The organism is Shimia sp. R9_1 (genome assembly GCF_017743775.1).
Taxonomy (GTDB): domain Bacteria; phylum Pseudomonadota; class Alphaproteobacteria; order Rhodobacterales; family Rhodobacteraceae; genus Shimia.
Genome location: NZ_JAGHRN010000003.1, coordinates 56,321 through 112,282 on the forward strand (window position 1 = coordinate 56,321; position 55,962 = coordinate 112,282).

A 55,962-nucleotide genomic window follows, 5' to 3' on the forward strand; every position below is an offset into this window, starting at 1 on the left:
GATGTGGGCGAGGTCCATGTGCGTCTCCTGTGGTTTGAGGGCACGGTAGGCGCGCGCGGTCGCGCTGTCACTCATTTCACGGGCGTGAAGGGGAGGGCTTATGCTTTGTGAGTGGTTTTTGGGCGCTGGTGAGCCGTTAGCGCGGCTAGTTGCTATGGCTCGCGGATAGGCGTTTGCCCAACACGGCGACCAATGCGGCTGCGATGAGAAGAAATACCGCACCGCCTATCCACGCGACGGGTGTGGCATAGGCCTCCGCCGCCGCGCCCGCGAGGATCAGGCCCAACGCCCCGCCGAGCTGCTGCATCAGGGATTTCAGCGACAGCATTGTGGAGCGTTGGGTGTCCTGCACGCAGCTGTGCAGAATGCTGCTGGCGGGTGTTTCAGACACGCCGAGGATCACGGAATAGAGGATGAACACCGCCACGAAGCCGATGATGCCGCCTTGCAGGGCCAATGCGATCTGAACGCCTGCCAAACAGGCAAATGCCGCTGCAAGTGTCTTTGCGTGCTGTCGCTTGAAGATCTGGTTGATGTGCGGAGAGAGCGATGCGCCAAAGGCGATGGAGAAGAAATAGGTGGCGGTCACAATGCCGATGATGGTGTTGGCGTGGGTTTCCTGCAGCATGGGCCTGGCGTGGGTTGGCCAGAGCACCTCAACCGGATTGGTCGCCATGAGGAAAAACGCGAGAGCGGCTAGAAGGAGCGACAGCGCGGGGTGTTTTAGGGCGAGAAGGCCCGCGTCTTTGATCACTAGAGGGACCGTTGTAAAGCCCTGTTTCAGAGCTTGTGCGTTTAGCGGGCGCGGCGCTTCGGCGATGAAGATTAGGGTGTAGACGAACACACCCAGCATCACGGACAAGCTTGCCAAATAAGATACATCATAGGCGCTGAGCCCCATGCGCTCGGCCGTCGCGCCAAAGAGATCCGGCAAGAGGCCGCCCAGAACGGCGCCCATGGCCAGGCCCATGGCGTTGGCCCATTGCGCCTTGGCGAGCGCGGGTTGCACATCGACATTTGGTGCGGCGGCTTTGAAGGTTTCGACAAACCAAGCATCAAGCGTGCCGGATCGCAGGGCGCGCCCGAAGCCGATGAAGGCAAAGGAAAGCGCGAGCACATAGAAATCGCTGGTGGAGAGAAAGAGGGCGAGGGAGGTCACGCTGGCAAGGACGGCGGCCAGAAACACCGGCTTGCGCCCGATGGTGTCGGCCAAGCCGCCAAAGGGAAGCTCCATCGTCATGGTTGTGAGTGAGTAGACCCCAAAGAGCAGCGAAATCTGGAAGAGATCCATGCCGCGGTCCGTCAGCGCCAGAGCGACAACCGCAACGGTGAGCCCCATCGCAAAACGATCCAGAACCTGGTGGATCTGAAACACCCGGATGTGCCGCCGCGCCGGAGGGGGAAGTGCCGCGAAGGAGAACTCGGTTTCGGTTGCCATGGTTGTAGATTTGGCGCTCTCGGCAACTGAGGCAAGAGTTTGGTGGGAGAGGAGGTGGATTTGGGAAAGGGGTGGTTGGTTAGCTGAATATCAATTGGCGCGCGATTGGCTTATTTGGCGAGCGTTTGGTTTGAGGGTGTATCGACTACGGTCAGGCTGATGGGGCGCAGCGTTGGGTCGATGTCGGCGGAGAGCCCAAAGTGTCAGATGCTGCAGTAGGCACGAATGCCCGATCTTCGGTCGACGGCCAGTACTTGACAAATTCAAACTCAGTTTTTTCACGGGTTTGTGGCGGGGTTGTTTTCATGCCGATAAGGTAAGAGGCAGTACCTACCAGCCAAAATCGATGCGTGTTTACATAATATGCGAAATGAATTTGGCCGGCGCGGGGAAGATCGATTTGATTATCCTCAGTCCAAGTGTTGTAGCGACTGGTTTGGGGAAATGTTTTGAACTAGGCAAAAACTGGAGATTTGTGATGCAGGGGCATTCTTACTTTTGGATCGGGTTCTTTGTAGCTCTTCTGTCGAGCGTCCCCATAGCTGTTGGGGCTTGGGGAGTGTTGACCGATCAAGCAGCACAGATGGTTTTCATTTTTATAATCTCAATGGCAACGCTGATCTCTGGGCTTCTGATCGTAATGTACTTTCGAAAGCCGATCTTAGAGCGAATAATTGGTCGCTCACTTGCTGGAGTTGATGATATTTCACGAACTTCTGTTGCACTACTAACTGCGGTTGTTAGAGGTGACACCGAAAAAGCGATAGAGGAAGCTGGTGACCTCGCCCAGACTGGATTCGCAATCTACACCTTTTCAGGGTTTTATCGATGGGTAATAGGAACTTGCGCAGCACTAGTAGTGGCATTTGGTGCTTTCACGGGCACCGTTCTTCTTTTTGAGCAAAACAGGAAACTGGAAGAACAAACGATGACCTTGAAGGCGCAAAATGTTCTCTTTCAGCAGCAGACCAATCAATCAGTAGAACAAACAAGGCAATTCGGTCGCCAAAACGAGCTGCTGAGCCTGACTCTAGTCTCGCAAATCCGCCAACCGTTCGCTGACCAAGCAGATGTCGACTTTAACCCTATGGTTTCTGAAATCGGCTGGTGGCAACCAGATGATGAACAGAATAGGTGCACTATTTCATTCGATGAAGGTAAGAAATTGAGACCTCAACCCAACAGGTCTACAATCAGCGCTCTGACTAAGTTGGCCAATTCAGAACAAATTGGCCAGTCCGTCATTGAAGCCTTGTGGTTTCTAACTGAAGATTTCGACAGCACAGTGAAGCTCGGAGCGATATTGGCTTTAGATGAGATGGACCTTCTGGGAAGTGATAGAAGCTTCTCAATTTCGAATATTCACTCTAGTTATTTGGAAATACAGTCGGATATTCGATTATTTTTTTCCTCAAGTAGGGTCGGGCCTATTAAATGCGACAAATGCGAGACATCTTTCAGAGGATCTGTGGTCGAAACACTAATTCAGGGCGGCGGCGAATTAAGCTATAGTCTCTACGTTCCGCATTCACTACGAATGCTCTCAATGGAAGTCAGCAATTCGCTAAAATATGCTGGCCGGTGGATATCGGCCAACGAAGAAATCCATAACAGCATTGTGAATTTAACTGTTTCTCTTGACGCACAAGAAAATCAAGAAAATCTGAAGTTGATAAGTAAGGGTGGCCGCCTAGAGTCAAGCAGCCGGCGCGATCCAAACTCAAATGTTCAAGGTTGCAGTTTTTTGCGGAAACTGTGCGTCGAGAATGACTTGCTAACCTGTGATGACGGGCAAAATTAGCACAAGATTTTTCGAAGCGACATCCCCCTCTCACTCGGGCTGATTACACGGGCGGCGCGAAGTTTTGTTTGCTTTTTCCGAATACAAATGTGTTGATGTGTTCATTCGGCTTAATTTTCCAAAAGCCGTAATTGGCGTGTAGGCAGCAAATGCTAATTTTGTCCGCAATCACGACATTCCCCGGCCTCAAACCCAAGCCACCAACCCTACGGCTCGCGAAACGCCTCTTTGCTCTTATAAAGCGGCTTGAGCAGGTAGCGCAGGATGGTTTTGGAGCCGGTGTGCAGCTCTACGGTGGCGCGCATGCCGGGGCGGATTTCTATGGCTTTTTGGCGCTCGGTCAGGGCGTCGGCGTTCACGTTGACGGTCACGCGGTAAAACGGCGGGGCGGAGGGGTCGCGCTCGTCTTCAAAGGTATCCGCAGAAATGAAATCGACCTTGCCCTTAAGCGTGCCATAGATGGTGTAATCATAGGCGGTGAGCTTGATGGAGGCGTCTTGGCCGGGCTCGACATTGGCGATGTTTTCCGGGCGCACACGGGCCTCGACAAAGAGCTCTTCGCCAAGCGGGATGATCTCAAAAATCTCCTCACCCGGGCGGACAACGCCGCCGATGGTGGTGACGGCGAGATTGTTGACGATGCCGCGCATAGGGGCGGTGATCACGGTTCGGGAGAGCTGATCCTGTGCGAGGCGCATTTCCTGCCGCAGGGAGGTGATCTCTTTGAGGGTTTCGGAGTATTCCTCCGCCAGCACCAGCTCGGCCTGCGTGAGGATGTCCATATAGCGGATCTCTGCCTCTGAGGCTTTTTCACGGGCCTTGTTGACCTCCAGCAGCGCGACGAACTCTTTCTTGTAGAGGTTCTCCATGTTGGAGAGCTCTTCCTGAGCCTGCTCAAGCTGGGTGAAGGCCCCTTCGCGGCGGCTGTCGATGTCGGTCTGGCGGGCGGCCAGCAGCGCCTGCTCGGAAGACAGAATGCGCGGGGCACGGGTGGCCAGCTCTTCGGGCACGTTAAATTCGAATTTGCCTTCGATTTCGGCCTCAAGACGCAGACGGCGCAGCTCCAATGCGTCGATCTGGTCCTGCAAATCGTCAAAGGCGGAGCGGAAGCGGGTGTCTGACAGGGTGGCGAGCACCTGACCGGCCTCCACAAGGTCGCCCTGTTTGACGGCGAGGTCCGCGAGAATGCCGCCCTCGAGGTTTTGCACCGATTGGGAGCGGGAGGAGGAGACAACTTCGCCGTCTGCGCGCACGATCTCATCGACCCAAGCAAAGGCGGCCCAGAGCACAAACAGGCCCATGGCAATGGCGATCAGACGGATGGTGAGGCGGGAGGCGCGGAGCTGGTCGTCCAGCCCGCTGTCATAGCCTGCGTCATTGTCATATCCGGTGGCGCTCATGTGCGGTCTCCGGCGGCGAGATGGGCGAGCACCTGCTCGCGGGGGCCATCCACCACGAGGCGGCCGTTTTGCAGGATCAGCGTGCGGGTGGAGAGCGATAGGATTGGCGTGCGGTGCGTGGCGATCAGGGCGGTGCGGCCGTTGAGCCATGCGGACAGGCGGCTGACAAGCGTGCGCTCCAGCGTTTGATCGAGCGCGGCGGTGGGCTCATCCAGAAGCACGATCTGTGGGTTCTGCAGCCAGAGGCGCGCCCAGCCGATGGATTGGCGCTGACCGATGGAGAGGCCTTCGCCGCCGTCGCGGATTTGCAGGTCGAGACCTTGCGGGTGATTGCGCAGGAAGGGGCCGAGACCGGCGAAGTCCAAGGCTTCCATCAGGCGGTCATCATCGCGCTCAAGCTGGGTCAGGTTGAGGTTGTCCCGCAAGCTGCCCGCAAAGAGGCGGACATCCTGAGACAGGTAGCCGATGTTGCGGCGCAGGTCGCGCTGGTCGATCTGGCTCATATCGGTGCCATCGAGCAGCAGCCGGCCTTTGGTCGGGCCGTAAAGGCCTGCCATAAGCTTCAGGAGCGTGGATTTGCCGGAGCCGTTGGCACCGAGAATGGTGACGCGCTGGCCGGGTTTGATGACAACACCGGGGACATCAAGTGTGGGCGCACCGTCTTCGTCATAGGCAAAGGACAGCTCGCGCAGTTCAAACTGGCCGGAGAGCTTTTCGCGGCGGAGATATTTGCGTTCGCCGTCTTTCTCCTGCTCAGAAAGTGCAATGGCATCAAGGTTTTCCAGTGCGCCTTTCACGTTGGACCAGCGCGCAAGCGTGCCTGCGAATTGGGTGAGAGGCGCAAGGGTGCGCGAGGTCAGGATGCCGGTGGCGATGATGGTGCCGACGGTAAATTCACCGGCAAACACCAGATAGGTGCCGATCACGACAGTGGCGATATAGGTGGTTTGCTGCACGCCTTGAGACCAGTAGGTCAGGGCGGAGCTGAGGCGGCGCTGTTCGGCGGAAGAGTAAGAGGACACCGCGTTGAGTTCGTCCCAAAGACGCAGCACGCGGTCTTCGCCCCGCTGGGTTTTGACAGTGTCGAGCTCGGTGATGACCTCCTGCAGCAGGCGGCCGACCTTGGCGGAGGCGCCTTGGGTTTCGCGAGACAGTGCGATCATACGCTTCTGCAGGACATAAGCCGGAAGCACCATCAGGACGCCGCCGAGCATCAGCACCCAAACCAGATTGCCCGCTATGGAGGCAACGAGCGCCAGAAAGATCACGATGAAGGGCATGTCCGCCAGCACGGAGATCGTGGTGGAGGTGAAGAAATCACGCACCGCACCAAAGTCGCGCATGGCGGCAAAGAGACCGGAGGGCGGCAGGGGGCGGCGGTCTGAGCGCATGCCAAGCAGGCGTTTCATCAGGCGATGCTGGATGGAGAGCTCCATGCGGCGGCCAGCGGCGTCGCTCATCTTGGCGCGCGCGAGCTTGAGGAGCCCCTCAAGACAAATCGCAAAGATCGCGCCAATGGCCAGCACCCAGAGCGTGGCCTGACTTTGATGCGGGATCACGCGGTCATAGACCTGCAGGGAAAACAGGGCGACGGCGACGGCGAGCAGGTTGGCCACCAGAGAGCCCAGCATGATCTCGCCCATATGGCGGCGGTATTTGGTGAACTCGCCCCAGAACCAGTGACCCGACATGCCGTCCGCGATTTGCGGGATGTGCCGCTCTGCCAGTTGGCGCAGGGAAACTTTGGCGCGCAGAGCGGTGCCGGAGAAGAACGGCGTAAACTCCGCAACCGGTACCTCGGCGCGGTTGTCGGGCTGGCTGTCGTCATAGACGGTGAGCGTCTCGTCTTCTTGGGAGAGCACCAGCACGGCCTGACCGTTGGTCATCATGGCGATGGCGGGCCAGGCGGCAGGCGCGGGCGCACGCTTGCTGTGAACTTTGGGCTCGACACCGGCCTGCGCCAGCGCGTTTGCGAGCGCTTTGACGGAGACATCGCCGGGGGCGGAGGTCCACATGTGTTCGGCCACATCTGTGACGGGCACCTCAGAGCCGTTGAGCGCCGCCAGCGTAGAGATCAGCGTGGCGCGGTGCTGGATGCGGTTGGCGGTGGCCTCCACCAGATCATGGATCGCGTCGCCGGGTTTTGCAGCTTCAGCCTCAGCGGCTGGGGCCGATTGCGCCGCAGAAATCGTGCTGACCTTGGGCGGGCGGGTCTGGTTGGCCTGTCCGGCCTGATTGGCGGGCTGCGTCGGTTTGATGGAGGCGATGGAGAGCACCGTTGGCGCCTTGCCTTTGGGGGTATCCGCGGTCAAATCGCGTCTCCATCCGCCAGCAACCCGAGATCGCGGGCCAGCTCCAGCTGCGCAAGAAGGCGGTCATATTTGGCGTCAACGCGGTCCAGATCGCGCAGCACGGATTGTTCGTAGACGTCCACAACCTCCAGCACCGAGCGCTGGCCGGCACGGAATTGCGCCTCAAAGAGTTTGTAGGTTTTGCGGCCTTCCTGAGCGAGGTTTTGCGCCTCGGCTTCCTGACGGGAGAGGCTCTGAATATTGCTTTCCAGCCGCTTGCGGAGACGGTCGCCATCTTCACGGGCTTCATCCACCTGACGAGCGGCGATGTCTTTGGAGGCTTCGATGGCTTTGAGGCGCGCACCGGTGCCCAGACCCAGGCCCACGTCATTGCCGACATTCAGGCTGCCGCTGCTGCCATCGGTGGTGAGGCTGGCCCCGGCGGTGAGGCCCGGAAGCTGGCGGGCGCGCTCAACCGTGGCCAGCGCCACGGCGCGGTCTGCTTCGGCGCGGGCTTTGACCACCTCAAGCGGTTCCACCGCCGGGTAGGCCTGATTGGGCAAGGGGGCGGCGGGGGTGAGCGCAAAGCGCGTGCCGGTCATGGCCTGCAATTCGCTGATCGCGGTGGCGGCATCTTCTCGGGCGGTATCGTTGCGGGTGTCCAGGGTCTGGATCTTGGTGCGCACCATGCGCAGATCGCCTTTGTTAGAGACACCACCGTCGATGCGGCCCTGCACGATACGTTCAAAATGTTTGAGCTGCTTAAGGCCACCTGCGCCGACTTTGGCCCGTTCCTGACCGCGCAGCCCTTTGATGTAGAGCGCCAGCGCGGTAAAGCTGCGCGCATTGAGATCCTGAGACAGGGTGACGGCGGCAACTTCGACATCGGCGGCGGCAAAGGCGCGCTCGGCCTTTTTGCGGCCATGGTCATAGAGCACCTGTTCCAGCACCAGACCGGCAATCACATCGCCCAAAGAGGTCAGCGAGATTTCCGGGCCAATCGTCGGAAGCCAGTTTTTGTCTTCCGCCTCGGCGCGCAGGCGGGCGGTTTGCAGCTCGGCCTCGGCAGCGCGGCGCGAGGAGGCGAGGGCCACATCGGACACTTCGCTCAAGGCGCTGTCGGCAGGCAGCACGGAGCGGCGCGCCAGCAACGTGTTGAGAATTTCGCTTTCGGCCTTGGCCTCATCCTGGGCAAAGCTGCTGCGCTTGCTGACCTCCGGTGTGGCGGCCGAATCCGCCTCAGAGGCTGGCTTTGGTTTTAGGAAAGACTCAGCTGAGTCAAGGTGTGGGACCGAGAACATGCAGCCGCTCAGAAGCGTGGCCCCAAGGAGCAGGGGCAGGGACTTATGATGCGTGCGGCAGGGCATGTCGCGTGCGTATAACCTTGAGCCGGAGGGAGAGAAAGGGCGGCAGAAGGCCGCCCCCGTGATCTGTTAGACGATTACGTTGATGTCTTGGTCCACCACAAGCGTCACGCCGTCATTGCCAACGGTGTAGACGTCATAGAGCTGACCGTCGATGGTCTCTGTCTGGTTGGTTTTGACCGCGCCATTGACGGTGATCTGGTCATCAGAGCCACCGTGGATCGTGAGCGTGTCAGAGGTGTCAGACAGGTTTTTGATCTGCGCTTCGGTCAGGGTCAGGCTGGTGTCGGACGCGTAGTCCAATTCGATGCCTTCAATGTTGAAGCCGCCGATTTGCGCGTGATTGAGCGTGCCCGAGTTGGTGGCATTGTCATCCAGCACAACCAGCGTGTCAGACTTGTTGCCCGCGCTGTCTGTGGAGGCGACCACAAGATGGGTGCCATCAGGCGCGGCCGAGTTCAGACGGAACAGCGTTTCATTGCCGCCCAGATCAATCTCGGTGGTGGCCACGTCAGTCGTGGTGCCATCGGTGTTCAGCGAGTGGATGTCATAGGACTGAGATTCTGTGTCCAGTGACAGGGAGGTGACCTCATCACCGGAGAAGGTTACCGACTCCACGATTGGAGTGGTGATCTCCGTATCCACCTGGAAACTGGCGTTGGCCGTGGCGGTGTTGCCCGCCGCGTCAGTCACCGAGAGGGTGGCGTTGGCAGTGTAGGTGCCCTCGCGCAACGCGCCCGACTCATAGGTCACAGACCAGTTTCCGTTGCTGTCTGCCGTTGTGCGGCGCACGACGCCGTCCACGTTGACAACCACAAGGGCGTTGGCCTCGGTGGTGCCGTCCAGCACAACACCGCCCCGCATTTGCGCAGCGTTCACCGGGTTTGCGAAGACGCCGGAGGACAGGTCCACGTTGATTGCGGTGGAGGTGTCGACGCGCAGGGTGCCGGAGGACGAAGCGCTGTTACCAGCGGCGTCGGTGGCGGTGACGGTGACCGCTGCGTCATATTCCCCTTGGCGCACATCGGAAGAGGTGAAGTTGGCTGTCCAGTTGCCGCTGCCGTCTGCGGTGACGGTGCGGGTGGCGTTCTCCAGTTTGACAACCACTGTGCTGCCGGCCTCAGCCGTGCCGGTCAGAGCAAAGCCGGAGGCGACCTCTGCGGCATTGGCGATGTCGTCCCCGCCGACCTGATTGCTGTCCAGACCTGCAGAGATCTGGGTATCGACAGCCACGGTTGTGGAAGAGGTGGTGCTGTTGCCAGCGGCATCGGTGGCGGTGGCTGTGACCAGGCTGTTGTAAGTGCCCTGCGGGATTTCCGCAGCGGTGAAGCTGGCCGTCCATGTGCCGTTTGCCGCGGCCGTGACGGTGCGGGTGACACCTTCCATGGTGACCGCGACGGATGCGCCCGGATCTGCGGTGCCGGTGAGCGAGATGCCGCTCTGGACCTCGGCGGCATTGGCGGTGTTGTCGCCACCTAGCTGGCTGCTGTCAAAGGCGAGACCAATCTCCGTATCCACGCGCAGGCTTTCGGTGGTGGTGATGGTGTTGCCCGCCGCGTCCGTTGCGGAGACGGTCACTGTGCTGTCGTAGGTGCCGGAGCGGATTTCGCCAGCAGTAAAGTTGGCGGTCCAGTTGCCGCTGTTGTCTGCTGTGACAGTGCGGGTGACGCCTTCCAGTGTGACGGTCACGGATGCGCCTGCGTCGGCGGTGCCGGTGAGCGCGAAGCCAGAAGCCACTTCGGCGGCGTTGGCTATGTCATCCCCTCCAACCTGATTGTCGTTCAGGTCTGCGGAGATTTCCGTGTCCACTGCGATGGTTGAAGTGGTGGTTGTGCTGTTGCCCGCGGCATCGGTTGCGGTGAGGGTCACCGTGGCATTGCCGGTGCCCGCTGTGACCGTGCTGGCCGCGAAGTTAGATGACCATGTGCCGTTCGAACCGACGGTCACATTCTGGGTGACGCCGCCAAAGGTGATGGCAAGTGCGCTGCCAGCTTCGCCGGTGCCAGAAAGTACAACACCATCAGTGACTTCTGCGGCGTTGATGATGTTGTCGCCTTCCACGGTGTTGAGCGCCACAGACGGGACGATGGTGTCCACTTCCAGCTGGTCGGTCACGGTGGTGACATTGCCGCGCGCGTCGGTGGATGTGATTGTGACAGCGGTGCTGTATTCGCCGGTGTTGATCTCACCTGAGGCAAAGGTCACCGACCATGTGCCATCGTCCAGCACGGTGGTGCTGTGCGTGGTGCCGTCGATTTCGACGGTGAGGGCTGCGCCCGCTTCGCCGGTGCCGGAGATCACATGGCCGGAGCGGTGCTCGGCCTCATTGACGATATCGCCGGTGGACACGGTGCCATCCTGAACATCCGCGTCTGGTGGTGTGGTGTCGATGTCGACCGAGGGTCCGTTCAGATCATAGGTGGTGGCATCAGGCGCAACCACCGCAACGGTGCTGGCGTAGACGCCATCATCGGGCAGGGCGGCTGCATCAAAGCTCGCGGTATAGGTGCCGTCATCTCCGACCGTGGTGGTCACGGTTTCAGAGCCGATGGTGACGGTCACGGTCGAGCCTGCCTCGCCGGTGCCGGTGATGGTGACGCTGTCATCCTCGGTGCCACCGACAATGCGCGAGACATCCGGGTCGTCCACGGTTGGGATGATGGGGCCGCCGTTGCCACCGCCATTGCCGCCACCGTCAACGGTGGAGGCCACAACGGCCGCACCGCCAACGCCGAGAAGGCCGGGGATAAAGCCTGCGACAGGCGCCACAAGCGGCGCAACAACCGGCTCGATGCGTTCCAGATCGAGGAAGGTCAGCTGGTCATAGGCGCTCCACTTTTCGGAGGTGGAGATTTCGGTGTATTGCGCAAAATACTGATCGACCACAGGCTCTCCGAGGTCGACCTGCTGGAAGGCGCCATTCTTGGAGATGAAGAGGTCACGCTCTTCGCCTGCGACGGATTGGAAATAATTCTGAAGTGTGATGGTCTCGCCTGACGCCAGGTGGATCACCAGATCCTCACCCTGCTGCATGTAGCCTGCGATGTCATCAGATGCGAGATTGAGAGAAACGTCCTTGGCTTGACCTAAAAAGATGACGCTATTGGCCTCTTCCGCAGTTTGCCCGCGAACGACAACCCCATCCGTCCCGCGGATGGCGTAACTCAGTGTACTCATATTTGTATTACCGCTCTAAGTTGATCGGGCTTTGGCCCTTGTTGGATTGCGGTGAGTATAGCTCATGACCTTCAATAATCTAGGGTTTTTCCACAATTTAAGGCGAATTCGGTGCAGTTTTTCCACAGGGTGTTGCGGATTTATTTGCGGGAAACCTGTTGAGCTTTAACGCTTATTTAGGAGGTTGTTCCGGAGGGGCGCTCGTTTGGGTGCCGAAAGGGTCGATTGCACATCTCTGGGGGTGAGCGGGCGTGTCTTATGGTTGCTTTGGAATTTCATAAATCTTCCAAAGGTAGAAATCGTGGTCAGTATTCCGGATTTACGTTCAGCGAAAAGGTGAGTCCTTGGGGAGCGGGGGTGCCGTGTTGGTCGCGAAAACGTGAACTCGGGGCGCGGTTCTTGTGCGCTGGGTAGCGAATTATGGCTCAAGTTGACTTTGGGTAAGCGGAAAACCGCTTATGTCGTTTTTGGCGCACGCGTAAGCTTGGATAAAATTCTGTTAAGTATCTGAAAATAAATCTATAAAGACAGAATGTCTGGCATTTAAACTGTTAATGGAAGGTCTAAATGCGAATTTCGATGTGGGAAAACGACAGAATTTCACTCGTTAACGACCTGAGCGTCCCCGATTGCTAAAATTTTAGCGAATACTGGATTTGCAAAGCCAGATGACCGGGCGTAGACGCCCCACCGCATCAGGGCTGCGTGCCCGAAAGCACTGCGGCGCGGGATGGCGTTCAGATGCGTTTTCACGTGGTTTTGAAGAACAGCATGACGGCTGGCGATCCCAATGAGGAGATCGTTGGCCAGGCACTCGCACAAAAAGCCCTTGGGAATGCCCAAAGGGATCTATGGAGAAGAACAATGGTTGGATTGAAACAATCCGTATGGATCGCCCCGGCGGCGATGATTGCAGGCAGCGTGGCGATGACCTCTGCAGCACAAGCAGAAGATGGCTTCAGCTTCTACGGCCGTCTGGGTGGCGCGATCACCAGCGTAGATGATGGTGTGGATTCCCAAAGCGAATTCAGCGACAACTCCAACTCGTCCAGCCGCGTTGGCGCATGGTACGAGCGTGGCGTTGCTGGCGGCACTCTGAAGTTCAACGTTGAGGCCTCCCTCGGTCTGCGCGGCACCGACGAAGTGAGCCAAGCGGGCACCCCAGACTTCCTGTACTGGGACCGCAACGACATCCGTAAGTTCGAAGCGATCTACGAAACCGACCGTTTCGGCACTTTCTACATCGGTGAAGGTTCTTCCTCCTCCGACGGCACCGCAAGCGCGGGTGACGTTGCTGGCACCGACATCGCGGGTGGCGTGTTTGTGGCCGATACCGCAGGCGGCTATCAGTTCCGCACCAGCGCAGGCGCTCTGTCCGGCGTGAGCATCGGTGACGTGTTTGACGGTCTGGACGGTGGCCGTCTGGGTCGTATCCGTTACGACGCACCAACCTTCAACGGTTTCACTGTGTCTGCATCCGCAGGTACCGAAATCCTGGAGCCAAACGTTGACCGCGAGTACTACGACCTGGCTGTTTACTACAACAACACCCTTGGCGACTATGACGTTGCGGGTGGCCTGTCCTACTCTCAAACCGGCAACACTGACAACGACGCAGACGCGATCGTTGGCTCCGTTGGCGCACTGCACACCCCAACCGGTCTGAGCGCAAGCGTTGCTTACGGCACCGCTGACTTTGACAACAACGGTGCAGGCGGCCAGCCTGACGCAGACTATGTCTATGTGAAGCTTGGTCTGCAGCGCGACTGGTTCTCCATCGGCCGCACCTACCTGTCCGTTGACGCATACCGTGGCAACGACTTCGCATCCGCAGGTGACGAGAGCACCGCATACGGTATCGAAGCGGTTCAGGACATCGACAACTCCAACATGAAAGTGTTCGCGAGCTACCACCAGCACCAGTACGAAGCGACTGGCGCGTCTTTCCAAGACGTTGACGCATTCCTCGTTGGCGCACGCTGGAGCTTCTAATTTCTGAAATCTTTCAGAAGTGAGCTTTGAAAGGCGGTCGGAATTTCCGGCCGCCTTTTTCTTATTTGGATTGTCCAATTGCGGGGCAACGATTTTTTTAATTTGTGGCATCGCAACTTGATGTCGTGAATTTGAATAAAATTTACGATATAGTCCAATTGGAGTGCTCAACTCATCCTTTGGGATTGGGTGGCGCTTTGAGCCCGAATTGAATTGGTGGGCCCGAATTTGCGAAACAGCAATTCGGGTGGGGCTCTCAAATACGACTTTAAGTCACATTTTGAACTCTCAATCGATTGGAGAAGCGTGATGGGTAAAAGGGTCTTGGGCAGTATATCCAAAATTACCAAAATCATGGTCGGCGGGGCGATTGCCTTTTCAGGGACAGCAACGGCGGTATTGGCGCAGAACAATGCCGAGCTTTATGGGCATTTGAATTACGGGTTTATTGTGGTGGATGACGGGGATACCACCACCAGCGAATTTGCCGACAACTCAAATGCGGTCAGTCGGTTTGGCGTGCGTTATTCCCAGCCAACTGGGCAGGGCACATTCAAATTCAATTTTGAAACCGGATTGGGTCTCGCGGGCAGCTCTGATTGGAGTCAGATCAATGATCCGGAGTTTCTGGAATGGGAGCGCACCAATATCCGGAAGGTGGATTTCAGCTATGAGGGCAGCTTTGGTAAGGTCTATCTGGGGCAGGGCAGCATGGCGTCTGACGGGATCACCGGGGCGAGCTTCTCTGGCACAGACGGGATTGCGACCAGCGCGGTTGCCGATGTCGGCGGCGGGTTTCACTTCAGCGACGGGATGGTTGATGGCACGGAACCCACTGTGAAATCGGTGTTCAATGACTTTGACGGTGGCCGGTTGGGACGTGTGAGATATGACACGCCGCCGTTGGCCGGAGGCGGTTTGATCCTCAGCGCGGCTGTGGGGGAGAACATCCTGAGCGAAGGTGTGGATGACACGGTCTATGACTTTGGTCTGGTCTACAACGGCGATGCCGGAGATTTGCAATATAGTGCGCGCATCGGCAGCGAGTGGACGGATTTTGACGCCGGCGGCGACGCCAATTCGGTGTTTGGGTCCTTTGCCATTTTGCACACGCCCACCGGATTGAACGGCAAGATCGCAGCCGGACGTCGCGACAGCGACAACAGCGCCGTGGACAGTGACTATTTTTACACCAAGCTCGGCAAGCGTGATTTTGAATGGTTTGCCTGGGGCAAGACTCATCTGTCGGCGGATTTCTTCTGGGCCAATGACTCCCGTCTTGCGGGCGATGATGGATTTGCCTGGGGGCTGCAGGCGACACAGGAGCTCGATAACTATAATGCCGAGCTCTATCTCGCGTATCGTCAGTATCAATATGAAGAGCCGGGGCTGGATTATCAGGATATCGACATCTTCATGGTGGCGGCACGCTGGAACTTCTGACACCCGCTGATCGGCAGAGGGCCGACCCTTGGCCTCTGCTTGGTCCCTGTCGCTGACTGAAAGCCGCTCTCTGCGTGGAATTGGCCTTGCACAGCGGCGCGGGGGCCACTAGAAGAGCACAAATTTTCTCGACTGCGCGCGGACTCTCATGTGCCGCGCGCCGCTACTTATGGGGACTCCTGATGCAGGTTACCGAGACTCTGAACGAAGGTCTGAAACGCGGCTATTCGATCACCGTGACAGCTGATGAGCTGGACGCGAAGGTCAATGAAAAGCTGAAAGAAGCACAGCCGGAAATCGAAATGAAAGGTTTCCGCAAAGGCAAAGTGCCGATGCCGCTTCTGAAAAAGCAGTTTGGTGAGCGCCTGATGGGCGAAGCCATGCAAGAGACCATCGACGGTGCGATGAACGCGCATTTCGAAGAGTCCGGCGACCGTCCGGCGCTGCAGCCGAAAGTCGAAATGAAAGACGGCGAAAACTGGAAGCCAGGCTCTGACGTAGAAGTCGAGATGTCCTATGAAGCGCTGCCAGAGATCCCTGAAGTGGACCTGAAAGGCATCAAGCTGGAGAAGCTGGTTGTCAAAGCAGACGACGCCGCCGTGGACGAAGCTCTGGGCAACCTTGCGGAAACCGCGCAGGACTTCAAAGCACGCGGCGAAGGCGACGCGGCACAGGACGGCGATCAGGTTGTCATGGATTTTGTGGGCCGCATCGACGGCGAAGCCTTTGACGGCGGCGCTGGCGAAGAATTCCCACTGACCCTCGGCTCCGGCCAGTTCATCCCAGGCTTTGAAGAGCAGCTGGTTGGCGTGAAAGCGGGCGAAGAAAAAGACGTGACCGTGACCTTCCCTGAAGAGTACGGCGCAGAAAACCTCGCGGGCAAAGAAGCCGTGTTCTCCTGCACCATCAAAGAGGTGAAAGAGCCGGTTGCTGCAGAGATCAACGACGAGCTGGCGACCAAATTCGGCGCCGAAGACCTCGCAGGTCTGAAAGCTCAGATCACCGAGCGTCTGGAAGCAGAATACGCCGGTGCCGCACGTGCGGTGACCAAGCGCGCGCTGCTTGACGAGCTGGACAAGCTGGTGTCCTTCGAGCTGCCACCATCCCTGGTGGAAGCAGAAGCGGGCCAGATCGCACACCAGCTGTGGCACGAAGAAAACCCTGAAGTGGAAGGCCACGATCACGACAAGATCGAGCCAACTGAAGAGCACAACACCCTGGCAGAGCGCCGCGTGCGTCTCGGCCTGCTGCTCGCAGAACTGGGCCAGAAAGCAGAGGTCGAAGTGACCGACGCCGAGATGACCCAAGCGATCATGAACCAGGCGCGTCAGTACCCTGGTCAGGAGCGTCAGTTCTTTGAGTTCATTCAGCAGAACGCACAGATGCAGCAGCAGCTGCGCGCGCCGATCTTTGAAGACAAAGTTGTCGACTATGTCTTTGAGCTGGCGGAAGTGAGCGAAAAAGAGGTCTCCAAAGACGACCTGCAAAAAGCCGTAGAGGCACTGGACGACGAATAAGTCCAAACCCCGTTAACGGGACAGTGAGAGGCCGCTCCAATGGGGGCGGCCTTTTTTATTGGTCGCTGCGGTCATTTGGGGGCTGCCGCGATTTGCAGCAGTTTGGAATGAGGCTGGCCCCCATACGCAGGTTTTAATGGGGGCCAGCCCCCATACCCCCGGCATACTTCAGGAATGAGAAAACGGGGCGCGGGGGAGGTGCTTGATCTTTTGGTGCTGTGGTTGTTCTCTGCGAAGGTGTTTTGAGGAGAGCAGACATTGGACTACACCACATTTGACAAGGCCGGATATGAGGCTTTCAAGGCCAACGATCGGGAGGGGCCGGTGCATATGCTGAACCTGATCAAGCTGCGTGATCAGGCGGTCTATGAAGACGGGCGAGAGGCCACCGGTGCGGAGGCTTATGCGGCTTATGGGCGCGAGAGTGCGCCGGTGTTCAAACAGCTTGGCGGCAAGATCATCTGGCGGGGCAGCATGGAGCAGATGCTGATCGGGCCGGAAAAGATGTGGGATCTGTGTTTTATTGCGGAGTATCCAAGTGTGGAGGCCTTCACCTCCATGCATAAGTTTCCAGAGTACCGCGCGGCGGTGGCGCATCGGCAGGCGGCGGTGGAGGACAGCCGGTTGATCCGTATGGCCCCGATGGCGCTTGGTGGGAATTTTGGAGAATAAGCGCTCTGCCAGAGTTGGATGACGAGAGCTTGCAACAAAAAAGCCCCGGCGGGAGACCGGGGCTTTTTCTATGTGCTGTCGCTGTGATCAGTGGTGGCCGGAGAAGACCAGCGTTCTGAACGGCATGAGAATGGCGCGGAAGCGCAGGATCAGGGCGTGGGCGTAGCCGACGGTGTCGATTACATGCAGGGCGACAAATTTTGCCGTGCCGATGTCAGGATCCTGCAGGCGCTCGTGGTTGCTGGTGTAGGCGTTGACCTCACATTGGCTACCAGGGGGTAGATGGTCGATGCCACCTTCCCAGAGTGGTTCCATATAGGCGATCACTGTGCCGGGGCGTTGCAGGTTTTGCGGATCGCGTAGGGTATCAGAGGGGCGCACCTGACCGGAGGGGATCACATCCTGCACTCCGATGATGACCATGGGGGTCACCCGCATCGGCGCGGTGGCGCAGGAGATTTCTGCCAGCATGCCGGGGTGCAGCACCTGTGCGGTGAGCTGGCTGAAGCCGGCCTGAAACCGCGCGCGACCGGTGTCTGAGGGCACAAGGATGCCCGCAGGGCGCAGGATCGGGTTGATGTAATCCCCGGGGCGAAGATCAAACTGTTCGATGCGTCCGGCTTGTCCGGCATAGATCGTCATTTTGGAGAGTTCCACCTGGGCCTGATTGAGAGAGGCCTCGGCGCTGTCTTTCTGGGCCGGGATCTGGATTTCCAGCCGGTGCTTGGCGGATTCAAGGGCGGAATGGGCCGCATCCACGGCGGCAAGACGTTCCTGAATGAGGTTTTCCAGACGCTCGACCTCACGCACGGTCACAGCGGGGGAGTTTTCCTGAAACAGGGTGTTTTTGCGCTCAAACTCGTCTTTGGTTTGCTCAAAGGCGGCTTCGGCGGCGTCAAAATTGGCCTGTGCCACGCGGGTGTCATCGTGGGCCAGAAGGGCGGCGGCATCCACTTCGATCACCGCTGCGCGGGCGGTGGCGACAGCGGCGCGCTGGCGGCTGTCATCCAGTTTGAAGATCACATCGCCTTCTTCCACGGTCTGGTTGTTTTCCACCATCACCTCGGTCACGCGGCCGCTGATTTCCGGCAGGATGGTGACGGTGCGGAAAAACGAGGTTACATTGGAGGTGGACGGGTGGTAATAGAAGATCAGGGTGATCAGGCTGACCGTCAGAATGAAGCAGGAGCTGAGGCCGTAGCGCAGCTCGTACCACATGGAGAACAGGGTGATTTCCTGTCCCAGACGTTTGCCCTGCCAATAGCGGCGGAACAGGAAGTCGGGGAAAATGGTCAGCATGGAGCAACAGATAAATTCCAGCATGGCTTACACCTCACCGTCTTTGGTGGCGTCTTTGGACGCCGTTTGGGTGGGGGCTGGAGTGGCCTCTGCGGATGCGGTTTGGGCGACGGTTTGCGGAGGCTCCGGCGATTTGAGGCGGTCCAGTGCATCGGCGATGCGCCCAAGCGGGGTTTCATAATCGGGGATCTGGATCAGGGCCAGCAGAAGGGCGGCCACCCAGTAGATGTTGTTGTGGGTGAACAGCGCGATCAGGGCAAGCACACCAACGATTTGGAGTTGATTGGCCCCCACTTTATGCGCGAGCTGTTCCGGCAGGGAATGCAGGTGCAAAAAGAAGGTGGTGAGGAGGAACACCATGACCACGGCAAAGATGGCCACATTGGTCATCATCGGGTCTGCCCCTGTCGCATCGGATATGAAGCTGGGGAGATGGTGGGGGGCGAGGGGGTGCAGGGTGCCTGCGGATTCGGTGCTCACAAGGGGCCTCAAAAACTGAAAACAATTGCGGGGAGAATAGTCTTCGCTGAGACCGCTGCCAAGGCGACTTCGTTAAGAATACACTAATCCCGTCAATCTGGTGCGGGGGTGTTTCTTATCTGCCAAGGCGCGAAAAAATCGCGGCCTCACGCAGGCACATGTGTTTGGGGGATCAGGGGGCGAGGCCGGTTTCTTTTAACAATCCTGCGCGCTTGGCCTCCGGGTAGTAGCCTTTGGCATAAAGGAACACAGAGCGGTCGTAGTTGCCCTCGGCCACAAGGTAAGCGCCGCGCAGGTATTTGACGGCGTAGGTCAGATTGGTTTCGGCGTCGAGTAGCCCCTCGCGGTTGCCGGTGTAGCCCATGCCGCGGGCGGTGGGCAGCTGGATTTGCATGAGGCCGATGTTGTTGCCGTTGGTGACCCAGGGGCGATGGGTGCTTTCGCGAATGACCACGCGCTGAACAAGATCGCGCGGCACCTCGTAAAAATCGGCATATTGGTTGATTAGCGCGCGCAGCTCTGGCGTTTCATTGGGGTAGAGCGGCGGGTCAAATTCAGTGGCGGCGGTTGGCTCTGTGCTGGCGCAGGCCGCTGGTAGGGAGATCAGAAGGGCGAGCGCCATACGGCGTGAATAGTGGGCGGGCATGCGGCCTCCTGAAAGTCATTTTACCCAGTATGGCCGGTCGCACAGAAAAGGGAAGCGGTTGGTCGACACAGAGGCACTCTTGCGCAGGAGTTTGCGTAAGCGTTGGCCGGAAAAAGAAAAACCGCGCCCAGGTGCACCCGGACGCGGCTTCGCGAATTCTTCGCTGGTAAAGCGTTTACTGCTCTTCGGCAGGCGCTTCTTCGGATGGGGCAGGTGCACCCATGTCGTCTTCGTCAGAGGCAGCTGCGCCGATATCGTCGAACAGTTCGGCGATTTCGAATTCTGCTTCTGCTTCTGCTTCTGCAGCCAGTTCCTGAATGGATTTACCGGAAGCTTGCAGCTCCGCTTCTTCCTCAGAACGGGCAACGTTCAGATTGATGGTGATCTGAACTTCAGGGTGCAGGTTCACGTGAACCGCGTGCAGACCGAGCTCTTTTATCGGAGCGGCCAGAGCAACCTGTTTCTTGTCCAGAGAGAAGCCTGCTTCGGTGGCTGCTTCTGCTGCGTCACGTGGGGTGACGGAGCCGTAGAGCGCACCAGCGTCGGACGCGGAACGAATCACGATGAACTGTTCGCCATCGAGCTTCTCGCCCAGTGCTTCTGCTTCTTTCTTGGTTTCCAGGTTGCGCGCTTCGAGCTGAGCTTTCTGCGCTTCGAAAGATGCGATGTTGGCTTTGGACGCGGTCAGCGCCTTGCCCTGTGGCAGCAGGAAGTTGCGAGCATAGCCCGGCTTCACGTCCACAACTTCGCCCATTTGGCCCAGCTTGGCCACACGTTCCAGAAGGATAACTTGCATGTCAGTGTCTCCTTACTTCACGGCGTATGGAAGCAGTGCAAGGAAGCGCGCGCGTTTGATTGCACGGGCCAGCTCACGCTGTTTCTTGGCAGACACGGCTGTGATGCGCGAAGGCACGATTTTGCCGCGCTCAGAGATGTAGCGTTGCAGCAGCTTGGTGTCTTTGTAGTCGATCTTCGGCGCGTTCTCACCCGAGAAAGGGCAGACTTTGCGACGGCGGAAAAATGGTTTTGCAGCCATAACTTAATGTCCTCTCTTAAGGTGATTAGGAGCGGCGGTCGCGGCGGTCGCCACGCTCGTCACGTTTCTGCATCTGAACCGAAGGACCTTCAGCGTGTTCGTCAACCTTGATGGTCAGAACGCGCATCACGTCGTCATGCAGGCGCATCAGGCGTTCCATTTCCTGAATCGCTGCGGCAGGGGCGTCGGATTTCAGGAAGGCATAGTGGCCTTTGCGGTTCTTGTTGATTTTGTAGGCCATGGTTTTCACGCCCCAGTACTCGCTCTCTACAACGGACCCGCCGTTGTCAGAAAGAACTGTACCGAAGTGTTCAACGAGGCTTTCTGCTTGCGCGTTGGACAGGTCCTGGCGCGAGATGAAAACATGCTCATAAAGCGGCATGTGCTCTCCATTCATTTTACAGGCGCATTTCAAAGAGCGGGGCATCTTGGCCTTTCGCACCCCACCCACGAGAGACTGCGCGGTTCAAGCTTTTGCGAAAGGATGGCGCTGTATAGCCGAATTCGGCGAAGGCGCAAGGGGAGAAATGGCTCTTTGGACCAAGTTTTCTTGGGGCTCAGAGAGGGCTTAGCGATGATTTAACCAAAAGCACAGGGATTTCGTTAATCCGCCCCATTCTCGCCTGAATTCACCCGGAAGTTTAGCGCAAAGGCGGGACAAACCGCAGAAACTGTCGCCGCAAGGGCGCATAGGAGACCGGGACAATGATGGCGATGACACAAATCGCAAATGAAGCGCGCTCTCGCGTGGCTATGGTGGAAGGCAAGAGGCCTTCGCTTTCCGTACGCACAAGCGCTGTCGTGTTCGGCTTTGCCTTCATCTGGGCTGGGATCGGGCTTTGGCTGGTGCCGGGTTTGGATCTGACACCGATGATCCTGCTGTCAAAGATGGGCATTTCCATCCTCTTGGTGACTGCGGGTGTCGGGCTGACGCAGATTGCCACGCAAAAGCCGCGTCAGGAGCTGCATTTTGACCAGCGCAACCGCCAGCTTCTGGTTTTTGAGGGATTGCCGCGCCGCCGCAAACATGTGGCGCAGGCCATCAACTATGAAGACATCGGGCGCGTGGATGTGAGTGACACACGCTTGACGGTGCTGGGCGCTGATGGGGGCGAGATTGTGGGGCTTCCGTTGGATGGGCCACACGCCCGTTTGGACGCCATTGCGCAGCTGCGCAGCCAGACCGTGTTGCCGCTTTAAGGGCAGCGGGTCGCGCGCCAATCCAGAATGCTAGGAGAATGAATCGAGGTCGGCAGCCGGATGGGCTGGCGGCCTTTTGTTTTGTGCTGGCTTTGAAGGCTTGCAGGTGTGGCCCCGATCCCGATCAGGCGGAGGGGGGCTTTTGGTTTGCGGTTTCGTTTTTCTTCTTCTTTTCCTGATCATGGTGCCACTTGATGGCGTAGAACATACCAATGCCTAACACGATGATCTTAAAGGGGAAGAAGACCAAAGGGAAAAGATCTACCCAACCCAGTTCCATTGCATATTTCCAATCTGTTTCAGGACGCTCTTTGCCGGAGAGGCGCTATCTCATGGCGGCGGCACTCAACATCCGCCACATTGACGCAGGCCCCACAGTCGGCCCGTGCGCTGCCTGATATAGGGAGGATGGGCTGCCACCTCAACCGGTCGCCGGTAGGGCGTTTGAAGGGGTTATATAAGGGGAAGCGTTGACTTCGTGTGGGCGTTTCCTGTGCGGGCCTCAACGGCCGCGCGAGGTAAGTCGATGAAATGCATCAAATTCAAACAACCTGAAGCGATATGGCTAGGCTGAAATTCGCTCACACTGGAAGTCTCTTATTTTATTGGGGAATGGCGCGTTTTGTGCGGTCATGCGGGGGTGTCTTCACGGAAATGTTCACAAAAGCACAGTGGTTGTGGGTTTACGTAGAATTGCGATTGGGAGAAGTCTCGGCACATTGCTAGTATCACATCGTTATTGATCCATTTTGGAGAGACCCCATGAAACGCACCCTTTTTGCCGCTGGCCTCGCATTGGCCGCCGTCACCGCAACTTCCGCTGTTGCAGCGCCTGAGAAATATGTGCTCGACGCATCGCACAGCCAGATCCTGTTCTCTTACAACCACCTGGGGTATTCCACGACGTGGGGCATGTTCTCCGGCTTTGAAGGCGAGATCATGTTTGACAAAGAAGATCCTTCTGCAAGCTCCGTGACCGTGTCCATGCCTGTGAAATCCATGTTCACCGGTTGGGAAAAGCGCGATGCGCACTTCATGAGCGGCGATTTCTTTGATGCGGCAGATGATGAGCTGGTGAGCTTCTCCTCGACCGGCATCGAAGTGACCGGCGAAAACACCGCCCTGATCACCGGTGACCTGACCCTGAACGGTGTGACCAAATCCGTGGTGCTGGACGCGCAGCTGAACGCAGCCAGCGAGCACCCAATGGCGAAAAAGCCTTGGGCTGGTTTCAATGCGACCACCACGCTGAAGCGCACCGACTATGATGTTGGCAACTTCGCGCCGTTTGTGAGCGACGAAGTGGAAGTGCAGATTTCTGTTGAGGCGATGAAAGCGGAATAAACGCTTCTTTCGCCAGAGTTTGAGAGGGCTGCCTGAGAGGGCGGCCCTTTTTTGTGTCTTTTAGGGCATTGTCGGAAGGTTCTGCAGCGCCTGAAGCTGGTCACATAGGCCAGCCCCTGACCCTGGGTGGGGGTGAAGCCCCCTCCCGTGGGGAGGGCCCGTAGAGATGAACTGAGGCTGGTCGGCTGCGCCGCCCACGAGAGGATTGAGGTTTCGAGAACCTGACGGCCAAGGTGGCGTGATAGCGTTTTGGAGGCAGGGTCAAGGTTCGCACGTTCGTTTGCAGAGTGAGAATTTAAGTTTGTATCTGCGGGGCGGTTTTGGTTGGATAGATGCGGTTACTCCAAAATCGGAGTCGGAAGCCTTAACTTCACGAATTTGGAGCGAGCATTGGAAGTTAATTTCTATTTGGTCTTTGCCTATAGCTGTGTCGGGCTTTGTGCGACTTCAGTTTGTTTTTTCAGGTTATTTGCTTCGATCATGAGCCTGATAAATGCTACCAATGCGCAGTTCGATGAAGCTCCTGTTAAGTACATTGCTACAGGTGGTTTATGGCAAATGTGGCGTGTTGTTGGCGATAGAAATAACGCGCATGCCACCAAACGCATGTTGAAAAACTTGGCGCTCTTCATTTTATCGTTCGCAGCCACGATGGCGCCACTTCTTGTGCTCGCAGCATATACTGAGCAATGAGGTTTTAGGGCCGTCTCAGGTCAACGGCCCTAAGTGACTTCTAAGATTATTCGCCGCGTGTTGCGGTCAGGCTGACGGTGACGGCGACGCCAAAGCCCAGCGAGCTTTCGTCGGTCATCGTATCCCCCACGTGGAAGCTGCGGCGATCAAGCTCCAGTGCGCCGGACATTTCTGCGGAGTCGCCATTCAATGTGAGCGTGAAGGGCAGGGAGGTCGGCACTTCATGTCCGCTGAGCGCCAATGTTCCTTCGGCGATGTAGCCTGTTTCGGCGGCCAGCAGGTCGGCGGTGAAGGTCGCGGTGGGGTGTTCTGAGGCATTCAGATACTCCCCGCCAAGGGCCTGATCGGTGACCGACCCAAGGGTAAGCGAGCCGATGGCAATGGTCACAGTGACACTGCCGTGTTTGCCGTCGGTTGCGGTTTCGTCAAAGGCGATCTCGGCGGTCCAGTCAGCGAAGCTGCCAGTCACTTCGCTGCCAAATTGCTGCACAGCGATGCCGAGCGTGCCGGATTGCACCTGCCATTCGGAGGCCACTTCGGCGAGCTCTGCAGCGGGTTCGGCCCCTTCGGCTGGCGCAAAGATCCCGGAGAATGCGCCAACATAAAGTGCTGCGGCCCAGACGGTTGCGGCGCCAAGGAACGGCAGGGTGTGGCCGGGCTGTTGTGCAGGCGTGTCTGGCAGATCCGGAGTCCCGGGTAGCATGCGCTGGAGCGTTTTGTCTTTGTCGATGATGGCGTGTTTCAACGCGCCGCCAATATGGGCCAGCAGGGTGAGCACCAAGAGAAGCATGAAGACATAGTGCAAGGCTCCCAGAGTTTCGGCCAGCACAGGATCTTTTGGAATAAAGAACAGGGATTGCCCAAAGGGCCACCAGATCGGGGCAAAGCCGGTGGTCGCCGCGTGGTGCATCCAACCGGTCAGCGGCACAAGCACCATGGCGCCATAGAGCACCCAATGCGCGGTCTCTGCGGCCAGAGCCTCAAGCTTATGGTCGCCGTTGAGCAATTTGGGGCGCGGCTGGGTGAAGGCCCAGAGAATACGCAGGACCGCCACCAAAAACGCGGTGAGGCCGATGGTTTTATGCAAAGAGAAGAGCGTGGCCTTAAAGGCGAGTTGCGCGCTGTCCTCATAGGGGGCCTGATGGGCGAAGTAGCCAACCGCCAGCGCACTGACGATCAGGAGGGCGGTGAGCCAGTGAAATGTCTTGGCGACACTGCCATAGCGGGCAGCGGTGTTGGAGCGCGACATGTAAAAACCTCTTATATACGTTGGCTCTAGAGTGGCGGTTGTGGGGCTGTGGCGCAACCGGCGCTCATGCACAAGTGAGGTGCGCGTCTGCGCAATGTGGCAGGGGTTAACGCTCTATTGACGTTGCGTGGGGCTTTTCTGCGGGGTATGTCGGTGCAAATACCTTTGAGGAGAGCCAGAATGAGCCGTGCATTTGTATTTCCGGGCCAAGGGGCCCAGACCATTGGAATGGGCAAGGCGCTGGCCGAAGCCTATCCAGAGGCACAAGCGATTTTCAACGAGGTGGATGACGCGCTTGGGGACAACCTGAGCAAGCTCATCTGGGAAGGGGATCAGGAGACACTGACCCTGACGCAGAATGCGCAGCCAGCCTTGATGGCGACCTCGCTGGCGGCGATGACGGCGCTCTATGTAGAAGGCATTGCGGTGACCGATGCGTCCTGTGTCGCCGGTCACAGCCTTGGTGAATATTCCGCATTGGCGGCGGCAGGTGCCATCAGCGTGGGCGACACCGCGCGCCTTCTGCGGACCCGTGGTCAGGCGATGCAGGCGGCTGTGCCTGTGGGCGAAGGCGCCATGGCCGCGATACTCGGCCTTGATTTTGCAGCGGTGCAAGAGGTGGCTGAGGCGGCAGCTGAAGGGGAGGTCTGTCAGGCGGCCAATGACAACGACCCAACACAGGTTGTGGTGTCCGGTGCCAAAGCTGCTGTTGAGCGGGCGGCGGAGATTGCCAAGGAAAAAGGCGCACGCCGCGCGGTGATGCTGCCGGTCAGCGCACCATTCCATTGCGCGCTGATGCAGCCGGCAGCCGATGTTATGGCTGAGGCGCTTGCAAATGTAGAGATCAAAGCGCCGGCGGTGCCGCTGTTTGCAAATGTGCGCGCGGCAGCGGTGCGTGATCCCGACGAAATCCGCAAACTGCTGGTGGAGCAGGTGACCGGCTCTGTGCGCTGGCGCGAATCGGTGATCAATATGGCCGCGGATGGTGTGACCGAATTCTGGGAAATCGGCGCAGGTAAGGCGCTTTCGGGCATGATCCGTAAGATCGACCGCAACAATGCGGTGCGCGCGGTGGGGACGCCTGATGATGTGCTGGCGGCTGTGGCCAGCCTCAAATGATTCAGCACTCGCTGAAACGGCGCTTTCTGGCTGGGGCGGCGGCGCTTGGCGTCGCCGTTGTGGCGGGCTGCACGCATTTGCAGGTGGCCTACCTCAATTCCTATGACAGCATTGCCTTTGAACCTTCGGGTGATGACCTGTTGGTTTCAGGCACGCTCAATCAGTTCAGCCTTGCGTCGTTTGAGCAGGCGATTGCCGAAAATCCGGAGACCACGCGCCTTGTGCTGATGTCTGTGCCCGGATCGGTGGACGATGAGACCAACCTGAAGCTTGGCAACCGGGTGCGTGATCTGGGTCTGGACACGCATCTGACTGCGGACAGCGAAGTGCATTCCGGCGGGACAGACCTGTTCCTCGCAGGTGTGGAGCGCTCCATGGAAGAGGGCGCGATCATCGGGGTGCACAGCTGGGCCGAAGGCAATCGCGCGGGGGCGGACTTTCCGAAGGATGACCCTGTTCACGAAAGCTATGTGAGCTATACCGCACGCATGTTGGGCAGTGCAGATTTCTATTGGTTCACGCTTGACGCAGCACCTGTAGAAGACACTTACATTATGACACCGGCAGACATTGCCAAATACGGGCTTTTGACCAAGCCTGTGGTGAAAAACTGAGAGAGACAGAACTATGTTTGATCTGACTGGAAAAACCGCGCTGGTGACTGGCGCATCGGGTGGTATCGGCGGCGCGATTGCCAAGGCGCTGCATGACGCGGGCGCAACCGTGGGCCTGTCTGGCACACGTGTGGAGCCGCTTGAGGCGCTGGCAGCTGAGCTGGGAGAGCGCGCGCATGTGCTGCCGTGCAATCTGAGCGACTCAGAGGCGGTGGATGCGCTGCCAAAGCAGGCGATCGAAGCGATGGGCAGCGTGGATATTCTGGTGAACAACGCGGGCATCACCCGCGACCAGATTTTCATGCGCATGTCTGACGAGGAATGGCGGAGCGTGATCGACGTGAACCTGACCAGCGCGATGCGTCTGTGCCGCGGTGTGATGCGTCCGATGATGAAATCCCGCTGGGGCCGGATCATCAACATCAGCTCTATTGTTGGTGCGACCGGCAACCCGGGGCAGGCGAACTATGCCGCCTCCAAGGCCGGGCTTGTTGGTTTGACCAAATCCATCGCCTATGAGGTGGCGAGTCGTGGAATCACAGCCAATGCTGTGGCGCCGGGCTTTATTGCGACAGCGATGACCGACAAGCTGACTGACGATCAGAAAGACAAGATCAACGGGCAGATTCCGGCGGCGCGCATGGGCACCTCCGAGGAAATCGCTGCGGCTGTGCTGTATTTGGCAAGTGCTGAAGCAGGTTATGTGACAGGCACCACCTTGCATGTGAACGGTGGCATGGCCATGTTGTGAGCGTGCGCGGCCCGCGAAAACGGGCCGCAGCTGTCGCTGGGGAAAGCGTTTGCCTTGTGAGGTGGATGTGTTATAGGCGGCGAGTATTTTCCGGGTGCCCCCTAATTATGCAGAGGGCGGACGGAGACCTTCCGGGACGACCGGACCAGAACCGTCCCGGTTGGGGCACAAATCAGACCCATCTAAAATGATGGGAATTCAAACGGGCCAACACGCCCAAGACGAATGAGGAATTGACATGAGCGACGTCGCAGACCGCGTGAAAAAGATCGTTGTAGAGCACCTGGGTGTGGAAGAGGACAAAGTTGTTGAAGCAGCGTCCTTCATCGACGATCTGGGCGCAGACAGCCTCGACACCGTGGAACTGGTGATGGCTTTTGAAGAAGAGTTCGGCATCGAGATCCCGGACGACGCAGCCGAAACCATCCAGACCTTCGGCGACGCGGTCAAATTCATCTCCGAAGCTTCCTAAGCTCTTCGAGATAACTTTTGTGAAACGGCGCTTCCCTCAGGGAGGCGCCGTTTTGCTGTCGTGTCTGCGAGTTTGCGCGACGTTTTTTTTGCCTTGCGGTGTTCTTTGGGTGGTAAACTGACCTCATAAAGTTTGCTGGAGGAGATTTCCGCAATGATGATTTACCCCACAATGGAACTTCTGGACGGTCGCTGTGTGACGTTGGACAAGGGCGATCTGGACAGCCCGCAGATTTGGCATGTGGACCCGGTGGAAACGGCCAAAGGGTTTGCCGCATCCGGCGCAGAATGGATGCATTTGACGGATTTCAACGCGGTTCAGGGCAGCGATCAAAATGCCGAGCTGGTTGAAGAGATTATTCGCGGGGCAGGGCTGCCTGTGCAACTGGGCGGCGGTATGCGCTCCCGTGAGCAGGTAGAGCACTGGATCGAGAAAGGCGCAGGCCGGATCGTGTTGGGCACCATGGCGGCCTATGACCCCAATACGGCGATTGAACTGGCGCATGCCCATCCGGACCAGATCGTACTGGCGGTGGATGTCTGGCAGGGGCAGGTGATGACGGAAGGCTGGCGCAAGGCCGGGGCCTTTGATCCGATTGCCTATGTGAACGCTTTCTCAGAAGCCCCTTTCGCTGGCATCGTTGTAACCGATATCGACAGCGACATGACCGACGTGGAGGCGCAGCTTGGTCTGATCTCCGGCATCGCAGAGCAAAGCCGCTGGCCGGTGACCGCAAGCGGCGTGGTGCGCGGCGCGGATGATATTTCCCGCCTGAAATATGACCCGAACATTCAGGGCGTTCTGATTGGGCGCGCATTGTTCCACAAGTCGCTGACTGTGGAAGAGGCCCTTGAAGTGGCCAAACCGGAACCGGAGGCGGTGGCGGAGTTCCTGTAACACCCGCTTCTGTCTCTGAGCACTTTGCGTTTTCTCGGATTGCGCTGCCCGACCGCTCCCTTCCTCCCCTCTGTGGTCTCAACAGCAGCGCAATTCGGCCCCTCGGGGTAAACGCAAAGTGCCTTAAGCGTGCGATATCAGCAAAAGCCAGCGCACGCGCTCTTGCACGCCACGGGCAATCCAAGCTATTTGGGTGGGCAAATTGCCAAAGGCTAGGAGAGCAATGAAATGCGTCGAGTAGTAGTCACCGGTCTCGGTCTGGTCACCCCGCTGGCGTCGGGCGTGGAAGAAAGCTGGACACGTATTCTGGACGGTCAGTCCGGTGCGGGCACCATCACCCGTTTTGATCCTGAGCGTGTGACCACCAAATACGCCTGCGAAGTGCCCTATGGCGATGGCAGCGACGGCACCTTCAATCCTGATGATTGGATGGCTCCGAAAGAGCGCCGCAAGGTGGATGATTTTATTCTCTATGGTCTGGCCGCTTCGCAGATGGCTGTGGAAGATTCCGGCTGGAAGCCAGAAGACACCGAGGCGCTGGAGCGCACCGGTGTGATGATCGGCTCCGGCATCGGTGGCCTGCAGTCCATCGAGCAGACCACGCTGCTTTTGAACGAAAAAGGCCCGCGCCGTGTGTCTCCGTTCTTTATCCCTGGCGCGCTGATCAACCTGATCTCCGGTCAGGTGAGCATCAAATACGGCTTTAAAGGCCCCAACCATGCGGTTGTGACGGCCTGTTCCACCGGCGCACACGCCATTGGCGATGCGGCCCGTCTGATTGCTTCTGACGATGCGGATGTGATGGTTGCCGGTGGCGCCGAAGCGGCGATCTGTGAGATCGGCATTGCGGGCTTTAACGCCTGTAAGGCGCTCTCCACCAAATATGAAGATGACCCCAAGAAAGCCTCGCGCCCCTATGATGCGGACCGCGATGGGTTCGTGATGGGCGAAGGTGCTGGCATTGTTGTGCTGGAAGAATATGAGCACGCCAAAGCGCGCGGCGCGAAGATCTATGCCGAGGTGCTGGGCTATGGCCTGTCTGGTGACGCCTACCACATCACGGCCCCTTCTGAGACCGGCGAAGGTGGCGAACGCTCCATGCGTGCCGCGCTGAAGAAAGCGGGTCTTGAGCCGAAAGATCTGGATTACATCAACGCGCATGGCACCTCGACCATGGCGGACACCATCGAGCTTGGCGCAGTTGAGCGCCTGATGGGCGAGCACGCGGGCAAGGTGACCATGTCGTCGACCAAATCCATGACCGGTCACCTTCTGGGTGCTGCGGGCGCGATTGAAGCGATCTTCTCGATCCTTGCGATCCGCGATCAGGTGGCACCGCCCACCATCAACCTCGACAGCCAAGCGGTTGAGACGCCTGTGGATCTGGCACCGAACCAGAAGCGTGAGCGTGAAATCAATGTGGCGCTGTCCAACAGCTTCGGCTTTGGTGGCACCAACGCATCGGTGATCTTCGGGAAGGTCGGCTGATGTGGCGCGCTGTCGCGTCTAACGCGTTGACGCTTTTGATTGTGGCGCTGTTCCTTCTGGGCGGCGTCATTCTCTTTGGGCAGTCCACTTACCGGGCCACGGGGCCGCTCACAGAGCCTGTGTGCTTGCGGGTGCAGAGTGGTTCGAACATGAGCCGTGTCTCGCAAGACCTTGAAAAAAGAGGCGCAATCGCCAACGGGATGCTGTTCCGCCTGGGGGCGGACTACTCCGACAAGGCCGACCAGCTGAAAGCCGGTGCGTTTCTGGTGCCTGCTGGCGCGTCGATGGAAGAGATCGTTGATATCGTCACGCGGGGCGGGGCGAGCACCTGCGGCACCGAGATTGTCTATCGCGTTGGCGTGACACGCAAGGTTGTGCAGGTGCGTGAGCTGGACCCGGCCACGGGCAGATTTGTGGAAGTGGCCTCCTTCAACCCTGCGGAAGAGACCGCGCCGTCTGAGTTCACACGCGTGCGCGCGGCGTCGGACACACGCTACCGTATTGCCGTGGCCGAAGGCGTGACCAGCTGGCAGGTGATGGATTCGCTTAACAACATCGACCTGTTGACCGGAGAGATCACACGCCCGGCAGAAGGCAGCCTTGCGCCAGACAGCTATGAAGTGCGTGTCGGGGACACTCGGGAAAGCGTGATTGCGCGGATGCAGAAGGCGCAAGAGGTGCTGGTGGCCGCCGCGTGGGAAAGCCGCGCAGAGGGTGTGCCGTTGGATAGTGCCGAGGAGCTTTTGATCCTTGCCTCCATCATCGAGAAAGAGACCGGTGTGCCGGAAGAGCGTCGTCAGGTGGCCAGCGTATTTGCCAACCGTCTGGACCGTGGCATGCGCCTGCAAACCGACCCGACGGTGATCTACGGTGTGACCGAGGGTGTTGGTGTGCTGGGTCGTGGATTGCGCCAGAGCGAGCTGCGCCGCGAAACACCTTGGAACACTTATGTGATCCAGGGGTTGCCACCCACACCGATTGCAAACCCTGGGCGGGCAAGCCTTGAGGCTGCTGCCAATCCGGATCAGACGCCTTACATCTTCTTTGTGGCGGATGGGACCGGCGGACACGCCTTTGCGACCACCCTGTCGGAGCACAATCAAAACGTCGCCAGATGGCGCCAGATTGAGGCCGAACGGGCCAATCAGTAAGGTCTGACACAGATGAAACCAAAACGCGGCTCCCGATTGGGGCCGCGTTTTTTGTTGTGATGACTCGGCAGGACGCTGCGTGGATCTTAGCAAATGTCCTCTGGGCGCATTTCCATCTCCATTTCGATGGGCGCTGGTTTCTGAAAGGTATTGGTGATCGCATCGGCCGCCGGACCTGCCTGCACAGTGATGAGCAGCAGCGCAGCGGCGAGCGCCAGTTTTCCGCGCCATGACAGCTTGGAAAGAAAAGTCGTACCCATGACTTGGTCCCTCAAAATGACACTTTGAGCACCCCACCGCACAAACCTCTACAAATCGATAAGGCCCGGAATGTGGCGCATTACTTGGCATCAGGAAACACAGCGTTTCCGGTATTGCAAAGCGGATGCGCAACGGTCTGCGCACGCTGCGTTAAGTGTCTGCAAAGGCGTGAAATATTGACTTGAGGCACGGTGCTTCATAGCGTTTGGACCATGCTGGACCACCTCTGGTTGGCGGCTTTCTGCCGAAAGCGCGGGCCGGATGAGGACTTATGCGGAGGGGATCACTGCGCATGAGAGGCGATGAGCACCAATGACACATTATTTTTCGCCCCCGGGCGCGTGCACGCTTGATCCTGAATTGGGCGTGCTTCGGAAGACTTTGTCCGATCTCAACCAAGATCTGCTGCGTGTGCATAACGCGCTGCGCGCCGAGGATTGGGCACAGTTTGACGAGGCAACGCAGGTCTATGGTCATCTGCGGCAGTGCATCCGGTTGGCCTTATTGATGGAGGCAGACTTTGAAGAACGCGATGCAAAACAGGGCCATGCCGCCCGAAGCAGCCCCCTTGACCTCGATGCGGCACGAACTTCGATCCGGTGCCGCCTGGATCGCCTCCGAACCTGCCGAGGTTCAGGCGGCTTTTCTGGACAGTCTGAGTGAGGGGGAGCTGTTGGCGCTCCCCTTTTTGTTTGATTTCTGGGCGCTGCCGCATCAGCTGCCGCCCGACGGCGACTGGAAGACCTGGGTGATCCTGGGAGGGCGCGGGGCAGGCAAGACGCGCGCGGGGGCTGAATGGGTGCGCAGTATGGTGGAAGGCGCGCGGCCGCAGGATCTGGGGCAGGCGCGGCGGGTGGCTCTGGTGGGAGAGACCATCGATCAGGTGCGCGAAGTGATGATTTTTGGCGAAAGCGGGCTGATAGCCTGTGCGCCGCCGGATCGGCGGCCTGTCTGGGAAGCGGCGCGGCGCAGGCTTGTCTGGCCAAATGGGGCGATGGCGCAGGCGTTTTCTGCGCATGATCCGGAGAGCCTGCGCGGACCACAATTTGATGCGGCCTGGGTGGATGAACTGGCGAAGTGGCGCAATGCGCAGGCGACGTGGGACATGTTGCAGTTTGCGCTGCGGCTTGGCGAGAACCCACAGCAGGTGGTGACAACAACACCGCGCAATGTGGGTGTGTTGAAGAAGCTTCTGAAGGTGGACAGCACGGTGCAGACCAGCGCGCCGACTGAGGCCAACAGGGCGTATCTGGCAGAGAGTTTCCTGCGAGAAGTCGAGGCGCGCTATGCCGGTACGCGGCTGGGGCGGCAAGAGCTTGCCGGAGAGCTGCTGGAGGACATGGACGGTGCGCTCTGGACACATAGCCAGCTGGAGGGCCTCAGATGTGAGGTGCTGCCGCAGATGGACCGGATCGTGGTGGCGGTGGATCCGCCGGTGAGCGGCCATGCGGGATCTGATGAATGCGGGATCATTGTGGTGGGGGCATGCACCAAGGGGCCAGTGCAAGAGTGGCGTGCCTGTGTACTCGATGACGTGAGTGTGCGGGCTGCCAGCCCGGATGCCTGGGCGCGGGTGGCGTTGACGGCGATGGAAAGCTGGGGCGCAGACCGGCTAGTGGCGGAGGTCAATCAGGGCGGAGATCTGGTGCAAGCGGTCATCAATCAGATTGACCCGTTGGTGCCTTACAAAGCGGTGCGCGCCAGCCGCGGAAAGGCTGCGCGGGCAGAACCCGTGGCGGCGCTTTATGAGCAGGGGCGTGTGACACATATGGCCGGGCTTGAAACGCTCGAAGATCAGATGTGTGAAATGACCACCCAGGGTTTCGCGGGGCAAGGCAGCCCGGATCGCGTGGATGCGCTGGTCTGGGCCTTGCATGAGCTGATCATTGCGCCATCGGCACATTGGCGGCGGCCGCGACTGCGCGAGCTGTGAGCCGCGCAACACCGACCGTGCGATCAGGAAGTCGCAAGTTAAGACAAATTTTGGATACCTGTCAGGGTCAAAACGCGAAACGTCAAACGCGTGGCGTGATGCGACAGCGCAAGAGCCTTCAGAATGGGAGCGTCATAAATGCTAGGAAAGATCTTTCAGCGTGGCACAGAGCCAAAGGCTCCCGTGACAGCGACGCCTGAGAAGAAGGCAAGCGCCACGGGGCCGGTTGTGGCCTGGCACGGTGCAGGGCGCGTGGCCTGGAGCCCGCGCGATACGGTATCGCTCACGCGCACAGGCTTTGCGGGTAATCCGGTGGGATTTCGCTGTGTCCGGATGATTGCCGAGGCCGCAGCGGCCTTGCCGGTGGTCTTGCAGGACAGCCGCGCACGCTTTGAGGATCATCCCCTTCTGGCGCTTTTGGCGCGGCCCAATGGCGGGCAGGGACATGCGGAGCTGTTTGAGGCGCTTTACGGGCAGTTGCTGCTTTCGGGCAATGGCTATGTCGAAGCGGTTTCCGGTGCGGCGGAGGCGCCTGCAGAGCTGCATGTGCTGCGCTCTGATCGTATGAGTGTGGTGCCGGGCAATGACGGCTGGCCGATTGCTTATGAATATGCGGTGGGCGCGCGCAAACATCGGTTTGCGGTGGGGGATGTCTCTCCGATTTGCCATATCAAGATGTTTCACCCTCAGGACGATCATTATGGGTTGTCGCCCATGCAGGCGGCGGCGATGGCGATGGATGTGCACAACAGTGCCTCGCGATGGTCCAAAGCCTTGCTCGACAATGCGGCAAGACCGTCTGGCGCGATTGTCTACAAGGCGCATGAGGGACAAGGCAGCCTGACCAATGACCAATATGACCGGCTGGTGAGCGAAATGGAGAGCCACCATCAGGGCGCGCGCAATGCGGGGCGGCCGATGTTGCTGGAAGGTGGGTTGGACTGGAAACCCATGGGATTTTCGCCCAGCGACATGGAGTTCCAGAAAACCAAAGAGGCAGCGGCGCGGGAGATTGCCTTGGCATTTGGCGTACCGCCGATGCTGCTTGGTATCCCCGGAGACGCGACCTATGCGAATTATCAGGAGGCGAACCGCGCGTTCTACCGCCTGACGGTGTTGCCTCTGGCGAGCCGGGTCACGGCAGCGGTGGGGACTTGGCTGGCGCAACATACCGGCGAGGCTTTGCAGCTTAAGCCAGACCTCGATCAGGTGCCTGCCTTGGCGCCAGAGCGGGAGGCGCATTGGACCCGTATCGCAGGGGCGGATTTTCTGAGCGAGACGGAGAAACGCGCGATGCTGGGTCTGCCCGCGCGCGCGGCTGAGGATGCCGATGCGTGAGCCGCGCTACGGGTTTGAGCATTTTGACTGTGCGCCGGGTCTGCGGCTTGAGGCACATGAGCGGGTGGCAAAGTTGCAGTTTGATAGTTTGAACCGCCGGTTGGACAAGATTGAGCAGCTGATGGAGCGCTTAGAGCGGCGGCTCTGGTTAACGGTATATGGCGTGGTTGGCGTGATCCTGTCTCAGGCCGTCCAGTCGCTGATGAGCGTGACGCCGTGAAGCGCGTTTGGCGAAGTGAGAGGGAAGCGGATGCAGCAACAGATGGAACTTGAAACCAAATTCGCGCGGGTCGGGAACGGGCTGACGGTGGAAGAGGGCAATGTGATTGCCGGATACGCTAGCCTGTTTGATGCGCCAGACCAAGGTGGCGATGTGGTGCAACGCGGTGCCTACGCCAAGTCGCTGAAGGCGCTCTCAGAAAGCGGACGTCAGGTGAAGATGCTGTGGCAGCACGATCCGCGTGAGCCGATTGGCATCTGGGATGAGGTGCGTGAGGACGGCAAGGGGCTGTGGGTCAAAGGGCGACTGCTCGATAGCGTGGCCAAAGGCCGTGAAGCGATGGCTTTGATTGCGGCCGGTGCGATTGACGGATTGTCGATTGGCTACCGCACGCAGAAGGCGGCGAAGAGTGCGAAAGGCCAAAGGCTTTTGCAGGAGCTTGAGCTTTGGGAGGTGTCTTTGGTGACATTTCCGATGCTGCCAAGCGCGCGGCTGACCGCGAAGGAGGACGGCGCGCTGCCTGCATTGCGCGCGATGGTGGCTGCGTTTGAAGACGCCAGCCGTGTGATGACAGCGCGTTAGAGCGCGCGAAACAACAGAAGCGAGAACGGGAAGATGTCGAAAACCGAGACCGAGTCTCGGATCGGAGAAGATGTGTCTTCGATCCAGGATGTGACCGATGCGGTGGAGAAATTCACCAGCGATCTGAGTGCCTTCACAGGTGACATTCAAGCAGAATTGAAACAGCAGAAAGAGCGATTGACCATGTTAGAGCGCAAATCCATTTCCGCGGCGCGGCCGCATCTGGCCGCAGCCACCGACTTTGACGCGCCCCATCAGAAGGCCTTTGACGCCTATCTGCGCACAGGGGAAGATGACGGGCTGCGCGGACTTGAGCTTGAGGGCAAGGCGATGTCCTCAAGTGTGAACAGCGATGGGGGCTATCTGGTGGATCCGCAAACCGCAGAGACCATCAAATCCGTGCTCAACAGCACCGCGAGCATCCGCGCGATTGCCAATGTGGTGACCGTTGAGGCGGGCTCTTATGATGTGCTGATTGACAGCTCTGATGTGGGCGCGGGCTGGGCTGATGAGACCAGCGCGACCGCGGAAACCGGCACGCCGAATATCGAGCGCATTGCCATTCCGCTGCATGAGCTTTCGGCCCTGCCCAAAGCCTCGCAGCGGCTGTTGGATGACAGTGCGTTTGACATTGAAAGCTGGCTAGCGGGTCGGGTCGCCGACAAGTTTGCCCGCGCTGAAGCGGCGGCCTTCATCAACGGGGATGGGGTGGGCAAACCCACGGGGATCATGACCCATCCCACCGTTGCCGAAGCAAGCTGGAGCTGGGGCAACATCGGTTATGTGGCCACGGGTGCGGACGGGGATTTCAACGGTGCGGATGCGCTGGTGGAATTGGTCTATGCGCTGGGGGCGCAGTATCGCGCCAATGGCAGTTTTGTGATGAATTCCAAGACCGCCGGAGCGGTGCGTAAGTTGAAAGACGCGGACGGGCGCTTCCTGTGGTCAGACGGATTAGCGGCGGGAGAGCCGGCGCGATTGCTCGGCTATCCTGTGCTGATTGCCGAAGATATGCCGGACATTGCCAGCGGCGCAGACGCCATTGCCTTTGGAGATTTTGCGGCGGGCTACACTGTGGCGGAGCGGCCTGATCTGCGTGTGCTGCGCGATCCGTTCAGCGCAAAACCGCATGTGCTTTTCTATGCCACCAAACGCATTGGCGGCGACGTGAGCGATTTTGCGGCGATCAAATTTTTGCGGTTTGCCTTGTCGTAATCCCCGGGTGGGCGCGGGGGTGATCCTCCAAGCCCCGGGCGCGCGTCGGACTGCGTCACGTTGTCTGGCATACCCCCTCCGTTGAAGCGACGTGAGGACGCGCGCCCTTCTGACCGTAAGCGAGAATTTTGGAGTTATTCCATGATGTTAATCGAAGAAGCTTCGGTGCCTGTTTCGGCGTTGCCGGTGGCTGCATTCAAGGAGCATTTGCGGCTTGGCAGCGGCTTTGCAGAAGACAGTTTGCAGGACGGCGTGTTGGAGAGTTTTCTGAGCGCGGCGATGAGCGCTGTGGAAGCGCGCACCGGCAAAATCCTGATCCGCCGTACTTTTGGCTGGACGGTTTATGGCTGGCGCGATGGGGGGGCGCAGGGGCTTCCGGTGGCTCCGGTCACACAAATCCTTGAAGTGACGCTGACCGATGCGCAGGGCGTGGCTGTGACGGTCGCTTCAAGTGCCTACCAGCTTGTGCAGGACACGCACCGCCCAACAGTGCGCGGTGTGGCCGGAGCCTTGCCAGGGATTCCCACCAACGGCAGCGTGACCCTGCGCTTTGAGGCGGGGTTTGGCGCAATCTGGGCAGAGATCCCTGCAGATTTGCGGCAAGCGGTTCTGCTGTTGGCGGCGCATTACTATGAGTTCCGCCAGGAAACCACGCTGAGTGAAGGCTGTATGCCGTTTGGCGTGACCAGTTTGCTGGAGCGGTATCGCGCGGTTCGCTTGGGGCTGGGGGCAGACCAATGAGCCCGGCGATGAGAGCGGTGACGCTGTCGCGCAAGCTGGTACTGGAGCGGCCCTTGGCGGCACCGGACGGCGCAGGCGGCTTTGCCCGCACATGGGAAGCTCTTGGAACGGTCTGGGCCGATGTGCGCCTGCGCAGCGGGCGGGAGCGTGATGGCGGGGACATGTCGCTGAGCAGCGTGCGTTACAAGATCACGCTGCGCGGGGCGCCGGTCGGGTCGCAGATGCGCCCGACGCCGGACTGCCGGTTTCGCGACGGGGCCAGGATTTTCACAATCGAGGCCGTGGCGGAGTCGGATGGTCTTGGGCACTACCTGATTTGCCACGCCACCGAGGAGGAGGCGCAATGAGCTACGGAGCAGGCGCAGCGCTTCAGACGGCAGTCTATCAGGCGCTTCAGGCGGATGAGGCTCTGGATGGGCTGGTGAATGGCGCGGTCTATGACGCGATGCCTGCCGGTCAGGTGCCTGAGCTGTTTGTCTCGCTGGGCGCAGAGACCGTGCGGGACCGCTCTGATCAGTTGAACGGCGGCGCGGAGCATCGCTTTGTTGTCTCCGTTGTCTGTGAGGCGACAGGATTTGCGCGGGCCAAGACCGTCGGGGCGGCGATCAGCGATATTTTGGCTGGCAATCGGCTGCCGTTGGCGCGTGGGCGTGTGGTGTTTCTCGTCTTTGATCGCGCAACGGCGAGACGGGACACGCAGAAAAATCTGCGTCGAATTGATCTGCGGTTTCGGGCGCGGGTTGACGACGATCAAAGCTAAGTTTCGGAGAGAGATGATGGGTGCACAGAGCGGCAAAGATCTGTTGATCAAGGTGGATCTGACTGGGAGTGGTCAGTTTGAGAGCGTGGCGGGGCTGCGCGCGACGCGGATCAGTTTTAACGCGGAAAGCGTGGATGTGACCTCGCTTGAAAGCCAAGGTGGCTGGCGGGAGTTGCTGGCGGGAGCCGGCGTGAAATCGGCGGGGCTGAGCGGATCGGGCGTGTTCAAAGACGCCGCCACGGATGAGCGCGCGCGCCAGATTTTCTTTGACGGGGAAACACCGAATTTTCAGGTGGTTATTCCCGATTTTGGCATCGTGGAAGGGGCGTTTCAGATCACGTCCATCGAGTATGCGGGCAACCATGACGGCGAAGCGACCTATGAGATGGCAATGGCCAGCGCCGGGGCGCTGAGCTTTGCGGCGGTGTGAAGATGGCCAATCCGTTTGCAGGCGAAGTGACGCTGACGATGAACGGGCAGCGGCATGTGCTCAAGCTCACGTTGGGGGCGCTGGCGGAGCTTGAGGCGCAGCTTGGGGAAGACACGCTGGTGGCCTTGATTGCGCGGTTTGAAAACGGAGCGTTTGCGAGCCGTGATGTGCTGGCGCTGATTCTGGCTGGGCTGCGTGGTGGCGGATGGGCCGGAGCGAAAGACGACCTGATGCAGGCGGATATTGCAGGTGGGCCGATGGAAGCGGCGCGGGTGGCCGCGCAGCTGTTGGTCGGCGCATTTGGCGCGCCGGAGGTCCATGGCGCACGAGAGACAGATGGCACGGTTTGACTGGCCAGCACTGATGCGCGCCGGGATTGGCGGATTGCGGCTGACACCCGTGGAGTTCTGGGCGCTCACGCCAGCGGAATTGTCACTGTTGTTGGGAGGCGGGGGCAGCCAGAGCGCGCTCACTCGCGCAGGCTTTGACGCTTTATTGCGCGCCTATCCAGACAGAAATGAGGAGCCTGAAGATGGATGATTTTGACGCCTTTGACGGACAGATTGAGGCGTTGGAAGGCAGCCTCGGCGATGCGGCGGCGATGGTGGCCGGTTTTGACGGGGCGCTGCGGCGGATGCAGCAGTCTTTGAGTGCGACAGGTCAGGATGCGGCGAGCCTTGAAAAGAGCATGAACCGCGGGCTGCGCAAAGCTTTTGATGGTCTTGTGTTTGATGGCGCCAAGCTCTCTGACGCGTTGAGCAATCTGGCGCAGAGCATGGTGAATGCAGCGTATCGCAGTGCGGCGCGGCCGGTTCAGGATCAGCTCGGGCAGGTCATCACCAGCGGTGTCGGCAGTTTTTTTGGGGATTTGTTGCCGTTTGCGGATGGGGCCGGTTTCACACAGGGGCGCGTGATGCCCTTCGCCAATGGAGGCGTCGTGAGCGGGCCGGTGAGTTTTCCCATGCGTGGCGGGCGCGGCTTGATGGGGGAAGCGGGACCCGAAGCAATTTTGCCGCTGTCGCGTGGGCCGGATGGAAAGCTTGGAGTGCGCAGCGCGCAGGGGGCGGCCCCGGTGCAGGTGGTGGTGAATGTCTCCACACCGGATGCAGAGAGTTTTCAGCGCTCCAAAGGGCAGATCGCCACGCAGATGAGCCGCGCTTTGGCACGGGCGCAACGCAACAGATAGGAGGGCGCGATGAGTTTTCACGAAGTGCAATTTCCCACGACGTTGAGTTTTGGCTCAGTGGGAGGGCCGCAGCGTCGCACGGAGGTGGTGACACTGGTGAATGGATTTGAGGAGCGCAACACGCCTTGGGCGCATTCGCGGCGCAGCTATGATGCAGGCTTGGCGATGCGTTCTGTGGATGATTTGGGGACGTTGATTGCGTTTTTTGAGGCGCGGCAGGGGCAGCTCAATGGGTTTCGTTGGAAAGACTGGTCGGACTACAAATCATGTCCTGTGTCTCAGGAAGTGCGGTTTGATGATCAGGTGATCGGATCAGGAGATGGTAGCAATGGCCTGTTTCAGCTCACAAAAACCTATGTGTCTGGCGCGCAGAGATATGCGCGGCCAATCCACAAACCGGTAGCGGGCACTGTGCGGGTCGGCGTGGACGGTGCTGCGCTTGTGGAAGGTGACGACTTCACAGTTAACAGTGAGACAGGCGAGATCACATTGATCTCCTCTCCTGCTGTCGGGGCTGAGGTCACTGCAGGGTTCGAGTTCGATGTGCCGGTGCGTTTTGACACGGATCAGATCCAGACCAGCGTTGCGAGTTTCAAGGCCGGAGACGTGCCCAATGTGCCGATTGTCGAGGTGCGGGTCTGATGGCGTTTCAAACCGAGCTGTTAGCGCATCTTCAAAGCGGGGCCACAACGGTTGCGCGGGCCTGGGGGATTGAGCGGAGTGACGGTGTTCGACTGGGATTCACGGATCATGATAAGGATCTGAGCTTTGAAGGCTTTGTCTTCCGCGCCTCCACGGGATTGACGGCAAGTGCGCTTGAGCAAGGCACCGGGCTGGCTGTGGACAACAGTGAGGCCGTTGGGGTTCTCAGCGATGCTTCGGTGCGCGCCGAGGATATCGCAGCGGGGCGTTTGGATGGGGCGGAGATCACCTGTTGGCTGGTGAACTGGGCGATGCCCACTGAGCGCAGCGTGCTGTTTCGCGGCTCCATCGGAGAGATGCGGCAGGCCGGTGGTGCTTTTGTGGCTGAGCTGCGCGGATTGTCAGAACGGCTGAATATGCCGCGTGGGCGGGTCTACCAGAGGGCCTGCACCGCGGTTTTGGGAGATGCGTCCTGCGGGGTGGATGTGACCGACCCTGCGATGGTGGCGGACCCGGTGGTGGAAGAGCTGCGCGACCGCAGCGTGTTTCGGTTCAGCACTCTGTCGGGTTTTGATCCGGGGTGGTTCACACATGGTCTGCTGCGCGTGCTCGGCGGGGCGGCAGAAGGGCTCACGGGGTTGATCAAACGCGATACCTTTGAGGGTGGCTGGCGCGTGGTTGAGCTGTGGGAGCCGATGCCGATTGTGCTGGCTACCGGTGATCAGCTGCGTCTGATTGCGGGCTGCGACAAGCGGTTTTTAACCTGCGGGGGGAAATTTAGCAACAGGCTGAACTTTCAAGGGTTTCCCGACATTCCCGGTGAAGACTGGATCACCAGTTATCCCACTAAGAGTGGCAGCAACACCGGAGGCAGTTTGCGATGAACACAGCAGACGGAGCGCAGGTGGTGGAAATCGCCCGGCGCTGGATTGGGACACCCTATCGCCATCAGGCAAGCCTGATGGGTGCAGGCACGGATTGCCTGGGGCTTATTCGCGGCGTGTGGCGCACGCTCTACGGGCAAGAGGCCGCTTTGGTGCCGCCTTACACAAAGGATTGGGCAGAAGCGCACAATGAGGAAGTGCTCTGGCAGGCGGCGGCAACCTATTTGCTGCCCAAGTCGCTCGCCGAGGAGGCTGCGGGAGATGTGCTGTTGTTTCGTATGAAATCGGGCGCTGTGGCCAAGCATCTAGGCATCGCAGGGCGCGTGGGGGCGGAGGCCAGCGTGATCCATGCCTATGGCGGGCATGCAGTGGTGGAAAATGCGCTGAGCTTGCCATGGCGCCGCCGCATCGTCGGGCGTTTCGCGTTTCCTGCGCCAGAGACGGATCTTTCAGAGGCAGCAGCCAATAAGGAGTGCAGCACATGGCGACGGTGATTTTGGCTGCGGCAGGCGCGGCTGTTGGAGGATCGCTTGGTGGGACGGTTGCCGGGATCACGACGGCGGCGGTTGGCCGTTTTGCGGGCGCGACAGTTGGCAAGCTGATTGATCAGAGCCTGCTGGGCGGCGGGGCCGATGTGGTGGAAACCGGCAAAGTCGAGCGCTTTCGCCTGACTGGATCTGCAGAAGGCGCAGCGCAGGCGCGTGTTTTTGGGCGGGTGCGCCTGCCAGGGCAGGTGATCTGGACAACACGTTTTCTGGAAACCGTCACTGAGACAGAGGCGAGCGGCGGTAAGGGACGCCCCAGCCAACCCAAGACGCGCAGTTACAGCTATTCGGTGTCTCTGGCGATCGCCCTGTGTGAGGGCGAGATTGCCCGCGTGGGGCGGATCTGGGCGGATGGTATTGAGCTCACGCCAGATGATCTCACCTTTCGTGTGCACAGCGGCAGCGCCGATCAACTGCCCGATCCCAAGATGGAAGCGGTAGAAGGCGCTGGCATGGTGCCGGCTTATCGCGGGACCGCTTATGTGGTGATTGAAGACCTTGAGCTGGCCCCCTTTGGCAATCGCGTGCCGCAGTTCAGCTTTGAGGTTGTGAGACCGACGCCAAGGTTTGTGCCGTCACATGCCTCTGATTATGCCGAGACCGTGCGGGCTGTCGCCTTGATGCCGGGAACAGGCGAGTACGCCTTGGCCAAGTCACAAGTCTATTTACAGAGCGAAACCGGTGAAACGCGGGCGGCGAATGAAAACACTCCGGCGGGAAAGTCGGATTTTTGCGCGTCAGTGGAAGCGCTGACCGAGGAGTTGCCAAACTGTAAGGCCACATCGCTGATCGTCAGTTGGTTTGGCAATGACCTTCGTGCGGCAGAGTGTGAGCTGAGGCCCAAGGTCGAGCAGAGTGACGTGGATGGCGAGAAGATGCCATGGACTGTGGCGGGCGTTCCTCGGGCGCAGGCGCAGGAAGTGGCGCGCGTCGCGGGGCGACCGGTTTATGGGGGAACGCCTGCGGATGCAGCGGTGATTGAGGCGATAAGCCATTTGCAGAGCGCTGGGCTGGACGTGATGTTTTCCCCGTTCATTCTGATGGGGCAGCTGGAGGGCAATGGGCGCAACGATCCATGGAGCGATGCCATAGACCAGCCGGTGTTGCCGTGGCGGGGGCGTATCACGCTTTCCAAAGCGCCGGGGCAGGTTGGGACGACAGATGGCACAAGCGCAGCGGATGCGGAGGTCGCAGCGTTCTTCGGCACCGCGCAAGCTTCAGACTTTCAGGTGTCGAGCCATGGCGTGAGCTACAGTGGGCCGGAGGAGTGGTCTTATCGCCGGTTTATACTGCACAATGCGGCGCTATGTGCCGCGGCGGGGGGCGTTGACGCCTTTTGCATCGGCTCGGAAATGCGCGCCCTGACCCAGATTAGAGGGGCCAACGGATTTCCAGCTGTTGGTCAGTTAATTGCGTTAGCGGCGGAGGCGCGTATCTTACTCGGCCCATCCGTCAAAATCGGCTACGCGGCGGATTGGTCAGAGTATTTTGGCTACCACCCGCAGGATGGCAGCGGGGATGTGTATTTTCATCTAGATCCCCTCTGGGCGGATGCGGAGATCGATTTTATCGGGATCGACAACTATATGCCGCTGTCAGATTGGCGTTATGAGGCGGACCATAGTGATGGGGAGGCCTGGGATGCGGTTCACAATCTCTCTTATCTGAAGACACAGATTGCGGGTGGGGAAGGGTATGACTGGTATTACCCGTCGCGCGCGGCGCGGGATGTGCAAAGCCGCAGTCCGGTCGAGGATGGCGCTTTTGGCGAACCTTGGGTCTATCGCTACAAAGACATCAGGAACTGGTGGTCGAACCCGCATCATGAACGTATCGGAGGCCAGCGTCAGGCCACTCAGACAGCATGGGTGCCAGCTTCTAAGCCTGTCTGGTTCACGGAGATAGGCTGCGCGGCAATCGATTTGGGTACAAATCAGCCCAATAAGTTTTTGGACGAAAAATCCTCTGAATCCGCTTTGCCCTTTTACTCCAGAGGGTTGCGGGATGACCTTATGCAGCAGTCTTATATGCAGGCATTGCATGAGTATTGGAAGCAGCCAGCCAACAATCCGGTCTCTGGGGCATATGGCGGGCCTATGGTTGATACCCAGCGCATGTTTGCCTGGGCCTGGGATGCGCGTCCGTTTCCCGCCTTTCCCAATGAGCGGGAGATTTGGACGGATGGTGGGAACTACGCCAAGGGGCATTGGCTCAATGGGCGGGCTTCGAACCGCACCTTGGCGTCAGTTGTTGAGGAAATCTGCATTGCTGCTGGCGTTGAGCACTACGATGTTTCGAAGCTCTACGGCGTCGTGCGTGGCTATGTTCAGAGTGACGTGGCAGATGGGCGCGCCGCTTTACAGCCTTTGATGTTGCGCCATGGATTTGATGCGCTGGAGCGCGATGGCGTCCTGTGTTTCGTGATGCGGGGCTTGCGTGGCGAAACAGTGTTGAACACAGATGATTTGGCGCTTTCGAGTGACATCGATGGGGATTGGGAGCTGAGCCGCGCGCCCGATGCGGAAATGGCGGGCCGTGTGCGTTTGAACTTCACCTTGGCAGAGCGAGACTTTGATGCGGCTTCAGAGGAAGCCATTTTGCATGATGAAGCCACCTTTGCGGTGGCGCAAAGCGAGGTCACGGAGGTTTTGACGCGCAGTGAGGGACGGCAGACCGCTGAGAGATGGCTCGCTGAAGCGCGTGTTGCCAGAGATCGCGTGAAGCTGGCTCTCCCCCCGAGCCGGATGGAGCTGGGGGCTGGGGACGTGGTCGCGCTGGGCCAAGATGGCATGGAGCAACAGAGCTTTCGACTTGATCGCGTGACACAGCAGGGGACGCAGGTTCTGGAAGGCGCACGCATCGCGCCTTCGATCTACGTTCCCTCAGAGACGGTAAGTGATCCGCCCAGGGGCAGTGGGTTTGTGCCGCCGGTACCAGTGCAGTCACTTTTTCTGGATGTGCCTTTGATGACGGGGGACGAAGTGCCCCATGCGCCCCATATTGCCTGCACAGGCAAACCGTGGCCGGGCAGTGTGGCGGTTTATTCCAGTGATACGGACGAGGGCTACGCGCTCAATCAGCTTCTGGACGCGCCTGCCTTCATTGGGATTACCAAATCGCCGCTACTGTCTGCTGATGCAGGACTATGGGACCGGAGCGCTGGGCTGGAGGTGGAGATGATCCAAGGTACGCTTCAAAGCCTCCCGCGCCTTGAGCTGCTAAATGGCGGTAATCTCGCCTACATCGGCGATGGCACCCCCAAGGGCTGGGAGGCTTTTCAGTTCCAGACCGCTGAGCTGGTCGGGGAGCGACGATACAGGTTGTCAAGTCGCCTCAGAGGGCAGCTTGGGACGGAAGGCGATGTTGCAGCATCCTGGCCGGAAGGAAGTTGGCTTGTGGTCATGTCTCCGGCGGTGACACAGATTGATTTGCCGCGCCAATACCGAGGAGCCGAGCGCAACTACCGTATCGGCCCCGCGCAGCGCGCGTTGTTTGATCCGACATACACCCACTACGTGGAAGCTTTTGAGGGGATTGGCCTTCGACCCTATGCCCCTGTGCATCTCAAGGCGCAAAGGGATGCCGAGGGAGATCTCAAACTAAGTTGGATTAGACGTACCCGACTTGATGGAGACAGTTGGGAGGGGCTGGATGTGCCTTTGGGAGAAGAGAACGAAGCCTACTTGATCAAAGTCTTTGTTGGAGAGGTCCAGATACGGGAGGAACAGGTGCAGACACCGAGCTGGACGTATTCTCAAGCGGATCAGCAGGCAGACGGCATTGGCGCTGGTGGGCGCATTGAGGTGGCACAGATCTCAGCCATTTTTGGTGTGGGCAGCGCAGCGCAAATCACTGTTTAGCCTCGATCACGAGAAAATGAGGTGTTCCATTCCATTTGGTTTTATGTGCATTCACACCTTTGAATTTGGCGCTTGTTGATTACCTAGTGTAGTCTGACAGGGACAGAAAGGTGTGACCATGGCTGAGATGCAACCAAAAGTAACCGAGCTGGACCCGGTTTGGCAGCAGATCACGCGTGAAGCCCAAGAGGCCGTGCGTGAAGAACCTCTGATGGGTGGTTTGGTACACGCTTGTGTATTGCACCATCACTCCATTGAACGCGCTCTGAGCTATCGCTTTGCGGCGAAACTCTCGTCCAACGAGATGTCGATGGTGATCCTGCGCGAGATTGCGGATGAAGCTTTTGCCGCTGATCCGGCCCTCGCAGCGTCGGCGCGTGCGGATCTTATGGCGATCTATGAGCGTGACCCGGCTTGCCACCGTTTGCTGCAACCGATTCTGTATTTCAAAGGCTATCAGGCGGTGCAGGCCTACCGTATCGGTCATTGGCTCTGGGAACAGGGGCGCTATGACCTGTCCTACTTCATCCAGATGCGCACCAGCGAGATTTTTGGCATCGACATCCATCCGGCTGCCAAGATCGGCAAAGGCATCATGATTGACCACGCCCATTCCATTGTGATCGGTGAAACCGCAGTGGTGGGCGACAATGTCTCCATGCTGCACTCGGTGACGCTGGGCGGGACCGGCAAAGAGGAAGAAGACCGCCATCCCAAGATTGGTGACGGCGTTCTGATCGGTGCAGGTGCCAAGGTGCTTGGCAACATTCGTGTGGGCCACTGCAGCCGTATCGCAGCGGGTTCTGTGGTGCTTCAGGAAGTGCCGCCATGCAAAACCGTCGCGGGTGTTCCTGCGAAAGTGGTTGGTGAGGCTGGGTGCGACCAGCCTGCGGTCAGCATGGATCAGGTGCTGTCCGAAGAAGGTAAGATCAAGGTCTAACCTTAGAGAGAATTGTCAGAGCGGCTTGTGATTTCTTTTGTAAAATCAAGCCGCTCTGCTTTGTTCTTGAACTTCGTTTGCAGCCCTGTTGGAAGGCGCAAATTCAAACGCATCCACCAATGATCCAAACTGTACCTGTGTGGAACGGGTCGATTTGAAAGCTTGGTGCGCAGCAAGGGCTGGCTCTGCGATCATTGCCGCGCTGCTCTCATATGTATCCTCTAGATCCGTTGAGACCTTCGCCACAACGGCTTGAAGTTTCGAAATTTGATCGTTGAGGTCCGCGATCTGGTCTGACAGCTCTTGGTTCCGTTTGGCGTAAATCCGGTATGCCGAGGTAAAGCCGATCAGGCAGGCGACCGAGGCGATAGCTGCGCCAGAGGTTCCCAATGTCAAAAGATGCGACCAAAAGGGGGACGCGCTGGACAGTGGGACGAATGCTGACAGCGCGGCGGCCGTTGCACCTGCGATAGAAACCGCGGCGGCCACAGAAGTCAGCAGGGCGCTTCTGGACGCGCGCTTGTGGGGCGCTTTGGCTCTTGAAAATCGTGTTTCTGACACAAGTCTCTCCTGACGCTTGGCCCAACCCATGTGATGCGTAGCGACGTTATAGGGAGGGTCTTATCAGATGTTTAAACTTGTGCCGGTTTACAAGTCGACCCAGCGGAGAACCGCGTGATGAGGGCAGCTCTCAGCGTTATTCCGCTGGAATACGGGCTTATTCGAAGGTGAGAGGGGCAAAAGCGCCATCTCACCTCCCAAAAAGCGACGCTCAGGCGAGCATTGCCATTGGATTTTCAAGATTGTCGACGATGGACTGCAACAGTTGCGCGCCCAAAGCGCCGTCGATCACACGGTGGTCGACAGACAGGGTGACAGACATCACCGTGGCCACGTTGATTTGTCCGTCTTCATCAACAACCGGTTTCTTCGCACCGGCTCCGACCGCTAAAATCGCGCCATGAGGCGGGTTGATCACCGCGTCAAAGTTGTCGATGCCGAACATGCCGAGGTTGGAAATCGCAAAACTGCCGCCCTGAAATTCATGCGGGGCCAGTTTTCGGTCTCGGGCACGGGCGGCGAGGTCTTTCATCTCGGCTGATAGGGCGGACAATGACTTCATTTCCGCGTCTTTCAGCACCGGGGTGAACAGGCCACCTTCGATGGCGACCGCAACGGCCACATCTGAGGGTTTGAGCTTCAAAATCCGGTCGCTGGCCCAGACGGCATTGGCATCCGGCACCTCTTGCAGGGCCAATGCACAGGCTTTGATGATGAAATCATTGACCGAGAGCTTTGCGCCGCGTTTTACCAACTGTTTGTTCAATTGGCTGCGGAAGGCCAGAAGCGCGTCCAGTTTGATGTCACGCCGCAGATAGAAATGCGGAATTGACTGTTTGGCCTCTGTCAAACGTGCAGCGATGGTTTTGCGCATGCCATCAAGCGCGACTTCTTCAAAGTCGCGGTCTGCATACATGCGCAGGATGGTATCCGTTTCGGGGCCGCTGGCCATTGGAGCAGCTTTTGCAGCTGGGGCGGCTGAAACACTTGCCGGCGCTTTGGCTGCGGCTGGTGCGACGCTTGCCCCTTCCACGTCAGCTTTCACGATCCGACCGCGGGGGCCAGAGCCTGTGAGTGTGGCCAAATCAATGCCCTTGTCAGCCGCTATCCTGCGCGCGAGCGGGGAGGCAAAGATACGGTTGCCATCGGAACTGACCGGCGCGGTAGGCGCAGGGGCGCTGGCAGCGGGTGTTTTAGTGGCCTCGGGTGCCTCGGCGGGCGCTGCAGCTGGAGCAGCGGCAGGTGCGGCGCCAATATCGTCCGCGCTTTCGCCATCTTCGAGCAAAATGGCGATAACCGCGTTGACCTGGACCCCTTCGGAGCCTTCCGGAACCAGAATTTTGCCAACTACACCGTCTTCGACGGCTTCAAACTCCATTGTGGCCTTGTCGGTCTCGATTTCCGCGAGCAAATCACCGGAGGAGACAGTGTCGCCCTCTTTCACAAGCCATTTGGCCAAAGTGCCTTCTTCCATCGTAGGGGAAAGCGCGGGCATGAGGATTTCTATGGGCATATTAGCTCTCTCCCTTGAGCGTGCAGTCTTCGGTTACATTCCGAGCGCAATGAGTACGAATGCCAACAACTATGCCGTCTTCTAGACTTAACAAAACGGGACCGGCTGCTATCTCACGGTCGCCTTTTTCGAAATCGAAAACTTCTAGCTCCTTGAGACGATCAACGGCATTTCTTCTGGAAAGACCCAACCAATGCGGTTCGGCCATTGCTTTCAAAACATCACTTTCTTTGCGCAAGGTGTCTTGCTCAGAAAACGCGAAAGTTAGCGAAACACCATGGTCCAAAACTTTGTAGCCTGTATTTAGCAGGGTGTAGCAACCGATCGCTGCTCCACCTACTAGGCTCCCAAATATAAAGCTACGCCAGTGAATCATTACCGATAAGTCACTTGTTTTACCGCCGCGATGACCTCATCGGTGGTCGTCAGCGCCAGTTTTTCGAGGTTTGCGGCGTAAGGCATGGGCACGTCTTTGCCAGTGCAGTTGATCACCGGGGCGTCCAGATAATCAAAGGCGCGCTGCATGATGGTGGCCGAGAGGTGGTTGCCGATGGAGCCAACCGGCCAGCCTTCTTCAACCGTTACGCAGCGGTTGGTTTTCATCACCGAGGCAATGACCGTGTCATAATCAATCGGGCGCAGGGTGCGCAGGTCGATGACTTCTGCGGAAATGCCGTCTTCAGCCAGCTTATCCGCCGCCTCAAGCGCATATTGCATGCCGATGCCGAAGCTCACGATGGTCACATCAGAGCCTTCACGCCAGATGCGGGCCTTGCCAAAAGGAATGGTGAAGTCCTCGATGTCGGGCACATCAAAGCTGCGGCCATACATGATCTCGTTTTCCAGGAAAATCACCGGGTTCGGATCGCGTATGGCGGATTTCAGCAGGCCCTTGGCGTCTGAGGCCGAATAAGGCATCGCCACCTTCAAGCCCGGGATTTGCGCATACCATGCGGCATAGTCCTGGCTATGCTGCGCGCCAACACGGGCGGCTGCGCCGTTGGGGCCACGGAACACCATGGGCGCGCCCATCTGACCGCCGGACATATAGAGCGTTTTGGCCGCTGAATTGATAATTTGGTCAATGGCTTGCATGGCAAAGTTGAATGTCATGAATTCAACAATCGGTTTTAGCCCACCAAAGGCGGCACCGACCGCGATACCGGCAAATCCATGCTCGGTGATCGGCGTGTCGATCACCCGTTTGCTGCCAAACTCGTCGAGCAGACCCTGGCTGACCTTATAGGCGCCCTGATATTCGGCCACCTCTTCGCCCATGAGGTAGACATCGCCGTCGGCGCGCATCTCTTCGGCCATGGCGTCGCGCAGGGCCTCGCGTACGGTCTGAGACTTCATGGGGGTGCCTTCGGGCCAATCGGGGCTCAGATCAGGCGTGGGGGCCTCAGGCGCTGCGACAGTGGCAGGTGCGGCGCTGCTGGCCTCTGAGGAGGCATCAACTGCGGGTGCAGCGGCCTCAGCAGGAGCTGCGGGGGCTTGCAGTGTACTGACGTCTTCGCCGTCTTCGGCGAGGATGGCGATGGCGGTGTTGACCGCGACACCTTCGGTGCCTTCAGCCACCAGAATTTTGCCGATGACGCCTTCGTCAACGGCTTCAAATTCCATGGTGGCCTTGTCGGTTTCAATCTCGGCCAAGATGTCGCCGGATTGTACGGTGTCGCCTTCCTTGACCAGCCATTTGGCCAAGGTGCCCTCTTCCATCGTGGGCGACAGGGCTGGCATGAGAATTTCAGTAGCCATGATAAATGTCCTCTCGTCCGGGGCTTAGGCGTAAATGTCTGTCCTGAGCTCGGCCTCATCAGGCAGCGGGCTCTCTTTGGCAAAATCAGCGGAGGCGTTGACGATGGCTTTGATCTCTTTGTCGATCGCCTTCAGATCATCCTCGCTGGCGTGATTGCCGGTCAGCAGCATTTGACGCACGTTTTCAATGGGATCGCGCTCCTCGCGCATCTTCTGCACCTCTTCTCGGGTGCGGTATTTGGCGGGGTCAGACATGGAGTGGCCGCGATAGCGGTAGGTCTTCACCTCAAGGATGTAAGGCCCTTTGCCGGAGCGGCAGTGTTTGATCGCACGTTCGCCCGCGTCTTTCACCGCCAGCACATCCATACCATCAACCATTTCCCCTGGAATGCCAAAGGCTTCGCCGCGTTTGTAAATGTCGTGCGATGAGGTGGAGCGCGCCTGAGCGGTGCCCATGGCGTATTGGTTGTTTTCAATCACAAAGACCACGGGCAGATCCCAGAGGGCGGCCATGTTGAAGGTCTCATAGACCTGGCCCTGGTTGGCGGCGCCGTCCCCGAAGTAGGTGAAGGTCACGCGGCCGTTGTCTTTGTATTTGTCGGCAAAAGCGAGGCCTGCGCCAAGCGGCACCTGTGCGCCGACGATGCCATGGCCGCCGTAGAAGTGTTTTTCTTTGGAAAACATATGCATGGAGCCACCTTTGCCTTTGGAATAGCCGCCCTCACGCCCGGTGAGTTCGGCCATCACGCCATTGGCGTCCATGCCACAGGCCAGCATGTGGCCGTGATCGCGGTAGGAGGTGATGCGTTTGTCGCCTTCCTCTGTGGCGGCCTCCAGCCCCACCACAACGGCCTCCTGACCGATGTAGAGGTGGCAAAATCCGCCAATCAAACCCATGCCGTAAAGCTGACCGGCTTTCTCCTCAAAGCGCCGGATCAGAAGCATGTCGCGATAATATTGTGTGAGCTCTTCACCCGAGACGTTGGGCTTTTTCGCCGCACGTTTCGCCGCCATCGTGGTTCCTCCCAAGTGCTAAATGGTTTAACTTTAAACCATACTTGGGAAAATGGTAGCGGAAGCCCGAAGCGGTGGCGAGCGAAAAAAGCGTTTGGTTTTCAGGAAGCTGTGCGGCGGGGCCGGGAGCCGTATTCTTGAGCAGCGGAGTGCTGGACTAAGTTGTTGAAACCAGAGAGATTTGCGGAAGCTTTTTCAGTTCACTCTGCTGGCGCGGCGTTCAGCGGATCACCACTTCGTCGGCGCGGATCATGCCCAGTACGTCACGCACCTGTTGGTCCAGAAGGTCCAGATCCAGATAGCTGTCTGACAGGCGGCGGGTGAGGTTTTCCATATAAGCAACCTCCGCCTGAGCGAGGGCAAGCTCGGCCTCAAGCTGTTGCTTCTCCGCGAGGATTTCGACACGGCGGAACAAGCCGTAGTCGCCCTGCACGGCGGCAAAGGTAAAGTAGATCGCCAGCGCAAACGCCAAACCAAAAAACACAACAGCACCAAGAGCTGGGCGGGGGGATGTACCTGTCATTTTTGCCTCTAATGCGCCTTTTGCGGCGTCTTTGGACCAATGTAGCTTAGGTGATTCTTGCTGTGAAACTCTTAAGACAATGTCGGAAAAAATTGCCGCAAGGCGTTGTTTTTATACCTCTGTGGGCGGGATGACAACGTTTGGCAGCATAAAACATCAGGGGTTAGTATCGGCCAAACGCGGCGCACGTTACTCAAATTTAGTTAAAAAACAGTATATTAACGCGCATCGATTTTTGCACCTCAAAAATATCGAAGAATTTTTACTTTGAAACGGGGGACGTTAATTTTTGGCGGATTTTGCGGAATCGGCGAAAATTCAATGTTCGGTATCACGTCGGTATCCCTACGGTATCGCGTAGGTGCGATTTTTCGGCGGTTTGTGGCGGCGCTGATCGTGGACACAACGCGCGTTGCGCAAAGGGTCTCTTAGGGCGCTGAGAGTGCGCTGCACCCCGCAGAATCGCGGCTGGGAAGAGGCGGCATGAAAAAAGGCGCCCCAATGAGGAGCGCCTTGGATGTTTGATAGGCCTGCGGCCCTTAGCCTGCGATGGAGGCCTGATAGATGGTCTCGATAGAGTCCGCGATGGTGCCGTTGAACTCTTCTTCGGTCTGCTGGGCAGAGAGGCCTTCGGTCAGGGCGCGGGAGAAGCTTGCGATCATGCCGGTGTTCTCAGACAGGCGTGCGTTGGCTTCTTCGCGGCTGTAGCCACCGGAGAGCGCAACCACTTTCATCACGCGCGGGTGGTCCACCAGGGTTTTGTACTGGTTGGCCGTGTTGGGCAAGGTGAGCTTCAGCATGACCTGCTTGTCTTCTGGCAGGGCGTCGAGCTCTGCTGTCAGCGCGCCGAGCAGGATGTCTTCGGCTTCGGATTTGTCAGCGATAGAGATGGTCACCTCTGGCTCGATGATCGGCACGAGGCCGTGGCCGAGGATCTGTTTGCCCACTTCGAATTGCTGGGACACAACCGCCTTGATGCCGGCCTCATTGGCGGCAGAGATCACGGAGCGCATCTTGGTGCCAAACACGCCTTTGGCGGCCGCACGTTCGCAAAGCGCGTCAAGCTCTGGCATCGGCTTCATCACCTGACAGCCGTTTTCCTCATCTGCGAGGCCTTTGTCGACTTTCAGGAATGGCACAACGCCGCGCTTCTCCCAGAGGAAGGTCGGGGAGGGCTGGCCGTCGATGTCGCGGTCCATGGTCATTTCAAAGAGGATCGCGCCGACCACTTTGTCGCCGGTGAAGGCAGGGGCCTGCGCAATACGGGAGCGCATGGCGTGGATCATGTCGAACATTTCCGCGTCCGAGCTGTAGGCGGTTTCTTCAACGCCGTAGAGGCGGAGCGCCTTGGGTGTGGAGCCACCGGATTGGTCCAGCGCGGCGATAAAACCGTTTCCGGCGGAAATCTTTTCGGCTTGTGCTTGATTAGACATTGGTGTCCCCGGTCAAAATCTGTTGAGAATAAAGGGTTATGTCCCCATTACCCCCGCTATAGGCGAGCGGGGTCGGGACTTCAATTATGGTGGCGCTATCGAGGTTTAATTTGAGGCTCGATTTAAATCAGCGCCAGCCATGAGGGGCGATTGTGCCCAGGCTGCCTAAGTGCGCAGCGTTTACTGGTTCAGGGCTGCCACGCCGGGCAGCTCTTTGCCTTCCATCCACTCAAGGAATGCGCCGCCTGCGGTGGAGATGTAGCTGAAGTCTGCCGCTGCGCCGGAGGCGTTCAGGGCCGCTACGGTGTCGCCGCCGCCAGCCACAGAGACCAGCGCACCGGATTTGGTGAGCGTGGCGGCTTTGATCGCGGCCGCATCGGTGGCGGCATTGAAAGGCTCGATCTCAAAAGCGCCCATGGGGCCGTTCCAGATCAGGGTTTTAGAGGCTTCAAACACCTCGGCCACGGTGGCCACAGTGGCTGGACCCGCATCCAGGATCATCGCATCGGCAGGGCAGGCATCAGAGGCGACGGTTTCATTGGCGGCATTGGCGGCAAACTCGCGCGCGACCACAACGTCGGTGGGCAGCACGATGTTGCAGCCGGCCTCTTTGGCTTTGGCGAGGATCTCAGACGCGGTGTCGGTCATGTCGTGCTCGGCCAGAGATTTGCCAACGTCGATGCCTTGGGCGGCGAGGAAGGTGTTGGCCATGCCGCCACCGATCACAAGGTGATCCACCTTGGCCACAAGGTTGCCGAGCAGCTCCAGTTTGGTGGAGACTTTTGCTCCACCCACAACGGCGGTCACGGGGCGCACAGGGGTGGCCAGCGCGCCTTCAAGCGCGGAGAGCTCGGCCTGCATCAGGCGGCCCGCACAGGCCGGCAGGGCGTGGGCAAGACCACAGGTGGAGCTGTGGGCGCGGTGGGCGGCGGAAAACGCATCGTTGCAGAAGACATCGCCAAGGGCGGCCATTTGTGCGGTCAGCTCGGCGTCGTTCTTGGTTTCACCGGCGTGGTAGCGGGTGTTTTCCAGGAGCAGCACCTGACCTTCAGGCAACGCCTCAACGGCGGCCTCAGCGGCGGCACCAACGCAATCGGCAGCAAAGAGCACAGAGGTGCCAAAGGCCGCTTCAAGTGCGGGCACCAGTTGCTGCAGGCTCATCTCCGGCACGCGCTCGCCTTTGGGGCGGCCAAAATGCGCCAGAAGGATCGGTTTGCCACCAGCGGCCAGAATGTCGCGCACGGTTGGCACAATGCGGTCGATGCGGGTGGTGTCGGTCACAATCCCGTCAGCCACAGGCACATTGATGTCCACCCGAGTCAGCACCCGTTTGCCGTTCAGATCCATTTGATCGAGGGTTTTCCACGCCATGATCGAAATCTCCAAAGAAATTATGTTGTGGTCTACCTAGCGTACTGGCGGGCTGGGTCAACGATCACTTGGCATTCGCGGCGCAGATGATTAACTAGCGCCCAAGAATTCAGATGAGGAGCGCCCCAATGGCCGAGATCAAAGACCCCGAGAACACCATCCTGATGGAACTGAAAGACGGCACCGTTGTGATTGAGTTGCTGCCGGATGTGGCACCGGGGCACAGCGAGCGCATGAAAGAGCTGGCGCGTTCCGGTCAGTATGACAACGTCGCGTTCCACCGTGTGATCGACGGTTTCATGGCGCAGACCGGCGACGTGGCCAACGGCAACATGGAAAAAGACTTCAACATCCGCATGGCGGGCACCGGTGGCTCTGATCTGCCAAACCTGAAGGCGGAATTCTCCAAGCTGCCACATGACCGCGGCACTTTGGGTGCGGCGCGCAGCCAGATGCCCGACAGCGCGAACAGCCAGTTCTTCATCAACTTCTCCGACAACCACTTCCTGAACGGTCAGTACACCGTTTATGGCCGCGTGATTGAGGGCATGGAGCACGTGGACGCGATTGTACGTGGCGAGCCGCCTGCCAGCCCGGACCGCATGATCAGCGTGAAGGTGGCTGCTGATGTCGACGCTTAAGCTTGCAGCCGCTTTTGCCGTGCTGGCCAGCCCTGTGCTGGCCTCCGGCATCGAGATCGAGGTCGCAGGCGAAGGGG

Annotated in this window: 58 protein-coding genes (2 of these 58 only partly in view); 35 read left to right on the forward strand and 23 right to left on the reverse strand. The window is 58.8% G+C overall.

What is annotated here, in order from left to right:
• On the reverse strand, positions 1–18 hold the start of the coding sequence (locus J7399_RS11280; protein WP_209086198.1) for a LysE family transporter. It extends 588 nt beyond the left edge of the window; the window shows 18 of its 606 coding nt (coding positions 1–18); its start codon is at positions 16–18; its stop codon lies beyond the left edge, outside the window.
• A gap of 127 nt (positions 19–145) precedes the next feature.
• On the reverse strand, positions 146–1,438 hold the full coding sequence (locus tag J7399_RS11285; protein ID WP_209086200.1) for an MFS transporter: 1,293 nt from the start codon (positions 1,436–1,438) through the stop codon (positions 146–148).
• A gap of 370 nt (positions 1,439–1,808) precedes the next feature.
• Here J7399_RS11285 and J7399_RS11290 point away from each other — a divergent pair, with 370 nt between their 5' ends.
• Positions 1,809–3,239: a hypothetical protein gene (locus J7399_RS11290; protein WP_209086202.1), complete on the forward strand. Its 1,431-nt coding sequence runs from the start codon at positions 1,809–1,811 to the stop codon at positions 3,237–3,239.
• Positions 3,240–3,445: 206 nt separating this feature from the next.
• Here the strand turns inward: J7399_RS11290 and J7399_RS11295 are convergent, their stop codons facing one another.
• The 4 genes from J7399_RS11295 to J7399_RS11310 form a co-directional block, all read right to left on the reverse strand.
• Positions 3,446–4,639, reverse strand: a complete 1,194-nt coding sequence (locus J7399_RS11295; RefSeq protein ID WP_209079036.1) for an HlyD family type I secretion periplasmic adaptor subunit — start codon at positions 4,637–4,639, stop codon at positions 3,446–3,448.
• Positions 4,636–6,951 (reverse strand): type I secretion system permease/ATPase, encoded by a 2,316-nt coding sequence (locus J7399_RS11300; RefSeq protein WP_247742866.1) that lies wholly within the window; start codon positions 6,949–6,951, stop codon positions 4,636–4,638. Before J7399_RS11300 ends, J7399_RS11295 begins: the two co-directional genes overlap by 4 nt.
• Positions 6,948–8,231 (reverse strand): TolC family protein, encoded by a 1,284-nt coding sequence (locus tag J7399_RS11305; protein WP_247742867.1) that lies wholly within the window; start codon positions 8,229–8,231, stop codon positions 6,948–6,950. The genes J7399_RS11300 and J7399_RS11305 overlap by 4 nt, the downstream gene beginning before the upstream one ends.
• A gap of 132 nt (positions 8,232–8,363) precedes the next feature.
• Positions 8,364–11,471, reverse strand: coding sequence for an Ig-like domain-containing protein (locus tag J7399_RS11310; protein WP_209086207.1), 3,108 nt, complete (start codon positions 11,469–11,471; stop codon positions 8,364–8,366).
• 864 nt (positions 11,472–12,335) lie between these two features.
• Between J7399_RS11310 and J7399_RS11315 the strand changes: the two genes are divergently transcribed.
• From J7399_RS11315 to J7399_RS11330, 4 genes are all read left to right on the forward strand, one after another.
• Positions 12,336–13,463 (forward strand): porin, encoded by a 1,128-nt coding sequence (locus tag J7399_RS11315; protein ID WP_209086210.1) that lies wholly within the window; start codon positions 12,336–12,338, stop codon positions 13,461–13,463.
• A 309-nt stretch (positions 13,464–13,772) separates the two neighbouring features.
• Complete coding sequence (locus J7399_RS11320; protein WP_209086213.1) at positions 13,773–14,906, forward strand: porin; 1,134 nt, start codon at positions 13,773–13,775, stop codon at positions 14,904–14,906.
• Between the two features lie 182 nt (positions 14,907–15,088).
• Entirely contained in the window at positions 15,089–16,423 is a 1,335-nt protein-coding gene (gene tig, locus J7399_RS11325) for a trigger factor (protein WP_209086216.1), read from the forward strand.
• Between the two features lie 258 nt (positions 16,424–16,681).
• The gene (locus tag J7399_RS11330) at positions 16,682–17,095 is read left to right on the forward strand and encodes a DUF1330 domain-containing protein (protein ID WP_247742868.1); all 414 of its coding nucleotides are present in this window, start codon (positions 16,682–16,684) and stop codon (positions 17,093–17,095) included.
• 87 nt (positions 17,096–17,182) lie between these two features.
• On the opposite strand, the gene J7399_RS11335 is transcribed toward J7399_RS11330, so the two are convergent.
• From J7399_RS11335 to rpsF, 6 genes are all read right to left on the reverse strand, one after another.
• Positions 17,183–18,418, reverse strand: a complete 1,236-nt coding sequence (locus tag J7399_RS11335; protein ID WP_209086220.1) for a biotin/lipoyl-binding protein — start codon at positions 18,416–18,418, stop codon at positions 17,183–17,185.
• A gap of 3 nt (positions 18,419–18,421) precedes the next feature.
• Positions 18,422–18,874 carry a hypothetical protein gene (locus J7399_RS11340; RefSeq protein WP_209086223.1) on the reverse strand — a complete coding sequence of 151 codons (453 nt, stop codon included), beginning with the start codon at positions 18,872–18,874 and terminating at the stop codon, positions 18,422–18,424.
• A 172-nt stretch (positions 18,875–19,046) separates the two neighbouring features.
• Positions 19,047–19,520 carry a lytic transglycosylase domain-containing protein gene (locus tag J7399_RS11345; protein ID WP_209086226.1) on the reverse strand — a complete coding sequence of 158 codons (474 nt, stop codon included), beginning with the start codon at positions 19,518–19,520 and terminating at the stop codon, positions 19,047–19,049.
• 175 nt (positions 19,521–19,695) lie between these two features.
• Positions 19,696–20,316, reverse strand: coding sequence for a 50S ribosomal protein L9 (gene rplI, locus J7399_RS11350; RefSeq protein ID WP_209086228.1), 621 nt, complete (start codon positions 20,314–20,316; stop codon positions 19,696–19,698).
• A 12-nt stretch (positions 20,317–20,328) separates the two neighbouring features.
• Positions 20,329–20,556, reverse strand: coding sequence for a 30S ribosomal protein S18 (rpsR, locus tag J7399_RS11355; protein WP_009805008.1), 228 nt, complete (start codon positions 20,554–20,556; stop codon positions 20,329–20,331).
• Between the two features lie 25 nt (positions 20,557–20,581).
• A complete protein-coding gene (gene rpsF, locus J7399_RS11360; protein ID WP_209062197.1) occupies positions 20,582–20,938 on the reverse strand; it encodes a 30S ribosomal protein S6 in 357 nt (118 codons plus the stop codon).
• 323 nt (positions 20,939–21,261) lie between these two features.
• Between rpsF and J7399_RS11365 the strand changes: the two genes are divergently transcribed.
• Positions 21,262–21,756 carry a hypothetical protein gene (locus J7399_RS11365; protein ID WP_209086230.1) on the forward strand — a complete coding sequence of 165 codons (495 nt, stop codon included), beginning with the start codon at positions 21,262–21,264 and terminating at the stop codon, positions 21,754–21,756.
• A 124-nt stretch (positions 21,757–21,880) separates the two neighbouring features.
• Here the strand turns inward: J7399_RS11365 and J7399_RS11370 are convergent, their stop codons facing one another.
• The gene (locus J7399_RS11370; RefSeq protein WP_209062201.1) at positions 21,881–22,036 is read right to left on the reverse strand and encodes a hypothetical protein; all 156 of its coding nucleotides are present in this window, start codon (positions 22,034–22,036) and stop codon (positions 21,881–21,883) included.
• Between the two features lie 482 nt (positions 22,037–22,518).
• Between J7399_RS11370 and J7399_RS11375 the strand changes: the two genes are divergently transcribed.
• Both J7399_RS11375 and J7399_RS11380 read left to right on the forward strand, forming a co-directional pair.
• On the forward strand, positions 22,519–23,100 hold the full coding sequence (locus tag J7399_RS11375; RefSeq protein ID WP_209086232.1) for a YceI family protein: 582 nt from the start codon (positions 22,519–22,521) through the stop codon (positions 23,098–23,100).
• A 390-nt stretch (positions 23,101–23,490) separates the two neighbouring features.
• Positions 23,491–23,793, forward strand: coding sequence for a hypothetical protein (locus J7399_RS11380; RefSeq protein ID WP_209086235.1), 303 nt, complete (start codon positions 23,491–23,493; stop codon positions 23,791–23,793).
• A 46-nt stretch (positions 23,794–23,839) separates the two neighbouring features.
• Here the strand turns inward: J7399_RS11380 and J7399_RS11385 are convergent, their stop codons facing one another.
• Positions 23,840–25,042 carry a cytochrome b/b6 domain-containing protein gene (locus tag J7399_RS11385; protein WP_209086237.1) on the reverse strand — a complete coding sequence of 401 codons (1,203 nt, stop codon included), beginning with the start codon at positions 25,040–25,042 and terminating at the stop codon, positions 23,840–23,842.
• Positions 25,043–25,222: 180 nt separating this feature from the next.
• On the opposite strand from J7399_RS11385, the gene fabD reads away from it, so the two are divergent.
• The 7 genes from fabD (at position 25,223) to mltG (ending at position 31,534) form a co-directional block, all read left to right on the forward strand.
• Positions 25,223–26,161: an ACP S-malonyltransferase gene (gene fabD, locus J7399_RS11390; RefSeq protein ID WP_209086239.1), complete on the forward strand. Its 939-nt coding sequence runs from the start codon at positions 25,223–25,225 to the stop codon at positions 26,159–26,161.
• On the forward strand, positions 26,158–26,775 hold the full coding sequence (locus J7399_RS11395) for an alpha/beta hydrolase (RefSeq protein WP_209086242.1): 618 nt from the start codon (positions 26,158–26,160) through the stop codon (positions 26,773–26,775). Before fabD ends, J7399_RS11395 begins: the two co-directional genes overlap by 4 nt.
• Before the next feature lie 13 nt (positions 26,776–26,788).
• Positions 26,789–27,526: a 3-oxoacyl-[acyl-carrier-protein] reductase gene (gene fabG, locus J7399_RS11400; protein WP_209086245.1), complete on the forward strand. Its 738-nt coding sequence runs from the start codon at positions 26,789–26,791 to the stop codon at positions 27,524–27,526.
• A 238-nt stretch (positions 27,527–27,764) separates the two neighbouring features.
• On the forward strand, positions 27,765–27,998 hold the full coding sequence (locus J7399_RS11405; RefSeq protein WP_058240599.1) for an acyl carrier protein: 234 nt from the start codon (positions 27,765–27,767) through the stop codon (positions 27,996–27,998).
• Positions 27,999–28,151: 153 nt separating this feature from the next.
• On the forward strand, positions 28,152–28,895 hold the full coding sequence (locus J7399_RS11410; protein ID WP_209062215.1) for a 1-(5-phosphoribosyl)-5-[(5-phosphoribosylamino)methylideneamino] imidazole-4-carboxamide isomerase: 744 nt from the start codon (positions 28,152–28,154) through the stop codon (positions 28,893–28,895).
• A gap of 228 nt (positions 28,896–29,123) precedes the next feature.
• Positions 29,124–30,383 (forward strand): beta-ketoacyl-ACP synthase II, encoded by a 1,260-nt coding sequence (gene fabF, locus J7399_RS11415; RefSeq protein ID WP_209079019.1) that lies wholly within the window; start codon positions 29,124–29,126, stop codon positions 30,381–30,383.
• Positions 30,383–31,534 (forward strand): endolytic transglycosylase MltG, encoded by a 1,152-nt coding sequence (gene mltG, locus J7399_RS11420; RefSeq protein WP_209086248.1) that lies wholly within the window; start codon positions 30,383–30,385, stop codon positions 31,532–31,534. The genes fabF and mltG overlap by 1 nt, the downstream gene beginning before the upstream one ends.
• A gap of 86 nt (positions 31,535–31,620) precedes the next feature.
• Here mltG and J7399_RS11425 read toward each other — a convergent pair whose 3' ends face one another.
• On the reverse strand, positions 31,621–31,794 hold the full coding sequence (locus J7399_RS11425; RefSeq protein ID WP_209086251.1) for a hypothetical protein: 174 nt from the start codon (positions 31,792–31,794) through the stop codon (positions 31,621–31,623).
• Between the two features lie 313 nt (positions 31,795–32,107).
• Here J7399_RS11425 and J7399_RS11430 point away from each other — a divergent pair, with 313 nt between their 5' ends.
• The 18 genes from J7399_RS11430 to cysE all read left to right on the forward strand — a co-directional run bounded on the left by J7399_RS11430 (position 32,108) and on the right by cysE (position 47,071).
• Positions 32,108–32,458: a hypothetical protein gene (locus J7399_RS11430; protein WP_209086256.1), complete on the forward strand. Its 351-nt coding sequence runs from the start codon at positions 32,108–32,110 to the stop codon at positions 32,456–32,458.
• Positions 32,373–33,728: a terminase family protein gene (locus J7399_RS11435; protein WP_209086259.1), complete on the forward strand. Its 1,356-nt coding sequence runs from the start codon at positions 32,373–32,375 to the stop codon at positions 33,726–33,728. Before J7399_RS11430 ends, J7399_RS11435 begins: the two co-directional genes overlap by 86 nt.
• A 138-nt stretch (positions 33,729–33,866) precedes the next feature.
• A complete protein-coding gene (locus J7399_RS11440; protein WP_209086262.1) occupies positions 33,867–35,066 on the forward strand; it encodes a phage portal protein in 1,200 nt (399 codons plus the stop codon).
• Entirely contained in the window at positions 35,053–35,286 is a 234-nt protein-coding gene (locus J7399_RS11445) for a hypothetical protein (protein WP_209086265.1), read from the forward strand. Before J7399_RS11440 ends, J7399_RS11445 begins: the two co-directional genes overlap by 14 nt.
• Positions 35,287–35,328: 42 nt before the next feature.
• Positions 35,329–35,868 (forward strand): HK97 family phage prohead protease, encoded by a 540-nt coding sequence (locus J7399_RS11450; protein WP_209086268.1) that lies wholly within the window; start codon positions 35,329–35,331, stop codon positions 35,866–35,868.
• Positions 35,869–35,901: 33 nt separating this feature from the next.
• Complete coding sequence (locus tag J7399_RS11455; RefSeq protein ID WP_209086271.1) at positions 35,902–37,083, forward strand: phage major capsid protein; 1,182 nt, start codon at positions 35,902–35,904, stop codon at positions 37,081–37,083.
• Positions 37,084–37,224: 141 nt separating this feature from the next.
• A complete protein-coding gene (locus tag J7399_RS11460; RefSeq protein WP_209086273.1) occupies positions 37,225–37,824 on the forward strand; it encodes a head-tail connector protein in 600 nt (199 codons plus the stop codon).
• Between the two features lie 8 nt (positions 37,825–37,832).
• Entirely contained in the window at positions 37,833–38,171 is a 339-nt protein-coding gene (locus J7399_RS11465; protein WP_209086275.1) for a head-tail adaptor protein, read from the forward strand.
• A complete protein-coding gene (locus J7399_RS11470; RefSeq protein WP_209086277.1) occupies positions 38,168–38,584 on the forward strand; it encodes a DUF3168 domain-containing protein in 417 nt (138 codons plus the stop codon). Before J7399_RS11465 ends, J7399_RS11470 begins: the two co-directional genes overlap by 4 nt.
• 16 nt (positions 38,585–38,600) lie before the next feature.
• The gene (locus J7399_RS11475) at positions 38,601–39,014 is read left to right on the forward strand and encodes a phage major tail protein, TP901-1 family (RefSeq protein WP_209086279.1); all 414 of its coding nucleotides are present in this window, start codon (positions 38,601–38,603) and stop codon (positions 39,012–39,014) included.
• Positions 39,015–39,016: 2 nt separating this feature from the next.
• Positions 39,017–39,364 (forward strand): gene transfer agent family protein, encoded by a 348-nt coding sequence (locus J7399_RS11480; protein ID WP_209086281.1) that lies wholly within the window; start codon positions 39,017–39,019, stop codon positions 39,362–39,364.
• Positions 39,351–39,554, forward strand: coding sequence for a rcc01693 family protein (locus J7399_RS11485; protein ID WP_209086283.1), 204 nt, complete (start codon positions 39,351–39,353; stop codon positions 39,552–39,554). The genes J7399_RS11480 and J7399_RS11485 overlap by 14 nt, the downstream gene beginning before the upstream one ends.
• The gene (locus J7399_RS11490) at positions 39,547–40,200 is read left to right on the forward strand and encodes a phage tail tape measure protein (protein WP_209086286.1); all 654 of its coding nucleotides are present in this window, start codon (positions 39,547–39,549) and stop codon (positions 40,198–40,200) included. The genes J7399_RS11485 and J7399_RS11490 overlap by 8 nt, the downstream gene beginning before the upstream one ends.
• A 9-nt stretch (positions 40,201–40,209) precedes the next feature.
• Positions 40,210–40,842, forward strand: a complete 633-nt coding sequence (locus tag J7399_RS11495) for a DUF2460 domain-containing protein (RefSeq protein ID WP_209086289.1) — start codon at positions 40,210–40,212, stop codon at positions 40,840–40,842.
• Complete coding sequence (locus J7399_RS11500; RefSeq protein ID WP_209086292.1) at positions 40,842–41,726, forward strand: DUF2163 domain-containing protein; 885 nt, start codon at positions 40,842–40,844, stop codon at positions 41,724–41,726. The genes J7399_RS11495 and J7399_RS11500 overlap by 1 nt, the downstream gene beginning before the upstream one ends.
• Positions 41,723–42,220, forward strand: a complete 498-nt coding sequence (locus J7399_RS11505; protein ID WP_209086295.1) for a peptidase — start codon at positions 41,723–41,725, stop codon at positions 42,218–42,220. Before J7399_RS11500 ends, J7399_RS11505 begins: the two co-directional genes overlap by 4 nt.
• Positions 42,208–46,131 (forward strand): glycoside hydrolase/phage tail family protein, encoded by a 3,924-nt coding sequence (locus J7399_RS11510; protein WP_209086297.1) that lies wholly within the window; start codon positions 42,208–42,210, stop codon positions 46,129–46,131. The genes J7399_RS11505 and J7399_RS11510 overlap by 13 nt, the downstream gene beginning before the upstream one ends.
• Positions 46,132–46,249: 118 nt before the next feature.
• On the forward strand, positions 46,250–47,071 hold the full coding sequence (gene cysE / locus J7399_RS11515; RefSeq protein ID WP_209086300.1) for a serine O-acetyltransferase: 822 nt from the start codon (positions 46,250–46,252) through the stop codon (positions 47,069–47,071).
• A gap of 45 nt (positions 47,072–47,116) precedes the next feature.
• Here the strand turns inward: cysE and J7399_RS11520 are convergent, their stop codons facing one another.
• The 8 genes from J7399_RS11520 to J7399_RS11555 all read right to left on the reverse strand — a co-directional run bounded on the left by J7399_RS11520 (position 47,117) and on the right by J7399_RS11555 (position 55,244).
• Complete coding sequence (locus tag J7399_RS11520; protein WP_209086304.1) at positions 47,117–47,467, reverse strand: hypothetical protein; 351 nt, start codon at positions 47,465–47,467, stop codon at positions 47,117–47,119.
• 376 nt (positions 47,468–47,843) lie between these two features.
• A complete protein-coding gene (locus tag J7399_RS11525; protein WP_209086307.1) occupies positions 47,844–49,145 on the reverse strand; it encodes a pyruvate dehydrogenase complex dihydrolipoamide acetyltransferase in 1,302 nt (433 codons plus the stop codon).
• Position 49,146: 1 nt separating this feature from the next.
• Positions 49,147–49,521 carry a hypothetical protein gene (locus J7399_RS11530; RefSeq protein WP_209086309.1) on the reverse strand — a complete coding sequence of 125 codons (375 nt, stop codon included), beginning with the start codon at positions 49,519–49,521 and terminating at the stop codon, positions 49,147–49,149.
• Positions 49,521–50,903 carry a pyruvate dehydrogenase complex E1 component subunit beta gene (locus J7399_RS11535; RefSeq protein WP_209086311.1) on the reverse strand — a complete coding sequence of 461 codons (1,383 nt, stop codon included), beginning with the start codon at positions 50,901–50,903 and terminating at the stop codon, positions 49,521–49,523. Before J7399_RS11535 ends, J7399_RS11530 begins: the two co-directional genes overlap by 1 nt.
• A 24-nt stretch (positions 50,904–50,927) precedes the next feature.
• Positions 50,928–51,917 (reverse strand): pyruvate dehydrogenase (acetyl-transferring) E1 component subunit alpha, encoded by a 990-nt coding sequence (gene pdhA, locus J7399_RS11540; RefSeq protein ID WP_209086314.1) that lies wholly within the window; start codon positions 51,915–51,917, stop codon positions 50,928–50,930.
• Between the two features lie 220 nt (positions 51,918–52,137).
• Positions 52,138–52,440: a septum formation initiator family protein gene (locus J7399_RS11545; RefSeq protein ID WP_209079000.1), complete on the reverse strand. Its 303-nt coding sequence runs from the start codon at positions 52,438–52,440 to the stop codon at positions 52,138–52,140.
• Positions 52,441–52,979: 539 nt separating this feature from the next.
• Positions 52,980–53,873: a fructose bisphosphate aldolase gene (locus tag J7399_RS11550; RefSeq protein ID WP_209086316.1), complete on the reverse strand. Its 894-nt coding sequence runs from the start codon at positions 53,871–53,873 to the stop codon at positions 52,980–52,982.
• A 180-nt stretch (positions 53,874–54,053) separates the two neighbouring features.
• The gene (locus J7399_RS11555; RefSeq protein WP_209086318.1) at positions 54,054–55,244 is read right to left on the reverse strand and encodes a phosphoglycerate kinase; all 1,191 of its coding nucleotides are present in this window, start codon (positions 55,242–55,244) and stop codon (positions 54,054–54,056) included.
• A 128-nt stretch (positions 55,245–55,372) separates the two neighbouring features.
• Between J7399_RS11555 and J7399_RS11560 the strand changes: the two genes are divergently transcribed.
• Both J7399_RS11560 and J7399_RS11565 read left to right on the forward strand, forming a co-directional pair.
• Complete coding sequence (locus J7399_RS11560; protein WP_209062278.1) at positions 55,373–55,885, forward strand: peptidylprolyl isomerase; 513 nt, start codon at positions 55,373–55,375, stop codon at positions 55,883–55,885.
• Positions 55,872–55,962 carry the 5' end (the start) of a peptidylprolyl isomerase gene (locus J7399_RS11565; protein WP_209086320.1) on the forward strand. 473 nt of this gene lie beyond the right edge of the window, so 91 of the gene's 564 nt are visible here — the first part of the coding sequence; its start codon is at positions 55,872–55,874; its stop codon lies beyond the right edge, outside the window. Before J7399_RS11560 ends, J7399_RS11565 begins: the two co-directional genes overlap by 14 nt.

Coding starts and splice junctions, on each gene's coding strand:
- J7399_RS11285 (WP_209086200.1), bottom strand. CDS start 1,438: ATGGCAACCGAAACCGAGTTCTCCTTCGCGGCACTTCCCCCTCCGGCG.
- J7399_RS11290 (WP_209086202.1), top strand. CDS start 1,809: ATGAATTTGGCCGGCGCGGGGAAGATCGATTTGATTATCCTCAGTCCA.
- J7399_RS11295 (WP_209079036.1), bottom strand. CDS start 4,639: ATGAGCGCCACCGGATATGACAATGACGCAGGCTATGACAGCGGGCTG.
- J7399_RS11305 (WP_247742867.1), bottom strand. CDS start 8,231: ATGTTCTCGGTCCCACACCTTGACTCAGCTGAGTCTTTCCTAAAACCA.
- J7399_RS11310 (WP_209086207.1), bottom strand. CDS start 11,471: ATGAGTACACTGAGTTACGCCATCCGCGGGACGGATGGGGTTGTCGTT.
- J7399_RS11315 (WP_209086210.1), top strand. CDS start 12,336: ATGGTTGGATTGAAACAATCCGTATGGATCGCCCCGGCGGCGATGATT.
- J7399_RS11320 (WP_209086213.1), top strand. CDS start 13,773: ATGGGTAAAAGGGTCTTGGGCAGTATATCCAAAATTACCAAAATCATG.
- tig (WP_209086216.1), top strand. CDS start 15,089: ATGCAGGTTACCGAGACTCTGAACGAAGGTCTGAAACGCGGCTATTCG.
- J7399_RS11335 (WP_209086220.1), bottom strand. CDS start 18,418: ATGCTGGAATTTATCTGTTGCTCCATGCTGACCATTTTCCCCGACTTC.
- J7399_RS11345 (WP_209086226.1), bottom strand. CDS start 19,520: ATGCCCGCCCACTATTCACGCCGTATGGCGCTCGCCCTTCTGATCTCC.
- rplI (WP_209086228.1), bottom strand. CDS start 20,316: ATGCAAGTTATCCTTCTGGAACGTGTGGCCAAGCTGGGCCAAATGGGC.
- rpsR (WP_009805008.1), bottom strand. CDS start 20,556: ATGGCTGCAAAACCATTTTTCCGCCGTCGCAAAGTCTGCCCTTTCTCG.
- rpsF (WP_209062197.1), bottom strand. CDS start 20,938: ATGCCGCTTTATGAGCATGTTTTCATCTCGCGCCAGGACCTGTCCAAC.
- J7399_RS11365 (WP_209086230.1), top strand. CDS start 21,262: ATGATGGCGATGACACAAATCGCAAATGAAGCGCGCTCTCGCGTGGCT.
- J7399_RS11370 (WP_209062201.1), bottom strand. CDS start 22,036: ATGGAACTGGGTTGGGTAGATCTTTTCCCTTTGGTCTTCTTCCCCTTT.
- J7399_RS11375 (WP_209086232.1), top strand. CDS start 22,519: ATGAAACGCACCCTTTTTGCCGCTGGCCTCGCATTGGCCGCCGTCACC.
- J7399_RS11385 (WP_209086237.1), bottom strand. CDS start 25,042: ATGTCGCGCTCCAACACCGCTGCCCGCTATGGCAGTGTCGCCAAGACA.
- fabD (WP_209086239.1), top strand. CDS start 25,223: ATGAGCCGTGCATTTGTATTTCCGGGCCAAGGGGCCCAGACCATTGGA.
- J7399_RS11395 (WP_209086242.1), top strand. CDS start 26,158: ATGATTCAGCACTCGCTGAAACGGCGCTTTCTGGCTGGGGCGGCGGCG.
- fabG (WP_209086245.1), top strand. CDS start 26,789: ATGTTTGATCTGACTGGAAAAACCGCGCTGGTGACTGGCGCATCGGGT.
- J7399_RS11405 (WP_058240599.1), top strand. CDS start 27,765: ATGAGCGACGTCGCAGACCGCGTGAAAAAGATCGTTGTAGAGCACCTG.
- J7399_RS11410 (WP_209062215.1), top strand. CDS start 28,152: ATGATGATTTACCCCACAATGGAACTTCTGGACGGTCGCTGTGTGACG.
- fabF (WP_209079019.1), top strand. CDS start 29,124: ATGCGTCGAGTAGTAGTCACCGGTCTCGGTCTGGTCACCCCGCTGGCG.
- mltG (WP_209086248.1), top strand. CDS start 30,383: ATGTGGCGCGCTGTCGCGTCTAACGCGTTGACGCTTTTGATTGTGGCG.
- J7399_RS11425 (WP_209086251.1), bottom strand. CDS start 31,794: ATGGGTACGACTTTTCTTTCCAAGCTGTCATGGCGCGGAAAACTGGCG.
- J7399_RS11430 (WP_209086256.1), top strand. CDS start 32,108: ATGACACATTATTTTTCGCCCCCGGGCGCGTGCACGCTTGATCCTGAA.
- J7399_RS11435 (WP_209086259.1), top strand. CDS start 32,373: ATGCGGCACGAACTTCGATCCGGTGCCGCCTGGATCGCCTCCGAACCT.
- J7399_RS11440 (WP_209086262.1), top strand. CDS start 33,867: ATGCTAGGAAAGATCTTTCAGCGTGGCACAGAGCCAAAGGCTCCCGTG.
- J7399_RS11445 (WP_209086265.1), top strand. CDS start 35,053: ATGCCGATGCGTGAGCCGCGCTACGGGTTTGAGCATTTTGACTGTGCG.
- J7399_RS11450 (WP_209086268.1), top strand. CDS start 35,329: ATGGAACTTGAAACCAAATTCGCGCGGGTCGGGAACGGGCTGACGGTG.
- J7399_RS11455 (WP_209086271.1), top strand. CDS start 35,902: ATGTCGAAAACCGAGACCGAGTCTCGGATCGGAGAAGATGTGTCTTCG.
- J7399_RS11460 (WP_209086273.1), top strand. CDS start 37,225: ATGATGTTAATCGAAGAAGCTTCGGTGCCTGTTTCGGCGTTGCCGGTG.
- J7399_RS11465 (WP_209086275.1), top strand. CDS start 37,833: ATGAGAGCGGTGACGCTGTCGCGCAAGCTGGTACTGGAGCGGCCCTTG.
- J7399_RS11470 (WP_209086277.1), top strand. CDS start 38,168: ATGAGCTACGGAGCAGGCGCAGCGCTTCAGACGGCAGTCTATCAGGCG.
- J7399_RS11475 (WP_209086279.1), top strand. CDS start 38,601: ATGGGTGCACAGAGCGGCAAAGATCTGTTGATCAAGGTGGATCTGACT.
- J7399_RS11480 (WP_209086281.1), top strand. CDS start 39,017: ATGGCCAATCCGTTTGCAGGCGAAGTGACGCTGACGATGAACGGGCAG.
- J7399_RS11485 (WP_209086283.1), top strand. CDS start 39,351: ATGGCACGGTTTGACTGGCCAGCACTGATGCGCGCCGGGATTGGCGGA.
- J7399_RS11490 (WP_209086286.1), top strand. CDS start 39,547: ATGGATGATTTTGACGCCTTTGACGGACAGATTGAGGCGTTGGAAGGC.
- J7399_RS11495 (WP_209086289.1), top strand. CDS start 40,210: ATGAGTTTTCACGAAGTGCAATTTCCCACGACGTTGAGTTTTGGCTCA.
- J7399_RS11500 (WP_209086292.1), top strand. CDS start 40,842: ATGGCGTTTCAAACCGAGCTGTTAGCGCATCTTCAAAGCGGGGCCACA.
- J7399_RS11505 (WP_209086295.1), top strand. CDS start 41,723: ATGAACACAGCAGACGGAGCGCAGGTGGTGGAAATCGCCCGGCGCTGG.
- J7399_RS11510 (WP_209086297.1), top strand. CDS start 42,208: ATGGCGACGGTGATTTTGGCTGCGGCAGGCGCGGCTGTTGGAGGATCG.
- cysE (WP_209086300.1), top strand. CDS start 46,250: ATGGCTGAGATGCAACCAAAAGTAACCGAGCTGGACCCGGTTTGGCAG.
- J7399_RS11525 (WP_209086307.1), bottom strand. CDS start 49,145: ATGCCCATAGAAATCCTCATGCCCGCGCTTTCCCCTACGATGGAAGAA.
- J7399_RS11530 (WP_209086309.1), bottom strand. CDS start 49,521: ATGATTCACTGGCGTAGCTTTATATTTGGGAGCCTAGTAGGTGGAGCA.
- J7399_RS11535 (WP_209086311.1), bottom strand. CDS start 50,903: ATGGCTACTGAAATTCTCATGCCAGCCCTGTCGCCCACGATGGAAGAG.
- pdhA (WP_209086314.1), bottom strand. CDS start 51,917: ATGGCGGCGAAACGTGCGGCGAAAAAGCCCAACGTCTCGGGTGAAGAG.
- J7399_RS11545 (WP_209079000.1), bottom strand. CDS start 52,440: ATGACAGGTACATCCCCCCGCCCAGCTCTTGGTGCTGTTGTGTTTTTT.
- J7399_RS11550 (WP_209086316.1), bottom strand. CDS start 53,873: ATGTCTAATCAAGCACAAGCCGAAAAGATTTCCGCCGGAAACGGTTTT.
- J7399_RS11555 (WP_209086318.1), bottom strand. CDS start 55,244: ATGGCGTGGAAAACCCTCGATCAAATGGATCTGAACGGCAAACGGGTG.
- J7399_RS11560 (WP_209062278.1), top strand. CDS start 55,373: ATGGCCGAGATCAAAGACCCCGAGAACACCATCCTGATGGAACTGAAA.